47 protein-coding genes and 1 pseudogene (1 of these 48 only partly in view) are annotated in these 57,671 nt (G+C 71.7%); 29 read left to right on the top strand and 19 right to left on the bottom strand.

Annotated elements, in window-relative coordinates; all coding sequences use genetic code 11:
* The first annotated feature begins 477 nt into the window (after positions 1-477).
* Positions 478-2,034: an FUSC family protein gene (locus F9C12_RS07900; protein ID WP_409465370.1), complete on the top strand. Its 1,557-nt coding sequence runs from the start codon at positions 478-480 to the stop codon at positions 2,032-2,034.
* Positions 2,035-3,107: 1,073 nt separating this feature from the next.
* Here F9C12_RS07900 and F9C12_RS07895 read toward each other — a convergent pair.
* Positions 3,108-4,550: an MDR family MFS transporter gene (locus tag F9C12_RS07895; RefSeq protein ID WP_409465369.1), complete on the bottom strand. Its 1,443-nt coding sequence runs from the start codon at positions 4,548-4,550 to the stop codon at positions 3,108-3,110.
* A 378-nt stretch (positions 4,551-4,928) separates the two neighbouring features.
* Positions 4,929-6,023, bottom strand: coding sequence for a calcium:proton antiporter (locus F9C12_RS07890; protein WP_409181330.1), 1,095 nt, complete (start codon positions 6,021-6,023; stop codon positions 4,929-4,931).
* Positions 6,024-6,242: 219 nt separating this feature from the next.
* Between F9C12_RS07890 and F9C12_RS07885 the strand changes: the two genes are divergently transcribed.
* From F9C12_RS07885 to ctaD, 4 genes are all read left to right on the top strand, one after another.
* On the top strand, positions 6,243-7,007 hold the full coding sequence (locus tag F9C12_RS07885; protein WP_409181329.1) for an acetate uptake transporter family protein: 765 nt from the start codon (positions 6,243-6,245) through the stop codon (positions 7,005-7,007).
* A gap of 24 nt (positions 7,008-7,031) precedes the next feature.
* A complete protein-coding gene (locus F9C12_RS07880; RefSeq protein WP_354743351.1) occupies positions 7,032-7,457 on the top strand; it encodes an SPW repeat protein in 426 nt (141 codons plus the stop codon).
* A 5-nt stretch (positions 7,458-7,462) separates the two neighbouring features.
* Positions 7,463-7,714, top strand: coding sequence for a hypothetical protein (locus F9C12_RS07875; RefSeq protein WP_409465368.1), 252 nt, complete (start codon positions 7,463-7,465; stop codon positions 7,712-7,714).
* Positions 7,715-7,816: 102 nt separating this feature from the next.
* Positions 7,817-9,523 (top strand): cytochrome c oxidase subunit I, encoded by a 1,707-nt coding sequence (gene ctaD, locus F9C12_RS07870; RefSeq protein ID WP_409465367.1) that lies wholly within the window; start codon positions 7,817-7,819, stop codon positions 9,521-9,523.
* Here the strand turns inward: ctaD and F9C12_RS07865 are convergent, their stop codons facing one another.
* The 4 genes from F9C12_RS07865 to F9C12_RS07850 all read right to left on the bottom strand — a co-directional run bounded on the left by F9C12_RS07865 (position 9,524) and on the right by F9C12_RS07850 (position 11,923).
* Positions 9,524-10,102: a TetR/AcrR family transcriptional regulator gene (locus F9C12_RS07865; protein ID WP_409465366.1), complete on the bottom strand. Its 579-nt coding sequence runs from the start codon at positions 10,100-10,102 to the stop codon at positions 9,524-9,526.
* On the bottom strand, positions 10,099-10,530 hold the full coding sequence (locus F9C12_RS07860; RefSeq protein ID WP_409465365.1) for a hypothetical protein: 432 nt from the start codon (positions 10,528-10,530) through the stop codon (positions 10,099-10,101). The genes F9C12_RS07865 and F9C12_RS07860 overlap by 4 nt, the downstream gene beginning before the upstream one ends.
* Before the next feature lie 90 nt (positions 10,531-10,620).
* Positions 10,621-10,986: an RNA-binding S4 domain-containing protein gene (locus F9C12_RS07855; RefSeq protein ID WP_199818137.1), complete on the bottom strand. Its 366-nt coding sequence runs from the start codon at positions 10,984-10,986 to the stop codon at positions 10,621-10,623.
* Positions 10,987-10,993: 7 nt separating this feature from the next.
* Entirely contained in the window at positions 10,994-11,923 is a 930-nt protein-coding gene (locus F9C12_RS07850; protein WP_409465364.1) for a hypothetical protein, read from the bottom strand.
* A 339-nt stretch (positions 11,924-12,262) separates the two neighbouring features.
* On the opposite strand from F9C12_RS07850, the gene F9C12_RS07845 reads away from it, so the two are divergent.
* The 3 genes from F9C12_RS07845 to F9C12_RS07835 all read left to right on the top strand — a co-directional run bounded on the left by F9C12_RS07845 (position 12,263) and on the right by F9C12_RS07835 (position 14,412).
* Positions 12,263-12,955, top strand: a complete 693-nt coding sequence (locus F9C12_RS07845; protein ID WP_409465363.1) for a helix-turn-helix transcriptional regulator — start codon at positions 12,263-12,265, stop codon at positions 12,953-12,955.
* 64 nt (positions 12,956-13,019) lie between these two features.
* The gene (locus F9C12_RS07840; protein WP_409181322.1) at positions 13,020-13,604 is read left to right on the top strand and encodes a nuclear transport factor 2 family protein; all 585 of its coding nucleotides are present in this window, start codon (positions 13,020-13,022) and stop codon (positions 13,602-13,604) included.
* Positions 13,605-13,656: 52 nt separating this feature from the next.
* Complete coding sequence (locus F9C12_RS07835; protein ID WP_409465362.1) at positions 13,657-14,412, top strand: alpha/beta fold hydrolase; 756 nt, start codon at positions 13,657-13,659, stop codon at positions 14,410-14,412.
* A 6-nt stretch (positions 14,413-14,418) separates the two neighbouring features.
* Here F9C12_RS07835 and mftD read toward each other — a convergent pair whose 3' ends face one another.
* Genes mftD through mftA form a run of 7 tightly spaced genes read right to left on the bottom strand, consistent with a single transcriptional unit; the run spans position 14,419 to position 20,044 of the window.
* Positions 14,419-15,588, bottom strand: coding sequence for a pre-mycofactocin synthase MftD (gene mftD, locus F9C12_RS07830; protein ID WP_409465361.1), 1,170 nt, complete (start codon positions 15,586-15,588; stop codon positions 14,419-14,421).
* Positions 15,585-17,012: a mycofactocin biosynthesis glycosyltransferase MftF gene (mftF, locus tag F9C12_RS07825; protein ID WP_409465360.1), complete on the bottom strand. Its 1,428-nt coding sequence runs from the start codon at positions 17,010-17,012 to the stop codon at positions 15,585-15,587. The genes mftD and mftF overlap by 4 nt, the downstream gene beginning before the upstream one ends.
* Positions 17,009-17,797, bottom strand: a complete 789-nt coding sequence (locus F9C12_RS07820) for a mycofactocin-coupled SDR family oxidoreductase (protein WP_409465359.1) — start codon at positions 17,795-17,797, stop codon at positions 17,009-17,011. The genes mftF and F9C12_RS07820 overlap by 4 nt, the downstream gene beginning before the upstream one ends.
* Positions 17,794-18,483 carry a mycofactocin biosynthesis peptidyl-dipeptidase MftE gene (gene mftE, locus F9C12_RS07815; protein ID WP_409465358.1) on the bottom strand — a complete coding sequence of 230 codons (690 nt, stop codon included), beginning with the start codon at positions 18,481-18,483 and terminating at the stop codon, positions 17,794-17,796. The genes F9C12_RS07820 and mftE overlap by 4 nt, the downstream gene beginning before the upstream one ends.
* Before the next feature lies 1 nt (position 18,484).
* Positions 18,485-19,657: a mycofactocin radical SAM maturase gene (gene mftC, locus F9C12_RS07810; RefSeq protein ID WP_409465357.1), complete on the bottom strand. Its 1,173-nt coding sequence runs from the start codon at positions 19,655-19,657 to the stop codon at positions 18,485-18,487.
* Positions 19,657-19,950, bottom strand: a complete 294-nt coding sequence (mftB, locus tag F9C12_RS07805; RefSeq protein ID WP_409181315.1) for a mycofactocin biosynthesis chaperone MftB — start codon at positions 19,948-19,950, stop codon at positions 19,657-19,659. The genes mftC and mftB overlap by 1 nt, the downstream gene beginning before the upstream one ends.
* Positions 19,940-20,044: a mycofactocin precursor MftA gene (gene mftA, locus F9C12_RS07800; RefSeq protein ID WP_409465356.1), complete on the bottom strand. Its 105-nt coding sequence runs from the start codon at positions 20,042-20,044 to the stop codon at positions 19,940-19,942. The genes mftB and mftA overlap by 11 nt, the downstream gene beginning before the upstream one ends.
* 190 nt (positions 20,045-20,234) lie before the next feature.
* Between mftA and F9C12_RS07795 the strand changes: the two genes are divergently transcribed.
* Both F9C12_RS07795 and F9C12_RS07790 read left to right on the top strand, forming a co-directional pair.
* Positions 20,235-21,920 (top strand): PepSY domain-containing protein, encoded by a 1,686-nt coding sequence (locus tag F9C12_RS07795; RefSeq protein WP_409465355.1) that lies wholly within the window; start codon positions 20,235-20,237, stop codon positions 21,918-21,920.
* On the top strand, positions 21,917-22,525 hold the full coding sequence (locus F9C12_RS07790; RefSeq protein ID WP_409465354.1) for a DUF5134 domain-containing protein: 609 nt from the start codon (positions 21,917-21,919) through the stop codon (positions 22,523-22,525). The genes F9C12_RS07795 and F9C12_RS07790 overlap by 4 nt, the downstream gene beginning before the upstream one ends.
* 632 nt (positions 22,526-23,157) lie before the next feature.
* On the opposite strand, the gene F9C12_RS07785 is transcribed toward F9C12_RS07790, so the two are convergent.
* Positions 23,158-23,892 (bottom strand): zf-HC2 domain-containing protein, encoded by a 735-nt coding sequence (locus F9C12_RS07785; RefSeq protein WP_409465353.1) that lies wholly within the window; start codon positions 23,890-23,892, stop codon positions 23,158-23,160.
* Between the two features lie 100 nt (positions 23,893-23,992).
* Here F9C12_RS07785 and F9C12_RS07780 point away from each other — a divergent pair, with 100 nt between their 5' ends.
* Both F9C12_RS07780 and F9C12_RS07775 read left to right on the top strand, forming a co-directional pair.
* Positions 23,993-24,562 carry a sigma-70 family RNA polymerase sigma factor gene (locus F9C12_RS07780; protein WP_409465352.1) on the top strand — a complete coding sequence of 190 codons (570 nt, stop codon included), beginning with the start codon at positions 23,993-23,995 and terminating at the stop codon, positions 24,560-24,562.
* 417 nt (positions 24,563-24,979) lie between these two features.
* Entirely contained in the window at positions 24,980-26,917 is a 1,938-nt protein-coding gene (locus F9C12_RS07775) for a cytochrome c oxidase assembly protein (protein ID WP_409465351.1), read from the top strand.
* A gap of 156 nt (positions 26,918-27,073) precedes the next feature.
* On the opposite strand, the gene F9C12_RS07770 is transcribed toward F9C12_RS07775, so the two are convergent.
* Entirely contained in the window at positions 27,074-27,307 is a 234-nt protein-coding gene (locus F9C12_RS07770; RefSeq protein ID WP_409465350.1) for a hypothetical protein, read from the bottom strand.
* A 188-nt stretch (positions 27,308-27,495) separates the two neighbouring features.
* Here F9C12_RS07770 and F9C12_RS07765 point away from each other — a divergent pair, with 188 nt between their 5' ends.
* The 15 genes and pseudogenes from F9C12_RS07765 (at position 27,496) to F9C12_RS07695 (ending at position 52,124) form a co-directional block, all read left to right on the top strand.
* Entirely contained in the window at positions 27,496-29,730 is a 2,235-nt protein-coding gene (locus tag F9C12_RS07765; protein WP_409465349.1) for a heavy metal translocating P-type ATPase, read from the top strand.
* A gap of 77 nt (positions 29,731-29,807) precedes the next feature.
* Positions 29,808-29,921: pseudogene (locus tag F9C12_RS07760) on the top strand (hypothetical protein); the annotation flags it as partial.
* A 462-nt stretch (positions 29,922-30,383) separates the two neighbouring features.
* The gene (locus F9C12_RS07755) at positions 30,384-31,121 is read left to right on the top strand and encodes a 2,3-dihydro-2,3-dihydroxybenzoate dehydrogenase (protein ID WP_409466977.1); all 738 of its coding nucleotides are present in this window, start codon (positions 30,384-30,386) and stop codon (positions 31,119-31,121) included.
* Between the two features lie 153 nt (positions 31,122-31,274).
* Positions 31,275-32,702: an isochorismate synthase gene (locus F9C12_RS07750; RefSeq protein ID WP_409465348.1), complete on the top strand. Its 1,428-nt coding sequence runs from the start codon at positions 31,275-31,277 to the stop codon at positions 32,700-32,702.
* A complete protein-coding gene (locus F9C12_RS07745) occupies positions 32,699-34,300 on the top strand; it encodes a (2,3-dihydroxybenzoyl)adenylate synthase (RefSeq protein ID WP_409465347.1) in 1,602 nt (533 codons plus the stop codon). Before F9C12_RS07750 ends, F9C12_RS07745 begins: the two co-directional genes overlap by 4 nt.
* A 3-nt stretch (positions 34,301-34,303) precedes the next feature.
* Positions 34,304-34,966: an isochorismatase family protein gene (locus F9C12_RS07740; RefSeq protein WP_409465346.1), complete on the top strand. Its 663-nt coding sequence runs from the start codon at positions 34,304-34,306 to the stop codon at positions 34,964-34,966.
* A complete protein-coding gene (locus F9C12_RS07735) occupies positions 34,963-35,205 on the top strand; it encodes a phosphopantetheine-binding protein (protein ID WP_409465345.1) in 243 nt (80 codons plus the stop codon). The genes F9C12_RS07740 and F9C12_RS07735 overlap by 4 nt, the downstream gene beginning before the upstream one ends.
* Positions 35,202-36,056 carry a siderophore-interacting protein gene (locus tag F9C12_RS07730; protein ID WP_409181304.1) on the top strand — a complete coding sequence of 285 codons (855 nt, stop codon included), beginning with the start codon at positions 35,202-35,204 and terminating at the stop codon, positions 36,054-36,056. The genes F9C12_RS07735 and F9C12_RS07730 overlap by 4 nt, the downstream gene beginning before the upstream one ends.
* An 82-nt stretch (positions 36,057-36,138) precedes the next feature.
* Positions 36,139-37,137: an ABC transporter substrate-binding protein gene (locus F9C12_RS07725; RefSeq protein WP_409465344.1), complete on the top strand. Its 999-nt coding sequence runs from the start codon at positions 36,139-36,141 to the stop codon at positions 37,135-37,137.
* Positions 37,134-38,117 carry a FecCD family ABC transporter permease gene (locus F9C12_RS07720; protein ID WP_409181302.1) on the top strand — a complete coding sequence of 328 codons (984 nt, stop codon included), beginning with the start codon at positions 37,134-37,136 and terminating at the stop codon, positions 38,115-38,117. The genes F9C12_RS07725 and F9C12_RS07720 overlap by 4 nt, the downstream gene beginning before the upstream one ends.
* Positions 38,114-39,136: a FecCD family ABC transporter permease gene (locus F9C12_RS07715; RefSeq protein WP_409465343.1), complete on the top strand. Its 1,023-nt coding sequence runs from the start codon at positions 38,114-38,116 to the stop codon at positions 39,134-39,136. The genes F9C12_RS07720 and F9C12_RS07715 overlap by 4 nt, the downstream gene beginning before the upstream one ends.
* Positions 39,133-39,909 (top strand): ABC transporter ATP-binding protein, encoded by a 777-nt coding sequence (locus tag F9C12_RS07710; protein WP_409181300.1) that lies wholly within the window; start codon positions 39,133-39,135, stop codon positions 39,907-39,909. Before F9C12_RS07715 ends, F9C12_RS07710 begins: the two co-directional genes overlap by 4 nt.
* Positions 39,910-39,924: 15 nt before the next feature.
* On the top strand, positions 39,925-49,758 hold the full coding sequence (locus F9C12_RS07705) for an amino acid adenylation domain-containing protein (protein ID WP_409465342.1): 9,834 nt from the start codon (positions 39,925-39,927) through the stop codon (positions 49,756-49,758).
* Positions 49,759-49,799: 41 nt separating this feature from the next.
* Positions 49,800-51,110, top strand: coding sequence for a DHA2 family efflux MFS transporter permease subunit (locus F9C12_RS07700; RefSeq protein WP_409187025.1), 1,311 nt, complete (start codon positions 49,800-49,802; stop codon positions 51,108-51,110).
* Positions 51,111-52,124 (top strand): 3-deoxy-7-phosphoheptulonate synthase, encoded by a 1,014-nt coding sequence (locus F9C12_RS07695; protein ID WP_409465341.1) that lies wholly within the window; start codon positions 51,111-51,113, stop codon positions 52,122-52,124. It abuts the gene before it with no gap.
* A gap of 492 nt (positions 52,125-52,616) precedes the next feature.
* Here F9C12_RS07695 and F9C12_RS07690 read toward each other — a convergent pair whose 3' ends face one another.
* Complete coding sequence (locus F9C12_RS07690; protein WP_409465340.1) at positions 52,617-53,447, bottom strand: LuxR C-terminal-related transcriptional regulator; 831 nt, start codon at positions 53,445-53,447, stop codon at positions 52,617-52,619.
* A 223-nt stretch (positions 53,448-53,670) separates the two neighbouring features.
* On the opposite strand from F9C12_RS07690, the gene F9C12_RS07685 reads away from it, so the two are divergent.
* Complete coding sequence (locus F9C12_RS07685) at positions 53,671-55,299, top strand: AMP-binding protein (RefSeq protein WP_409465339.1); 1,629 nt, start codon at positions 53,671-53,673, stop codon at positions 55,297-55,299.
* Between the two features lie 31 nt (positions 55,300-55,330).
* The gene (locus F9C12_RS07680) at positions 55,331-56,215 is read left to right on the top strand and encodes an SDR family oxidoreductase (protein ID WP_409465338.1); all 885 of its coding nucleotides are present in this window, start codon (positions 55,331-55,333) and stop codon (positions 56,213-56,215) included.
* On the opposite strand, the gene F9C12_RS07675 is transcribed toward F9C12_RS07680, so the two are convergent.
* The 3 genes in view from F9C12_RS07675 to F9C12_RS07665 are tightly spaced (at most 53 nt apart) and all read right to left on the bottom strand, a layout consistent with a single transcriptional unit that may run on beyond the window.
* The gene (locus tag F9C12_RS07675) at positions 56,212-56,802 is read right to left on the bottom strand and encodes an SMI1/KNR4 family protein (RefSeq protein WP_409465337.1); all 591 of its coding nucleotides are present in this window, start codon (positions 56,800-56,802) and stop codon (positions 56,212-56,214) included. The genes F9C12_RS07680 and F9C12_RS07675 overlap by 4 nt on opposite strands.
* A complete protein-coding gene (locus F9C12_RS07670) occupies positions 56,799-57,197 on the bottom strand; it encodes a hypothetical protein (protein ID WP_409465336.1) in 399 nt (132 codons plus the stop codon). The genes F9C12_RS07675 and F9C12_RS07670 overlap by 4 nt, the downstream gene beginning before the upstream one ends.
* A 53-nt stretch (positions 57,198-57,250) precedes the next feature.
* Positions 57,251-57,671, bottom strand: the end of a protein-coding gene (locus F9C12_RS07665) for an NAD(P)H-dependent flavin oxidoreductase (RefSeq protein WP_409465335.1). It continues 536 nt past the right edge of the window; the window shows 421 of its 957 coding nt (coding positions 537-957); the start codon falls outside the window, past its right edge — the gene reads right to left on this strand; the stop codon is at positions 57,251-57,253.

Here is a 57,671-nt window from a genome sequence, read left to right as displayed (position 1 = left end):
CGCCTGCTGCGTGGCTGCCGGGCGGGTTCGTGCTGGGGAGTGTGCTCGCTGGCTGCGGGTGCGGCTGGGGTGTGCATCGTGGCGGGCCTGGCTGAGTTGCCGTCGTCGCCCGGTGGCCGAGGGAGTGCGTTGCTGCGGGCGGAGTGGGCTCGCTGTCTTTGCGGGGCGTGGCTGGATTGTGAACCGTGGCGGTTCTGGGTGGGGCACCGCTTGCAGCCAAAAGATCCGTGGGCGGAGCGGACTTGCGCCGGGAGTATGTCCGCTGTCTCTGCAGGCGTGGCTGGGTGGTGAACCGCGGCAGGCCTGGTTGGAGTAACCGCCGCGGGCCGGTGGCCAAAGAGTTCGCGTGGCGGAGCGGAGTCGGGGGGAGTGTGCCCGCCGTCTCTGCGGGGTGTGGTCGGGCTTTCCGGGCCGGTGGCGGCGTGTTGGGATGGGTGGATGGGATCGTCGCCCGAGCCGGTTGAGGAGTTGCCTCGCGTGGCGGGGTTTCGGGCGCTGATGTTCGCTTTGCCGCCGGTCGGGCGGAGGTGGTCGGCGGGGTTGCGGGCCGCGGCCGCGGTGGCGGTGCCGGGGGTTGCGCTGGTGCTCGCGGGGGCATCGGCGTCGGCGTTGTTCGTCACGTTGGGGACGTTCGCGGTCTTGTACGGCGAAGGGCGGCCGTACCGGGTGCGGGCGGGCGTCGTGGCTACTGCTGGTGCGGGGTTGCTCGCGGCGGCTGCGTTGGGTGCTTCGGTGGGGACGGTGGTTCCGCCCGGTCCGGTGTCGGTGCTGGTGGTTTCGGTGGTCGCGGTGCTGGCGACGTACGTCGTCGACGCGTTGCGGCTCGGACCGCCCGGGCCGTTGTTCTTCGCGCTCGTTTGCGCGGGCGCGCAGGCCGCGGTCGAGGCGGGGGCTCGGCCGTGGGTGGTGCTCGGGTGTGCCGCGGCGGGCGTCGGATCGTCGGTGGTGGTGTCGATGGCCGGCGTACTGGCCGACCGGACCAAACCGGAGCGGACGGCTGTCGACCGTGCGGTTCGGGCCGTTGACGCGTTCGTTTCGGCGGAGCGGAAAACCGCCGAGGCACGGCACGCCGCCGGTGCTGCGGTGTCCGCGGCGTGGACTGCGCTGCATGACGCGGGACATCCTCGCCGTGGCACGCAACCGGATCTAGTTGCGACGCTGCTCGCCGCTCACCGGCGGTTCGCGGACGCTTCGCCGGGGGAGTCCGTCGAATTGCCGCCGGGGAAGCTGCCGTTGCCGCGGCCGAACATCGGGTACCGGTTGCGGCGGGCGGTTCCGTTGCAGTCGCACGCCGCGGTGACGGCGTTGCGCGTGGGCGTCGGGTGCGTGGTCGCTGGGGAACTGGCGGTGGCAGTCGGATTTGGCCGGCCGCATTGGGCAGTGCTCAGTGCGCTCGTGGTGCTGCAGCAGGGACTGGACCGGCGGCGGACGAATGTGCGTGCGCTGCACCGGTTCGCGGGCACGGCGGCGGGGCTGGTGCTGTTCGGGTTGGTGATGATGCTGTCGCCGTCCGGGGTGGTGTTGATCTTGATTCTGGCGGTGCTGCAGTTCTGTGTGGAACTGGTGGTGCCGCGGAACTACGCGGTGGCGACAGTCGTGATCACGCCGCTCGCGTTGCTGGCCGCCGGAGTGGCGAGCCTGCCGGGCCCGGTGTGGCCCGCGGTGGCGGACCGCTTCGCCCAGACGGCGATCGGGGTCGTGGTGGCGGTGGCGGTGCAGTACGCGGTGGTGCCGCGTGCGCATCGGAAGACGTTGGACTGGACCGGATCTCGCGTGCGCGCCGCCGCGCGTGCGGTGCTGGCCGGTGCGCCGGTCCCGCGTGCGGCGGCGCGCCGGGACTTGCAGTTCGAACTGGAGGGCGCGACCCGGGCAGGAGTGGATTCGGTGCACAACGAACCCGGCTGGGCGGCGGAGCGCTGGCCCGCCCACGCGGCGCTGGTCCACGACGGGTACGACCTGCTCCAAGCCTGCTGGTCCGCACCGGACGGCGGGTTGCGGGACGCGGAACGCTGGGAGCGCGCGTTCGGCCGGTGAGCCTCGGATGACTGGCCGGAGGGTTCGGCCCGGAGCGCGGATTGTGGGGATGCGTGCCCGGCCGAATGGGGGCGCTGGCGCTCGGCGAAACTGCCCGGTCGGAGGTGACTCGCTAAGCTGATCCCTTGGCCGGGTCTCGCGGATGCCGAACGCGAAGCGGCCGCGCTTCGGCTGGCCTGCTTCGCGAACGACGGAGCCGATCCGGCGAACAACTCGCGCCGGTCCCCCGCCTGGCCGTTGCGCCGCCGGACGCGGAGGCCGTCGAGAGCTACCCCGCGGTCCGCCTCTTCCGCGACCGTGCCCGGGCGAGCGACCCGGCGTTCCGGGCTGACCGACAAAACGGCGGCCGACGTCGTGCTTGGCAGATCGCGCCTTGACCACTGCCCGGCTGGCGAGCAGCGGCTCGGGTTCCGGCCGTGACCGTGCACCGGCCGTCCGCGCCGCGCCGAACCACGCTGGCTAAAGGCTGCGCAGGGCGGCCTCGATCTCCTCCGGACCGGCCTCGCTGGCCGGAGCTGCGCGCACCGGCCGTCCGCGCAGCTCCGAACCACGCTGGCTAAAGGCGGTGCAGGGCGGCCTCGATCTCCTCCGGACCGGCCTCGCCGGGCGTGATCGTCAGCGGGCCCGCGACCTCCCGCGGAAGCAGCCGAGCTGGCCGACTGCGATCGGGTTGATCAGCTTCTCCTCGATGGCGCGGCTGTCAGCGGGCCGACGCCGTGTGCGCGCAGGCGTCGGCGTGCACGGCGGCGAGGGATGCCGGACGGTCCCATGCAGGACCGGCAGCGCATCCTTCGTCAGGTCGTGCGCGGACGTCACGGTGACGCCGGGCGTCGGGCCGCAGGTGACGAGGTCCGCGGTCGGCCGTCGCTGGCGCAGAAGGCGGCTCGGCCATCGGCGGACAGGGCCAGCAGGGCCCGGGCGCCGTGGTGGTGACGGCGGGCAGGACGTGGTCGTAGCCCGCCATCCGGCGCGTGACCGGGCGGTGCACGCGCCGCCCGCGGATGCTGGTCATCAGTTCATCGGTGCGGTGCAGGCGCGGACGGCGGCGTCCAGCCGTTCTCGGTCCACAGGCGTCAGGATTCCTCCTTCGCCTGCTCCGGGCGGGACGGCCGGACGAACCAGGCTCCCACCACCGCGACCGCTCCGATGCAGCCAGCCACGATGAACGCCATCTGCAGCCCGTTGGAGTCGGGGCTCACGGCGGCGTGTTCGGCGCTGCTGACGGTCGCGACGCTGACGAACACCGCGGTGCCCAGTGCGCCGGCGACCTGTTGGAGGGTCGAGAGGATCGCGCTGCCGTGCGAGTAGAGGTGGTCGGGCAGCGCCGCCAGCGACTCGGTCATCAGCGGCGTCATCATCAGGCCCAGTCCGGCCATCAGGACGATGTGGATGCCGATCACCGCGATCAGCGGAGAACCCGGTCCCAGCAACGAGTACAGCCACAGCGAGACCGTCATCGCGAGCGCGCCGGGGAGCACCAGCGGGCGCGCGCCGACCCGGTCGAACAGCGCGCCGACCGGGCGGCCGAGCAGGCCCAGCACCAGGCCGCCGGGCAGGACGGCCAGGCCGCTGACGAACGTGGACTTGTGCAGGACGGTCTGCAGGTACAGCGGCAGCAGGATCGCGCCCACGCCGATCAGGCACATGAACAGCAGCGCGCTGAGTCCCAGCGCGACGACGAAACTGCGGTGGGTGAACGGCCGCAGGTCGAGCAGCGCGCGGTCGCGTCGCTGCAGGCGAAGCTGCCGCCAGCCGAACACCGCCAGCGAAACCACCCCGACCACAATCGGCAGCCACGGCGGCACCAGCGCGGTTTCGGCGGATTCACCCGCGGACGACAGGCCGTACAGGACTCCGCCGAAACCGACGGCGGAGAGGAGCACCGAGAGCACGTCGAGCGGAACCGCGCGGGTTTCGCTGTCGATCCGCAGCTGCAGCATCCCGGTGACCAGCGCGGCCAGCGACAGCGGCAGCACGATGAAGAACATCCACCGCCAGCCGAGCGACGACAGCACCGCGCCGCCGATCGTCGGGCCGATCGCGGGCGCGACCGCGATGACGATGCTGATCGTGCCCATCGTCGCGCCGCGGCGCTGGGCGGGCACGAGCCGCATGACGGTGGTCATCAGCAGCGGGATCATCACCGCGGTGCCGCACGCCTGCACGACCCGGCCCGCCATCAGCAGGCCGAAGCCGGGCGCGACGCCGCACAGCAGCGTGCCGAGGCTGAACGAGGCGAGCGAGAAGACGAACACCTGCCGCGGCGTGAACCGTTCGAGCAGGAACCCCGTCGTCGGGATCACCACCGCCATCGTCAGCAGGAAGCCGCTGGTGAGCCACTGGATCGTGGTGGTCGGCACGGAGAGGTCGACGGTGAGGTCGCGCAGCGCGACGCTCAGGATCGTCTCGTTGAGGATCATCACGAACGCCGACAGCACGAGCACGCTGATCAGCAGCCCGGGTTTGACGGGCGGCCGCGCCGGGGCCTCCGGCACGGGGGAGGAGACGCCGCTCATGCGCGCACCCCGCTGACGGACGCGAGGCCGAGTTCAAGGGTTCGGACACTCGCGACGACTGCGAGTCCGGCGGCGCGAACGGGACGGCCGGGGATCGTCGGACGGCTGCCGGGGAAAGCTCTGCGCGCGGCTGCACCGGCCGCTGCGGACGGGGTCGGGGACTGCTGGATCTTCACCTGGCCAGGATACGGAGGAGCACCGACAAAACCGGCGTCCTTTTCTGCCCGCAGCCCTCGGAACCAGCCGCGACCGGGCTTCCGGAAGCACCCGAAAAAGCCGCTCGACCAGCGATCGGCCGCCGTTCGCCGGAGCGGTAAGCGAATCAGGAATCTCGTCTCGCGGCCCTAGCGGCACTCCACAGTGGATAGTCCCAGCACTTCACGGATTCATCGCCAGCACCAGGAATCCCGCCAGCAACACCAGATGCACCCCGCCTTGAAGCCGCGTAGCGCGCCCCGGCACCACGGTTAGCACGCTGACCACCACCGTGAGCGCGAGCAGCACGATGTGCGTCGGCCCGAGACCGAGCAGCAGCGGGCCCTTGAGCCACACCGAGGCGAGCGCGATGACCGGGATGGTCAGGCCGATGCTGGCGATCGCGGAGCCGTACGCGAGGTTGAGGCTGATCTGCATCCGGTCGCGCCGCGCCGCGCGGACCGCCGCGAGCGTCTCCGGGGCCAGGATCAGCAGGGCGATCACCACGCCGACGAACGACTGCGGCAGCCCGGCCGCGCGCACCCCGGCCTCGATGGCCGGGGATTCGACCTTCGCCAGCCCGACGACGGTGACCAGGGCGACCAGCAGCAGAGCGAGGCTCACCAAGGTCTTCTGGAGGCTCGGCGGTTCCGCGTGCTCTTCCTCGCGGGTCTCGCCGTCGGCGTCGACGGGCAGGAAGAAATCCCGGTGGCGGACGGTCTGCGTCATCACGAAGGTGGCGTACAGAACCAGCGACGCACCGGCCGCGAAAGCCAGCTGCGGACCGGAAAACGCCGGGCCGGGCGTGCTCGCGGTGAACGTCGGAAGCACGAGGCTCAGCGTCGCCAGGGTGCCGACCGTCGCCAACGCCGCACCGCTGCCTTCGGGGTGGAACCGCGTTTCCCCGTACCGCCGCGCGCCCACGAGAAGCGACAGCCCGACGATGCCGTTGGTGGTGATCATCACCGCCGCGAACACCGTGTCGCGCGCCAGGGTGTCGGCCTTTTCACCGCCGGAAGCCATCATCGTGACGATCAGCGCGACTTCGATCACGGTCACCGCGACCGCGAGCACCAGCGAGCCGAACGGTTCGCCGACCCGGTGCGCGACCACCTCGGCGTGGTGCACCGCGGCGAGAACCGTGCCGGCCAGCGCGATCGCCACCAGCGCGACCGGCGCCGGACCCAGCGTGCGACCCCACGTGAGCGCCAGCAGGACCAGGGAAAGCAACGGCAGGAAAGTGGTCCAGGACAACAGATAACCGCGGACGCTCGCCATGCGCACACCCTGGCATACCGGACCCGCCGTCGCCGGGCACGCCGTCCGGGCGGGGGAGTGCCGCGTCCGAAATGGACACTGCCGGTCGTCCGGCGTCCGGCGCACCGTGACCGGGGCGGGCCAATTTCACTCGTTCGGCGTAGCACCTGCAGGATTCCGCAGGTCGGCGGCGGGGTACGCGCGGCGCACAGGGGAGCTCGGCGCGGAAAGGAGCCGAAGATGACCCGCGAGATGAAGAGGGCCGACCGCGCGATGCCGGCCGGCGGCGACGGCGCGGAGTACGCGTTCTGGCGCGAGCACACGCACATCAACCTGAGCCCGGTGGCCGCACCGTCGATCCTGGGGCTCGCCGGGTTCGCGGTGTCGACGTTCATGGTGGCGGCCAACCTGGCCGGCTGGTTCGGCGACAGCACGACGACGCCGCTGCTGCTGGCCCCGTTCGCGTTCGCTTTCGGCGGCGTCGCGCAGTTCCTCGCCGGGATGTGGTCGTACCGGGCCCGCGACGCGCTCGCCACGGTCGTGCACGGGGCGTGGGGCGCGTTCTGGCTCGGCTACGGCGTCTACCAGCTGTTCGTCGGCCTCGGCGGACTGCCTTCGACGGCGGCGAGCCCGGTCGCGGCGGCCGCGATCGGCTTCTGGTTCATCGGGCTCGCGGCGATCACCTGGACCGGCGCGCTCGCCGCGCTGGCGGAAAGCCTCGTGCTCTGCGCGCTGCTCGCGGTCCTCGCCGCCGGGGCGACGCTGCTGGCCATCGGGATGATCGGCGACGTCGGCGTCGTGCGCACGATCGCCGCGTACTTCCTGCTCGCGTCCTCGGTGCTGGCCTGGTACGCGTGCAGCGCGATGGTGCTCGAAGCGGCGCACCACCGGGTAATCCTCCCGATGGGCCTGCGCGCTCCGCGGCCCGCCCGGACCACGACAGTGCCGTTGCACCAGGCGATCCAGTTCGACCACGGCGAACCGGGAATCAAGGCCGGGCAGTAGCCCCGCCGAGGAGGTGACCACGGAATGAAGATGAGCACGGCGCTCACCGCGTTGACTCCGCAGGACCGCAAACTGCGGGAAAGCAGGCTGCCGCTCACCGCGGAATTCCTGGCCGGCGCGTGGCTGGTGTTCGCGGCGTTCGCGTACAGCTACTCGTTCACGCTGTCCGCGACGGCCGGCTTCTGGAACAGTCTGGCGTGCGGGATCGCCGTGGCGGCGGTCGCGCTGGTCCGGTTCGGCCTGCCGGAACGGGCGCGCTGGCTGGGACTGGTCAACGTCGCGATCGGGTTCTGGCTCATCGCCGCGCCCTTCGCGTTCGGCTACCCGGTCGACGGCCACCGCGACGCGATCCGCACGAATTCGCTGATCGTCGGCGTCCTGCTGGCGATTTTCGCGGTGATCTCGGTGACCGTCGCCTATCGCAGGCACAGCGGCGAGTTCCGGGAGTAAGGAGCGTGTACTGGCCGGTGCTGGCGGTGCTCGCGCTCGGCGTGCTCGCCTTGGGCAGCGCGGGATTGCGGGCGCGCAAGACCGCGCCGCCGATCCGGAAGGAGGCGCTCGCCGGCGCCTGGCTGGTCGCCGCGTCGGGCGTGGTGTGGTGGGCGTCCGCGCCCGCCGCCGGGGCGGTGTTCCTGGTGGTCGGCGCGGCGGTCGTGTTCGGCGCGGCGCTGCCGGACGCGCGGCTGCCGTTCCGCCGGGGCGGCTGAGCAGGCCGGGGTTTGCCGCGGGCGGCGGCCGGTTACCCGCCCGGGGTGAGGCCGGGCGGCCGTCGGCTGCCCGGCGATCGTCGGGTGCGCGGGAGGTCGGTCATGACACAGCTGAAGCCCCGGCCAGTGGTGATCGCCGCGGCGCCGCACCGGGGCAAGAAAGGCTCGGTGCTGCTGGGCCTTCTGCGCACCACCGACCACAAGCAGATCGGGCTGCTCTACCTCGGCAGTTCCTTCGCGTTCTTCCTGATCGGTGGCGCGATGGCGCTGCTGATGCGCGGCGAACTGGCCCAGCCCGGCCTGCAATTCCTCTCGCAGGAGCAGTACAACCAGCTGTTCACCATGCACGGCACGATCATGCTGCTGCTGTACGCGACGCCGAATGTGTTCGGCTTCGCCAATTTCGTCCTGCCGCTGCAGATCGGCTCGCCGGACGTCGCGTTTCCCCGGTTGAACGCGTTTTCCTATTGGCTGTACCTTTTCGGCGGGCTGATCGTGCTGAGTTCGTTCCTCACGCCCGCCGGAGCGCCGGATTTCGGCTGGACGGCCTACACGCCCCTGTCGGACGCCGTGCACAGCCCCGGAGTCGGCGGCGACCTGTGGATCATGGGCCTGATCGTGTCCGGCCTCGGCACGATTCTCGGCGCGGTCAACATGACCACGACGATCCTGTGCCTGCGCGCGCCGGGAATGACGCTGTTCCGGATGCCGCTTTTCACCTGGAATATCCTTTTCACCGCGATTCTCGTGCTGCTCGCGTTCCCGATCCTCACCGCCGCGCTGTTCGGCCTGGAGGCCGACCGGCGGCTCGGCGCGCACGTTTTCGATCCGGCCAACGGCGGCGCGATCCTCTGGCAGCACCTGTTCTGGTTCTTCGGCCATCCCGAGGTGTACATCGTCGCCCTGCCGTATTTCGGGATCGTCACCGAGATCATCCCGGTGTTCAGCCGGAAACCGCTGTACGGCTACCGGCTGATGGTGTTCGCGACGGTCGGCATCACCGGCCTGTCCGCGACGGTGTGGGCGCACCACATGTTCGCCACCGGCGCCGTGCTGCTGCCGTTCTTCTCGATCCTCACCTTCCTCATCGCGGTGCCGACCGGGCTCAAGTTCTTCAACTGGATCGGCACGATGTGGAAGGGGACGCTGTCGTTCGAATCACCGATGCTGTGGTCGATCGGATTCCTCGTCACGTTCCTGCTCGGCGGGCTGACCGGGGTGCTGCTGGCCTCGCCCGCGCTGGACTTCCACATCACCGACACCTATTTCGTGGTCGCGCACTTCCACTACGTGCTGTTCGGCACGATCGTGTTCGCCACGTTCGCCGGGATCTACTTCTGGTTCCCGAAGATGACCGGCCGGATGCTCGACGAATCGCTCGCCAAATGGCACTTCTGGACGACGTTCATCGGCTTCCACACGACCTTCCTGGTGCAGCACTGGCTCGGTGCGCAAGGAATGCCGAGGCGGTACGCGGACTATCTCCGCAGCGACGGTTTCACTGTGCTGAACACGATTTCCACCATCGGTGCGTTCATTCTGGGCGCTTCGGTGCTGCCGTTCATCTGGAACGTGGTGAAGAGCTACCGGTACGGCGAACGGGTCAACGTGGACGATCCGTGGGGCTTCGGCGGTTCCCTGGAATGGGCCACGTCGTGCCCGCCGCCGCGGCACAATTTCACCGAGCTGCCGCGCATCCGTTCTGAGCGCCCCGCTTTCGAACTGCATTACCCGGAAGTGGCGAAACGGGCGCGCGAGGAGCAGCACGTCCACTGGCGGCGGAAGGCCAAGGAGAAATCGAACGCCTGATCACGGCTGGAATCCCTTGACCATGGCGCGCAGCCCGGCCGCGAACCACCGGTCGTAGTACTCGGCGGCCGCCGGGTCGGCCGGCTCGTCCGGCGGCGAGCCGACCTGCGCGAGCGCGTGGCCGAGGGTGTAGACGCCGATGGACTGCAACGCGATCAGCGCGGTCTCCTGGGCGATGCCGTCCGCGGCGAACCGGTCGAGCACCCCCGCGAGCAGCGGCGTGACCGCGTCGGCGTCGACCGGATGGGTGGCCAGCAGCGGGACCGCGTTCGGATGGCTGAGCAGCATGGCGCGGTACGCCTCGGCGAACCCGGTCGCCGCCTCCGGCCAGGACTCCCGCGGCTCGAGGCCGGCGAGCGCGGTGGTGACCAGCCGGTTCACGACCGCGGCGAGCACGGCGTCGCGGTGCGGGACGTGGCGGTACAACGACATCGCCGCGACGCCGAGACGGGAGCCGAGCGCGCGCATGGTCAGGGCGTCGAGGCCTTCGTCGTCGATGAGGCCGATCGCCGCGGTGACGATCTGGTCGGCGCTGACCTGCGGCGGGCGGCCCGGTCGGCGGCGCGGCGTGTCGTTCATGCGGTCAGCGTGGCAGCCAGCGTCGTGCCGAACATGACCAGGGTGAGCAGGCCGACGACCAGGTGCTGGACGTCCGGGACCACGTCGTGCCCGGCGGTCGGCAGGATCTTCCGGGTGCGCGCGTAGTCGCGGGCGTAGACCTCCCGCTGGGCGGCCGTGCTGATCCCGAAGTACGGCAGCCACCAGCTGGCCACGTGCCCGGCGAGGATCAGCGCGCACAACGCCAGCGCCGCGATCGAGGACCACGGCCGGTGCAGCGCCACGCCCGCGGCGATGAGCAGCGGGAACGGGTAGTTGATCGCGGCGGCGAGCAGCCGCGGGCGGAGGTTGCCCGGCGCGAGGTCGTTGAGCGGGTACATCGGCACCCATTCGGTCAGGACGAGCCAGGCCAGCCAGAGCAGGGGGACGGCGACGGCGATCGGGGTCACGGCGGGCTCCTCTTCCGGTGCGTACGTCGTAAGCTTACAAGGTACGCAAATGAGCGCGCAAGGAAGCGCCGAGCGAGCGCTTCGCGGAAGTCAGCCCTGCTGCCGGCGGAATTCGTCCAGCACCCGGCGCTCCCGCTTCGTCGGGCGGCCCGCGCCGCGCTCGCGGCGGGCGACCGGGATCGCCGCTTCCGGCGGCGGCTTCGGGGTGCGGTCGATGAGGCAGGTGGCCGCGACGGCGGCGCCCACGCGTTTCTGGATCACCTGCACGACCTCGACCACGCGGGTCGTCGTCCCGATCCGGGCGCGGACCTCGTCTCCGGGAACCACTGTCGTCGCGGGTTTCGCCGGGCGGTCGTTCACGCGCACGTGCCCGCCCCGGCAGGCGGCCGCGGCGTCGGCGCGCGTCTTGGTCAGCCGGACCGCCCAGAGCCAGCGGTCGATCCGCGTCGATTCCATGCGTCCATCATGGCGCGTCCCAGTGCCAGCGGAGGCCGAGGATCCCCGGAGTGACCGAGGCGGAGACGACGTGCGCGGGCAGGCCGTCGGTGATCGGCAGTTCGGCGACGGCCGTCTCCGGTCCGGCGGGGGAGTCGAGCCGGTAGGCGTGGCAGGCGCGCGGCGCGAAGCCGGGTGCGAAGTGCAGTTCCAGCAGGTGTTCGTGCACGGCGTTGCGGAACCGGCGCTCGTACGACCGGTCCGGGCGGTCGTCGGTGAATTCGAACTCGTACTCGGCGATCGCGGTTTCGCCGCGGTCCAGGCCCCGGCCGAGGACGAGTTCGGCCACCGTGAACCCCTCCTCGGCGAGGGATTCCGTGCGCCCGGGCGAGCAGTAGCGGGTGCGCACCAGCCGCGGCGGGCAGCCGGGACCGACGCCGTGCGCGGTGACCAGCCGGATGTGCGTGTCGTCCTCGGTCGCCCGCAGGACCTCGCGCACTTCCAGCCGGTGCAGCCGCCGGTCCGGGCCGACGTGCACGGCTTCGTGCAGGCTGACCACCACGAGCGACGTCCGGTACGCCGTCTCGAACGAGTTCAGCACCCGCAGCACGGCGTTTCGCTTTCCCCACAGCCGTTCCCAGCGCACCATCGGGACCGGCGGCGGTTCCGGAGCGCGCTCGATCAGCCCGGTCAGCGAGCCCGGCGGCAGGTCGAGCACGCCCTCGAGAATCCGCACCGCGACGCGCGAACGGGCGCGGGCGGGCACGGTGCGGCCGGTCCGCCAGTAGCTGAGCGTCGTGGTGCTGACCGCCGCGCCCGCCGCGGCGAGCCGGTCCCGGAGCCGGTCGAGGCCGAGCCCGCTGCGGTCGATGGCCAGGGTCAGGGCGCGGCTGAACGGCCCGTCCGCCAGCGCGTCGGCGAGCCGGTCCGGCTGGGCGCCGGGACCTGTCGAGAACACCTGCGTCCTCCTCGGGTCGTCCCCACCCATTCGCCTCCGGAACAGCCGGCGGCGCAACCCGTCGAAGGTCGGGTCTTGGCCGGTCAGCGCGGATTTCGGCGAACGGCGGGCGACCCCGCCGGACCGGGAACGGGCCGGCCCCCTGCGCCGACCCGCTCCCGGCGGCCCCCTCGTCCCCCGACGAACGAGGGGACCGCGCCGGTCCGCCGCCCTCCACAGGACGGACCGGTGCCGGCCGCGACTCCCGCGAACGGAACAGCGCCGGACGGCTTTCGTGACGGCGGTCGCCGGCAAAGCCACCCGATCGGGTGAGGATGTGCCGGTTCGTAGGCTGGCCGGGTGAATCGCACGGACCGGCTGTACGCACTGGTCGAGGAGCTCCGGGCGGTCGCGCCGCGCACCCGGACCGCGGCGTGGCTCGCGGCCCGGTTCGAGGTCAGCGTGCGCACGATCGAACGCGACCTCGGCGCGCTGCGCGAGGCAGGCGTCCCGATCTGGACCGAAACGGGCCGGACCGGCGGCTACGGCCTCGACCGCGAGCGGACCCTGCCGCCGCTCACCCTCACGCCGGAGGAGGCCATCGCGATCACCGTCGCGCTGCGTTCGGCCGCGGGGTCGCCCTTCGCGGGCGCGGCGGAGTCGGCGGCGCGGAAGGTGCTGGCGCGGCTGCCGTCGGACGTCCGCGACGCCGAACAGCACCTCGCCGCGCGGCTGCACCGGGTCGGCGAGCCCGAACCGCCTGCCGTCCGCAGCGGACTGATCCTCACCGCGCTCGCCGCGCGCCGCGTCCTCCGGCTGTCGTATGTGGACGCCAAGGGCAAGGAAACCGAACGCGACGTCGAGCCGCTGGGCCTGCTGTGGGGTCCGGCGGGCTGGTACGTGCTCGGCTGGTGCCGCCTGCGCGACGCGGTCCGCGGTTTTCTGCTGGACCGGATCCGCTCCCTCGCGCTCACCGGCGACCACGTCGAACGCCGCGAGGTCGACCTCGACGCCGAACTCGCCCGGATCTCCGCCCGCCCGCTCGGCGAGTGACCTGCGCCACGCGGCGGTGAAACACCGACAGGACGGTGTCGCCGGCGGCCGCGATCGTTCTCGCATGGCAAACGAATTGCACCCCGAAGAAATCCCCGCCCTCTGGTGTCGCATGTGGAACGAGGACGCCTCGCTCGCGCACCGGCTGCTCACCGCCGACGGCCGCCAGTGGTCCGGCGCCAAACCCGGCCTCGACCCGCTGGTCGGCCCGGCGGACGCGGAGGCGTTCATCGCGAAGTACCAGCGCGAGGTCGGCAACAAGTTCGTCCCGCGCACTTTCGTCGTCGACGGCGCCGACCGGCTCGCCTTCACCTGGGACGTCACCCGGCGCGACGGTGTGGTCATCACCGGAGCCGACCTGTGCGTGCTCACCGGCGGAAAGGTCTCGCGGAACTGGACGATCCCCTCGCCGGACGGCCGGTCGGACCTGCCGGACGGGCCGGGCCGAGGAGGCCTGGACCGCGAGGAACTGCGGGTGCTGGCGAAGGACGCGCATCCGTGGCAGGGCGAACTGGTGCTCGACCCGGTGCGGCAGACCGTCGCCGGGACCTGGTCGGACGGGGAGCGCGGCGGGATCGCGGTCATGGTCGCGGTCGACGGCCGGGTGGACCGGGAATGGGTGGTGCCGGGGACCCGTCCGCTTCCGTGATCCCGGGGGCCGGCGCGTGCGATCATGGGGTTCGGCCAGCAGGAAGGACCCCATGACCGCCTCGCCCGTCCACCGGTTCCGCGCCCGCGACGGGCTCGAACTGGCCTACCGCGAACTGGGCGAGGGCACGCCCGTCGTGCTGCTGCACGGGTTCACCTCGTCCGGCGAGGCGTGGCTGCGCAGCGGGCTGGCCGCGCAGCTCGCCGAGCGAGGATTCCGCGTGCTGCTGCCGGATTTCCGCGGCCACGGCGCGAGCCCGCAGCCGGCCGATCCGGCCCGCTACCCGCCGGAGGTGCTCGTCGACGACGGTCTCGCGTTCGTCGAGCAGCTCGGACTGACCGAATACGCCCTCGGCGGGTACTCGCTCGGCGCGCGAGTGGCGCTCCGCATGGTCGCGCGCGGTGCGCGGCCGTCGCGGCTTCTCCTTGGCGGGCAAGGACTTGCCGCGATGCGGCGAGGCAGCGGGGGAGGTCCGCTGCACCGGGTGCTGACGGCGTTGACCGAAGGCCGGACCGTGGCACCGGCCGACGCCCAGACCGCGCACTGGATCGCCCGCCTCGGCGCCGACCCGCGCGCGCTGATACAGGTCCTGCGTTCGGTCGTGCCGATGGAGGACCTCCCCGCGCTCACGATTCCGGCGCTCGTCGTGGTCGGCAGCGAGGACGCGGGGCACGCGGACGCCGAGCCGCTCGCCGAGCTGGTGAACGCGGAGTTCGCCTCGGTGCCCGGCGATCATTACGGGGCGTCGGCCGCGCCGGAGTTCACGGCCGAGGCGGTGCGGTTTTTCACCGGCGGGCGGCGGAACTGACCGGGCTCAGGCTCCGATCCGGCGCTCGAATCCTTCGGGAATGATCAGGTCGTCGCGGCTCAGGTCGTGCACGCTGCGGTGGCCTAGCGCGAGCAGTGTCGAGTCGATGCCGTTGCGCAGCACATCCAGCACGTTCTCCACCCCGGCCTGTCCGCCCGCGGCGAGGCCCCACAGGTACGCGCGCCCGATCAGGACCGCGCGGGCCCCGAGCGCCAGCGCCTTCACGATGTCGCTGCCGCGGCGGATTCCGCCGTCCAGCAACACTTCCACCTCGCTCCCGACCGCCTCCGCGACCGCGGGCAGCGCGCGGATCGTGGCGGGTGTGCCGTCGAGGTTGTTGCCGCCGTGGTTGGACACCGAGATCGCGCTGACCCCGGCGTCCACCGCGCGGCGCGCCTCGTCGACGCGGTACACGCCCTTCAGCAGGAACGGCCCGTCCCACTGCTTCCGCAGCCAGCTCACGTCTTCCCAGCTCGGCGGCGCGGTCTGCATCCACTGGCCGTACGCGCCGAAGAACGACGGCACCGGCGTGCCGGGTTCGGCCATGTTCGGGACGCTGAGGTCGGGCAGTTTCCGGGTGCGGGCGTAGGCGAGCAGCCAGCGCGGACGCGTCATGCCTTCGGGCGCGAACCGGATCAGCTCGCGCAGCGTCAGCTTGTCCGGGATGTGCGGGCTGCCCCAGTCGCGGCTGTGCGAGAAGGACCAGTCGAGCGTGAGGATGATCCCGACCGCGCCGGCGGACCGGGCGCGGTCCAGCCGGCGCAGGATGTCGTCGCGGCCGCCGGTCCAGTACACCTGGAAGTACGTGTTCGGGTTGGCGGCCACCACTTCCTCGATCGGCTTGCTGGCGAACGAGGACAGCCCCATCGACGTCCCGCGCGCGGCGGCGGCGCGGGCGACCGCGACCTCGCCGTCGGGGTGCACCGCCTGCACGCCGGTCGGCGAAATCACCACCGGCAGCGCGACGTCCCGGCCGAGGACGTTCGTGCTCAGGTCGCGTTCGCCGGGCAGCCCGGCGGTGCGCGGGGCGAACCGCAGTTCGTCGTACGCCGCCAGGTTGTCCTGCAGCGTCAGGCCTTTTTCCGAACCGGCGATCAGCGCCGAGTAGACGGACGCGGGCAGGCGCTTCTTGGCCCGCCGCTGTGCTTCGGCGACGGATTCGAACCAGGTGCTCATCGTTTTCCCTTCGGGTCGGCGCGCAGCGGGCGCCAGGCGACGCGCGGCCGCAGCGGGACCGCGGTCCGGTGGTTGAGACAGCCCGCCCACACCCCGGCGCCGTACGCGAGATCGTCGGCGACCGCGCCGGCGGTGTAGCGGAGGGGATCGAGATCGGGGCGTTGCCGCAGCCAAGCGGTGAGCGGCGGTCCGGCGAGCAGCGAGGCGAGCGCGGCCCGGCGGCCCCAGCGTTTCCGCCCGCCCGGCAGCAAGAACGCGGCGAGCAGGGGAGCGGCGAATTGCGTGCTGTACCGGCCGAATCCGAGCCACGTTTGTCCTGCGGCGGTGGCCATCGCTCGGGTGACCCCCTTGGTAGGCACGTCGCTTCGGCGGAGCAGGCGGGTCATGCTGAACACTGCGCCGGCGAACGCCGCGGCGGCCGGGAGCGGACGGCGAGCCAGCAGCGCGGCGACGGTGAGCGTCGGCCAGGGGTGCAGGACGAGCGGGGCCATCGCGGCGGGGCGACGGAGCGCTAGCGGTGCGGCGGAAGTTCCGTAGCTGGCGCGGCGGCGGAGCAATCCGCGCCAGGTGGCCGGTTCGTGGTGCTCGACGTGTGCGGACGGGTCGTAGCGGATCCGGTAGCCCGCGTCGTGGAGTCGCCAGCCGAGGTCGACGTCCTCGCCGACGCGCATTGCCGGATCGAAGACCGCACCGTCGCGCGCGACGGATTCCAGTGCGCTCCGGCGGACCAGGAGGGCGGCAGTGGGCACATAGGACAGTCGGGTGCCGGGCGCGACGCGTGCGGCGGCGGTGCCCAGGTCGAGGCTGCTGGCGGCGCGGGTGTAGCGGCCGGCCCAGGTCTCGGGCGCGAGGGGGCGCACGCGCGGCGCGACGGCGGCGACGAGCGGGTCGGCGAAATGCCCGGCCAGCCGGTCGATCCAGTCCGGCGACGGGACGCAATCGCTGTCCAGGAAAGCGATCAGGTCGGTGGAAACGTGCTCCAGCGCGGTGTTCCGGGCCGCGCCCGGGCCGCCGTTGACGTCGCGGCGGACGAGTTTCGCACCGTGCGCGGAGGCTGCCGCGGCGATGGCGGCGGGGTCGGCGGATCCGTCGTCGACGACCAGCGCGGGGCAGCGGCCGTCGAGTCCGGCGAGGCAGCGGCCGAGCAGTTCGGCGCGGTCGCGTACCGGGATCACGACGGTCGCGTCCACGGTTTTGGCCGGTGGCAACGGATGTGCGAACCCGGCGTCGGTGAGCAGCCGGGCGAGGACGCCTTCCGCCGAGGTCTCCACCGGGTGGTCCGCCAAGCGTTCCCAGGCCGTCCGACCGCCCTTCGTGAGGCGCAGGACGCGGGCGGGGGAGCCGCCGAAGAGGAGGCCTTCGGAGAGCTGTTTGACGCTCGGGTCCAGGGTGAGCCGGAACCCGGCGGGCAGCGGGGCGGTCACAGTGCCAGCCCTCCGTCCACCGGGATCACGGCACCGGTGGTCGCGCTGCTTTCCGGCCCGGCGAGGAAGGCCAGGACGGCGGCGACCTCGGCGGGATTGAGCAGGCGTCGCATAGGTTGCTGCGCGGCAAAGCTTTTTGCTGAGGGGAGGCCGTATAAGCGGGCGCTCTCGGCGAGAATCGGCGTGTCGGTCGAGCCGGGGCTGACCGCGTTCGCGGTGACGCCGGAGTCGGCTAATTCCGTGCCCAGCGCGCGAATCAACCCGGCGACTCCGGCTTTCGCCGCGCAGTACGCGGCGAGCAGGGGCAATCCGCGTGTCGCGGCGGCGGACGCGACGGCGAGAAAACGGCCGGAGCGGGGTTTCGGCCGGCGCAGCAATGCGGGAATCGCGGTGTGGGCGAGGTTGAGGACGCCGCGGAGGTTGACGTCGAGGACCGCGTCTTCCTGCTCCGGCGGCATTTCCCACAGCGGCACGCCGCCCGCGATCACTCCGGCCGCTGCGATGGCTGCGTCCAGGCCGCCCCAGCGTTGTTCCGCTGCTGCTACCGCTGCGGCCAGTTGCGCGCGGTCGCGTACGTCTGCGCGGAATTCTTCTGCGGTGCCACCGGTTTCGCGGATCTTGGCGACCACTGTGGACAGTCCTTCGCCGGTGCCCATCGAATAGGGGAGAGCCGGGTTGTCTTCGGTGACGTCCACGGCGAGGACGGCCCAGCCTTGTTCAGCCAGCTTGGTCGCGGTGGCTGCGCCGATGCCGCGTGCCGCGCCGGTCACGAGGGCGGTTTTCATGGCGTCACCGGGGAAGTCCAGTCGCGCACGTGCGCTCGCAACTGCGCCGCGAGCTCGTCGAGGAGCTTCCGGCCTTCGTCCGCGGTCGCTCCGGTGGGGTCGCCGAGGATTCCGGTGTCGGTCACCGCGCGCACGCCGCCTTTGCGCAGAACCGGAAGCAACTCGCTCAGCGGCCGAGTGTCGCCCGGAACTGCTTTGCCCAGCTGCACTTTGTCCGGGCGAAGAGCCAGCTGCAGAGCGGTTTCCGGCCGTCCGGCGTGCGGATCTCCTTGCCAGCGCGGCTCGAACACCGAAACGTCCCGTGATTCGGCACGCAGGGTCGCGACCGCGCGGGTCACCGAAGCCGCGTTGCCGCCGTGCGCGGACACGAAAAGCAGCCGCCGGAAGGTCTCGCAGGCCGACCGGCCGAGTTCCACGAGCAGGAGTTCCGTGGCCGCCTGCCCGATCGACAGCGTCCCGGCGAATCCCGCGTGTTCGCCGCTCGAGCCGTAGGGCACCGCTGGCGCGACCAGCACGTCCGGGCGCTCCGCGGCGAGGCGGTCGCACAACGCCGTGGCGAGGTCGGTGTCCGTGCTCAGCGGCAGGTGCGGACCGTGCTGCTCGGTCGCCCCGAGAGGCACGGCGAGGATCGCGCCGGACGCCGCGTGTTCGGCGACGTCCGGCGACGACAGGTCGGCCAGGCGCATTTCAGCGGCCCGGGGCGAAGCCCGCGAGCGGGTTCTCGTCGCAGGCCCGTTCCGGCGGACGGCGCATGCCGATGGTCACCGGGACCTTGCGGTGCGAATGGTCCAGCGACGGCTTCGGCACGCTGCCCGCGGCGACCCCGGCCAGCGCGCGTTCGCCGTGGCCGCGCACGCATTCCGGGTCCGGGCCGTCGAGCGGCAGCCCGGTGAAGAACTTCGCCGCCATGCACCCGCCGCGGCAGGCGTCGAAGGCCGAACACGACGTGCAGGCCCCGCCGCTCTGCGGGCTGCGCAGCTCGGCGAACAGCTCGGATTCCCGCCACACCCGGGCGAAACCGCCTTCGCCGCGCGTGTTGCCGGCGAGGAAGGTGTCGTGGATGGCGAACGGGCACGCGTAGACGTCGCCGACCGGGTCGATCAGGCACACCACCCGGCCGGCGCCGCACAGGTTCAGCCCGGGCAGGCCGCCGTCGCCGTACCCGGCGAGGTGGAAGAACGAGTCGCCGGTCAGCACGTTTTCGCCGTGGGCGACCAGCCAGTCGTAGAGCTCCCGTTGCTGGGCGGCGGTGGGGTGCAGCTCGTCCCAGACGTCCGCGCCGCGGCCGGACGGGCGGAGCCGGGTGAGCCGCAGCTGGGCGCCGTAGCGGTCGGCGATGGCTTTGAAGTCGTCGAGCTGTCCCGCATTCTGCCGGGTCACCACGACGGAAATCTTGAAGTTCCCGAACCCGGCGGCGGCGAGGTTCTCCATCGCCCGGATCGCGGTGCGGTAGGAGCCGGGGCCGCGGACGTGGTCGTTGACCTCCTCGGTGGCGCCGTCGAGGGAGATCTGGACGTCGACGTAGTCGCTGCCGGCGAGCCGTTTCGCGACGTCCTCGGTGATCTTGACGCCGTTGGTGGAGAACTTGACGCCGACGTGGTGCTCGGTCGCGTAGTCGACCAGCTCCCAGAAATCGGGCCGGACGGTCGGTTCGCCGCCGCCGATGTTCACGTAGAAGATCCGCATGCGCTCGAACCCGTCGATCAGCGCCTTGCATTCTTCCGTGCTCAGCTCGCGCGGATCGCGGCGGCCGGACGAGGAAAGGCAGTGCACGCACGACAGATTGCAGGCGTAGGTGAGTTCCCAGGTGAGGCAGATCGGCGCGGCGAGCCCGAACTGGAATTCGTCGACAAGCGACATCACACGCTCCTCGGATGGATCATGTCCGACGCCGCGAGGGCGGCGAGGGCGGCGCGGTAGCGGGGAAGTTCCGCCGGCGCGACTCCGGCCTGTGCGCACGCCGCGCGGGCGGAGGGGTGGTCGGGCAGCGCCTGCACCGCGGCGAGCATGGTGCGGCTCTTGAGAAAGGACAGCCGGCGGGTGCCGAAGTGGTACAGCAGCGCGCCGAACCGCTCCGGCCGGATGGAGACCCGGCTGTCCAGTTCCCAAGCACCGTCCAGATCGAACGCCGCGGCGCTGCGATCAGTAGACACCGCACATTCCGTCGATGGAGACCTCTTCGACGAGCAACTCGTCGGCTACGACCTCTTCGGCCTTCGCCTCGGCTGCGGCTGTCGTCTCGCTCATCGTGACTCCCTTGTCTCGGCCGGCGATATTTGACACTTGGTGTCGAATGTGAGGGCGACAATACTGTCACGCAGTGCCAGAAGCAATGCCTCGCCGGCGCGGGACACCCGAACGGGCGTTCTCCGCGGCCGGGAACCGACTGCCCCGCCGGTCCGACTCCTCAGGAAGCGGACCACGCGAAGGGAGCGGAATGGCCATCGGCGTCGACGGAGAGCCACGCACGGAACCGGCACGACCCGCGGGGTGGGCGGCGATTCGCCCGTTGGTGCTGCGGCTGCACTTCTACGCCGGAGTGTTCGTCGGCCCGTTCCTCCTGATCGCTGCGCTGACGGGGATCGCGTACGTGTGGACGCCGCAGTTGGAACAGGCGGTTTACGCGCACGAACTGCACGTCCCGGCCGCTGCGGGTGTCGTGCCGCTCGATCAGCAGGTCCTCGTCGCCCGCGATCAGGTCCCGGACGGCAAGATCATCGGCGTCCGCCCGGCGCCGTCCGCGACCGACACCACCCAGGTGATCTTCGACCGTCCGGGCCTGGCGCCGAGCTATCGGTACACAGTGTTCGTCAACCCGCATGACGGGGAGATCCGCGGCGCGCTGGAGACCTACGGTTCCGGCCAGGCGCTGCCGGTCCGAGGCTGGATCGACACCCTGCACCGCAACCTCCATCTGGGCGATTTCGGCCGGCTGTACAGCGAACTGGCGGCAAGTTGGCTGTGGGTGATCACCCTGGCCGGCTTGGCCTTGTGGCTCGGCCGCCGGCGGCGCCTGCGTGCTGTGCTCCTGCCGTCCGCCGGAAAACCCGGACGCCGACGGCTGCGTTCCTGGCACGGTTCGACCGGCCTGTGGATCGCCGCGGGCTTGCTGTTCCTTTCCGCCACCGGCTTGACCTGGTCGCTGCACGCGGGCGCGAACATCGCCGACCTGCGGTCCTCTTTGGACTGGACGACGCCGTCGATCTCTTCTGGTTCCGCCTCGCCTGGCGACGTCGGCTGGCAGGCCGTCCGCGACGCGACGACCCGGGCCGGATTGTCCGACCCGGTGGAGATCCGCCCGCCTGCCAACGGCGGCTACGTGGTGCAGCAGGTGGGGCGGGGTTGGCCGTCCAAACAGGACTCGATGGCGGTCGATTCCGGAACGGGGAAGATCACCGGAACGCTGAGGTTCGCCGACTACCCGCTGGCCGCGAAACTGAGCCGGTGGGGGATCGACGCGCACATGGGGCTGCTGTTCGGGGTGGCGAACCAGGTGGTGCTGACGGTGCTCGGGGTGCTTTTGGCGTGCGTTGTCGGGTGGGGGTATCGGATGTGGTGGCTGAGGGGTCGTGCTGGCCGGGGCCGTTGGGGCGGTGATGCTGCTGGCTCCGGTGGGTTGCGGTCGGGTGGGGCGCGGTCTGGTGGGTTGTGGTCGGGTGGTGAGTCGGATGGGACGCGTTTCGGCCGGTCGTGGACGGCTGGTGAATCGGGTGGGGCGCGGTCTGGCGAGTTGCGGTCGGGTGGTGAGCCGCGCGGGACGCGTTTCGGTCGGATGCGGTCGAGTGGGGTTCAGTCTGGTCGGTTCTCGTCGGATGGCGCGTCGGACGGGATCCGTTCCGATCGATTGCCCTCGGCTGACGCGCGGCCGAGCGACCCGGGAAGCCCGCCGGACGATCGCGGGGACCGGCCTGCTCCGCACCCGGCTCGCGGAGCGCGCGATGGGGCCACCTTCGGCCGGTTGCCGCTGCGGGGCGCGTGGCGGCGGATTCCCGGGCGAGTGCTGGCTCCGGTGCTGGTCGGAGTGGCGGTCGTGGGATGGTTCCTGCCGGTGTTCGGAGTGTCGCTGCTGGGCTTCCTGGCGGTCGACTGCCTGCTGGGCCTGCGCCAGGAGGCCGCGCGATGATCGCCGAACCGGGGCTGCGATGGATTCTCACGCTGCTGTTCGCGGCGGCTGGAGTGTTTTGCTTGTACCGATGCGCGCGGCGTCCCGGCGCGAACGGCCGAGTGGCGGACGCGCTGCACGCGGCGATGTGCGTCGGAATGGTCACGATGGCGTGGCCGGCGACGATGACTTTCGCGCGGATCCCGCAGGTCGTCCTGTTCGCCGGGGCAGCCGGATGGTTCGCGGTGAGCGCGGCGCTGGGATTCGGGCACGGGCGACTGCCGGGCGCACATCACGCGCTGATGATGGCCGGGATGGCGTGGATGGCGTTCGTGATGCCGTCGGCGATGGCGGGAATGACGATGTCCGCGACCGCGATGGGCGGCGAGCACGCCGGAATGGACATGGGCGACGCCGGGATGACCATGACCGGCCACGCTCCCGCGCACGTGGTGGTAGTCGCGGTGGTCCTGGCGGTGCTCTTTCTGGCGGCGGGAATCGCGTGGCTGGCCCGGGCCATCGACCACGCCCGGACGCTCGCCCGCCCTGGACGACGGGAAGTCGGGCTGGCAATGGAAGGCGTGATGAGCCTGGGGATGGCGGTGATGGCAGTGGCGATGATCTGAGCCGGGATTTGCGGCGCTTGGCCGGGGTATTGCCTTCCAGGGCTGAGGTGGGGTTGGTTCGCCTCGCCTCGCCTCGCCTCGCCTCGCCTCGCCTCGCCTCGCCTCGCGTCCGCCTGGCCTCGCCTCGCGTCCGCCTGGCCTCGCCTCGCCTACGTCGCGTCGCAGCGCGACTGGGCGGGTTGTTGCTGGCCCTTTGCTTGGGCTCACGGGACCAGAGCCGGAGCGGGCTTCGCGGGTCTGGTTCCGGCGGGGGAGCCTGTTATTCGGGCTGGGCGTCCCGAGCTTGGCGGACCCGAGTGCGCGGTTCTGAGCTGGGAACCGGGGTTGCCTGTTGTCGGGCAGCCAGCGAGTTGTGCGGGTTTGGCTTGGATCGCGCGGGGACCCCGTCGTCTGGGCTTGGGCGGGTCGAGATTTGCGTCTTGTTGGCCAGAGCAGGTCAGGCTTTGCGGATTCGCGAAGCCTGCCGATGAAGACGCCGTTCCGAGTACCGCAGCTCTCGGATTCCGGCAGTCGGCGCCGCGGCTTGTTTCCACACTGCGCAGTCGCTCCCTGTGCCATTCACGTCGCGTGGCGGCCCCGCGAGTGTTCCGGCTGGGTGAGCTGCCAGACCGGGATTCGCGGGAGGGGGTGTGTCAGGCGGCGCGGTGCCGTCCGGTCGGGCGTTGGGAATCTCGGCCGCGTTTCGGGTGCGGGCGGACCAGGGCGAGCGCGCCGTGGGCCGACACGGTGGGATATTCCGGCGCGTCTGCGGTGTCGGCCAGGTCGGGGCCGGGCTGGTGCCGGAGCCGGTGTTGCCGGTGGACCGCGTAGAGCAATGCCAGTCCGACGACCAGGAAGACGTGTGACAGCACTCGCGCGACGGTCACCCGGTCGCCGATCAGGTCACTGGTCGTGAGCACCGCGAGGACGATCACGAACCCGGTGATCATCGGCAGCTGACCGGCCGCCGCGCGGGTGCGCAGTGCGGCCCACAGCAGGCCGACGCCGACCGCGAGGTTCCAGGCCGCGCTTTCGTTGACCAGGTGGCCTTCCATAAAGCCGCCGTGCGCGTTGTCCATGCCGAGCAGCTGCGCGAACGCCAGCCCGCACTGGACCAGGCCGACCAGTCCCAGCGCGACCCGCAGGCCCCATTTTTCCCGCGGCGGGGCCGGGGTTTCGGCGAGGATGCGGTCGGTGAGATCGGGCACTTCGGGCGCACTGCGGACCAGCAGGGCGCGGCGCAGCGTCGCGCTCCGTTCGTACCAGTTCCGGCACGACGCGCAGGTCTCGAGGTGCTGGTCGACCTGCGGTTCGGGCAGCGGGCCCGCTTCGCCGTCGAGTCGCGCGGACAGCGCTTCGCGGAAGATTTCACAGCTCACGTCTGTCATAGTCGCTCGGATGCGTGCCGGAGTTCCCGGCGGGTTCGGCGATTTTTCTCCGGGCTGGTCACGGAACTGTCCCGGACGGGCATGGACTACCGTGAGGTCCGTGTCCACCGGCCGCGACCACGACGACGAGCGGATCACCGCGCTGGCCCTCGCCGCCGGCCGCGGCGACCGGGCCGCTTTGGAAGCCTGGGTCCGCGCGACGCAAGCCGACGCGTGGCGGTTCCTGGCCCACCGCACCAGCCCGGCCGAAGCGGACGACCTCACCCAGGAAACGTACCTGCGCGCGTTCGGCTCGCTGCCGCGCTTCGCGGGCCGGTCGTCGTCGAGGACGTGGCTGCTGTCCATCGCCCGCCGGGTGGTCGTGGACCGCATCCGCGCGCGCTCGGTCCGCCCCCGCGAATCCACGACGGCAGACTGGCAGCGCGCCGCAGAAGAACAGTCGGCCCGGACGCGCACCGCAGGCTTCGAAGACCTGATCGAACTGGGCCTCCTGCTCGACACTCTCGACGAGGACCGCCGCGAAGCCCTGGTCCTGACCCAGTTCCTGGGCCTGTCGTACGCGGAGGCAGCCGAGGTGTGCGGCTGCCCGGTCGGCACGGTGCGCTCCCGGGTGTCCCGCGCCCGCGACGACCTGCTGCGCGCCCAGGAGGAGAACGACACCGCGATGTGACGCGCGTTGTTCCGGCTTCGCTGGGGCGCGCGGTTGTTGGCTGGTGAGCGGATCGTGCGGCGGCTGGGTTGAGTGTGCGGTGGCCGGGCTCCGCTGCACGCGGCGGATGGCAGGCCTGAACTCGGTTGGTGCCGCCGGACAATGAGCTGCTGGCCGGTTTTTCGGCGGTCGTCTTGCGGAACGGCGGTGGCGGATTGCCGGGCTGGGTGATTGGCTCGCTTCCAGAGCCAGAGCCAGAGCCAGAGCCAGAGCCAGAGCCAGAGCCAGAGCCAGAGCCAGAGCCAGAGCCAGAGCCAGAGCCAGAGCCACAGCCAGAGCCACAGCTGTCAGCGTGCGCTCGGCGTGGGTTCGGCGCGGGACCGTGGCCGTGATCCACGTCGCGGGAACTCGCTGCGGTTTCCTCCCGACCATTCTGTTGTGCGCACAATTCCGGCCCCGCACCGGCGGGGTTTGCTTGCCGCGGCGGGGGTTGCCGCGGTGGCCGTCGTGGTGGTGGTCGCCGCGGCGGGCGAAGTCTATTCGGCTCTCGGCAATCCGGTTCCCGGTGCGTTGACGTCGTTGGGCACCTCCTTGCTTCGGTTGGTCGCCGACGCGGCCGGGGTGGTTTGCGTTGGCGGGCTGGTGTTCGCGGCGTTTCTGAGCCCGCCGGGCGAGGCGGGGCGGCTTTCTCCGGACGGTTACGCGGCGACCCGCACCGCGGCGGGTGCTGCGGGCGTTTGGGCGCTCGCGGCCGCGGTGCTGGTCCCGTTCGACGCCGCCGACGCCTCCGGGCGGCCGGTTTCCGAGGCGTTGCGTCTCGCGGACCTCGCCGTCCTCGTCGACGCCATGGAGGAACCCAAGGCATGGCTTTGCGTCCTGGCGGTCGCGGCCGTCGTGGCGATCGGCATCTGGCGCACCTTGACTTGGCGCACCACAGTGTTGTGGCTCGGCCTCGCCATCGCCGGGATGCTGCCGAGGGCGATCGCCGGGCACGTCTCCATCGGGGCGTGGCACGACCTCGCCACGAATGCCTTGGTATGGCACGTGATCGCGGCGGCGCTGTGGACCGGTGCGCTGGTTGCGCTGCTGGTCCACCGCGGTTCGGACGCGGCACGAGAGATCGCGCTCCGCCGGTATCGACGGCTGGCTGCCGGTTGTCTCGTCGTGGTCGTCGCATCTGGCGTGGTCGACGGTCTCGCACTGGCCCGTCCGGCCGGATTAGGTACTGGCTATGGCTTGCTCCTCGGGGTGAAGGTCGTGGTCACGGTGGTGTTGACGGTGCTGATCGCCGTCACGCGCCGTCGTTGTGGCAGCGGCACGGCGGCTCTCGGGGCGGAGGTCGTGGTGCTGGCTGGGGCACTGGGCGTCTCGGCCGGGCTGGCACATCTGGTGCCGCCCGCGTTCGTGGACGATCCGGCGACCGTCGGCGAGACCGTGCTCGGCTACGACCTGCCGGACCCTCCGGCGTTCGCGCGTCTCCTTCTCGATTGGCGTCCGGATTTGCTCCGCGGTGTCGTGGCGGTGCTTGCCGTCGCGGCTTATGCGGTCGGGGCGCGGTGCCTCCGCAACCGCGGCGACGGCTGGCCTCGCGGCCGGTTCTGGGCGTGGACGTCCGGCTGGGCGACGGTGCTGATCGCGACGTCGTCCGGCCTGGGCAAGTACTCGTCCGGAACCTTCAGCCTGCACATGGTCATCCACATGACGCTGGCAATGCTCGCCCCGGTGCTGCTCGTCCTCGGCGGACCGGTGACCCTCGCACTGCGCGCCCTGCCGGTGGCGGGCAAGGGACCGGACGGTCCGCGCGAGTGGCTGGTGGCGCTGCTGCACTCGCGGTTCACGCGCCTGGTCTCGCACCCGCTGGTGGCGTCGGCGGTGTTCGTCGGCTCGTACTACGCGCTGTACTTTTCGGGCCTGTTCGGCGAGGCGATGCGCTACCACTGGGCGCACCAGCTGATGAACCTCCATTTCCTCGTGTCCGGCTACGTTTTCTTCTGGCTGGTGATCGGTGTCGACCGCCCGCCGCGTTCGCTGCCGCATCTCGCGCGGCTCGGCATGATGTTCGCGGTGATGCCGTTCCACGCGTTCTTCGGCGTGATCCTGATGAACAAGCAGACGGTGATCGCCGAGACGTTCTACCGCTACCTGTCCCTGCCGTGGATGCCCGACCTCCTTTCCGATCAACGTCTTGGCGGCGGCATCGCCTGGGCCACCGGGGAAATCCCGATGATCGTGGTCGTCGTGGCGCTGCTGGCGCAGTGGGGCCGCCACGACGACCGCGAAGCCGCCCGGCTGGACCGCCGCTTCGACCAAGGCGAGGACGACGATTTCGCCGCCTACAACGCGATGCTCGCCGACCTGGCGGCCAGAAGGCAGTAGCCGCGGCCCGACGCCCGCCGCGGCGGAAGCCAGGTTCGGGCGCACCTGGGTTCCGCTCGACCGGCATCGGGACCGCCGCCTGCCGCACCCGGCTGCCGCACGCCCCGCGTCGCGACCCACCGCGGCGTTCTCCTTACGCTGGGCCGATTCCCGTCGCTAGACCACGGCAGTCACCACCTTGTCCAAGGCTCCGCCTTTGACGTCTTCGACGAGAACTTTCAGCTGTGCCAAGCTCATCTGCACTCGCTGGCCGAAGTCGTCGGTCAGCACGACACGGCGTTCCGGCGGGGCGGCGTCGTCGACGAACAGCTCGGGGCAGCCGCAGTCGCAGTTGCCGCAGAACGTGGCCACCGGCTGAAGATTCCCTGCTGCGGCTGGGGTTTCGGACATTTTCGCTCCTGTCTGATCGGGTCGGGTCGGGCACTGCCACCATCCGGATAGTCGTCGGGGAGGCGCGAAAAGTTCCCAAGTCACCCGAAGGAGTGGCGGCGGAAAAACAGGCGTACTATGGAAGTCAGTCCGCCTTCCGGCGCAGGCACTGCCACCGAATTCGTGCCCGTCCTGGAATCCGGAGAACCATGTCCACGCAGACCGCCGCCCCCGCGGCGACCCCGACCCGTCACCTCGATCTCGCCGTCGGCGGGATGACCTGTGCCGCTTGCGCGGCGCGCGTCGAGCGCTCCCTCGGCAAGCTCGACGGCGTCCGCGCCACGGTGAACTACGCGACCGAACGCGCGACCGTCCACTTCCCGCCCGATCTCGACCCGGCCTCGCTGGTCGCGACGATCGAGAAGGCGGGCTACACCGCGACTGTCCGCGGCGAAACGAGCCCGGAACACCGCGATGCTCGGGTTCGTGACTTGCGCCGCCGGTTGATCGCGGCCGCGGTGCTGGCGGTCCCGCTCGGCAACCTCTCGATCACGCTCGCGCTGGTGCCCTCGTTGCGATTCCCGTTGTGGGAACTGGTGTGCCTGCTGCTCGCGACGCCGGTCGTGTTCTGGTCGGCCGCGCCGTTCCACCGGGCCGCGCTGCGCAATCTGCGGCACCGATCGTCCAGTATGGACACCCTCGTTTCGCTCGGCGTGCTGGCGTCCTATCTGTGGTCGGCGGCTTCGGTGCTGATCGGATCGGGCAGCGAGGCGGGTTACTGGATCGGGTTCGGCGCGACCGCGCCGGGCGCGGATTCGGTGTATCTCGATGTCGCGGCCGGGGTGACGACGTTCTTGCTCGCCGGCCGGTACTTCGAGGCGAGGTCCCGGCGCGGCGCGGCGGACCTGCTCGGCGCGCTGGACGCACTGGCCGCCAAAGACGTGCGGATTTTGCGCGCGGACGGCGAAGCGCTGGTCGGAATCGGCGAGCTGGCGGTCGGCGACCGGTTCGTGGTGCGGCCAGGGGAGAAGATCGCGGCGGACGGAACCGTCGACACCGGTTTGTCCACAGTGGACGTCAGCGCGATCACCGGAGAACCCGTCCCGGCGGAGGTCGGGCCGGGAAACCGGGTGATCGGCGGGAGCGTCAACCTGAACGGCCGGCTGGTGGTGCGCGCGGAGGCCGTCGGCGCGCGGTCGCAGCTGGCGCAGATGAGCGCGCTGGCCGAGCGGGCGCAGGAGCGGAAGGCGGCGGTGCAGCGGCTGGCCGACCGGGTGTGCGCGGTGTTCGTCCCGGTGGTTTCGGCGTTGGCGGTGCTCACCCTGGCGGGGTGGCTGCTCGCCGGGAACCCGGTTCGGGACGCGTTCGGCGCGGCGGTGTCCGTGCTGATCATCGCGTGTCCGTGCGCGTTGGGGCTAGCGACGCCGACCGCGCTGATGGTCGGCGTCGGGCGGGGAGCGCAACTCGGGATTCTCGTGAAGGGGCCGGACGCGCTCGAAGCGAGTCGTACGGTCGACACCGTCGTGCTGGACAAGACCGGCACGGTCACGCAGGGGCGGATGACGCTCGCCGAGACCCGGGCGTTCGGGGCGTTCCCGTCAGCGGAGGTGCTTCGTCTTGCGGCCGCGGTGGAAGTGTCGTCGGAACACCCGATTGCCGTGGCGATTGTCGCGGACGGGCCAGCGGTGCTTCCAGCCGCTGAGTTCCAGGCGTTGCCGGGACTGGGCGCGCGCGGCGTGGTTGAGGGAACGGCCGTGGTGGTCGGGCGGCCGAGGTTGCTGGTGGACGAAGGGGTTTCGGTTGGCCCGGACGTCGAGGCCGCGGTGGCGTCCGCGGAGGCGGACGGGGCGACGGTTGTGCTCGTGTCGGCGGCTGGCGAAGTCGCGGGCATGCTCGTCGTGCGGGACGAGGTGAAGCCTTCGGCACGGGCGGCGGTCGGGCAATTGCATCGGCTGGGGTTGAAAACGGTATTGCTGACCGGCGACAACGAGGTGACGGCCCAGGCGGTCGCCGCGGAGGTCGGGATTCCCGAGGTGCTCGCCGGAGTATTGCCGAGCGAAAAGGCGGCGGCGGTGTCCGCGTTGCAGCGCAAGGGACACCGGGTGGCGATGGTCGGCGACGGAGTGAACGACGCTCCGGCGCTGGCGACCGCTGACCTCGGGCTGGCTGTCGCCGAGGGGACTGATCTCGCCTTGCGCTCGGCAGACATCATCCTGGTCCGCGACGACCTGTCGGTGCTGCCGGACGCGATCCGTCTCGCGCAGCGGACGTTGCGCACGATCCGGGGCAATCTCGTCTGGGCCTTCGGGTACAACGTGGCCGCGCTGCCGCTCGCCGCGTGCGGGCTGCTGAACCCGCTGATCGCGGGGGCCGCGATGTCGCTGTCGTCGGTGCTGGTGGTGGCCAACAGCTTGCGGTTGCGGAACTTCGCGCCCGGGCGCTGAGCCGGAGGTGGGCGGGATCACCCTGGCCGTCGCTCACCCGATTAGGTTAGGTTTGCCTAATCAGTCGGCGACGGAGGGTGAGGTGCGCGGTGACGCGGGACGCGGGAGCCGGGATCGAGGGACGGATCGCGCTGGTCACGGGAGGTGCGCGCGGAATCGGCGCGGCCGTCGTGGAGGCGCTCGCCCGGGCCGGTGCCGTGGTGGCCGCGGTGGACATCGACGAGGAGGGGTTGCGGGAGGTTGCCGCGCGCGACTACGGCGCGGGGCTGGCTCTGGCGGGTGCCGGAGGTGCTTCGGGCGGCGGAGCGGTGGGCGATGCCGCGACGGGTTCGGGTGCGGTGGGTGCGTCGGAGGGTCGTGCGGGTGCGCGGCTTTCGGGGAGTGCTGCGGCAAGGGCTTCCGTGAGCGGCGAGGTCGGGCGGGCTTCGGTCGGCGCGTCGCGGGCTGCGGCGGGTGCCTCGGAGGCCTCGGGTGATGCGTCGCGGGCTTCGGCGGGCGTGTCGGAGGTCGCGGGTGATGCGTCGCGGGCTTCGGCGGGCGCCTCGGAGGCCTCGGGTGATGCGTCGCGGGCTTCGGTCGACGCGGCAGGGGCTGCGGCGGGCGTGTCGCCAACTTTGGCTGATGCTTCAGCGGATGAGGTTGCGAGCGGGGATATCCCGCGACCGTCGGCTGATTCGGCGGCGGGAGCGTTCGCGGGGCGTGGCGCTGCGAGGGCAGCCGACGACGCTGATGCGGTGCGGGATCGTCCGGCGGGCGACGTCCGGTTGCCGGTCGGGCGGGTGGTGCCGTTTGTGGCGGATGTCGGGGATCCGGGGGCGGTCGCGCGGGTGGTGGCGGACGTCGAGCGGGAGCTGGGGCCGATCGGGATCGGGGTGTCGGTCGCGGGGGTGTTGCGGCCCGGATCGGTGGGGGAGACCAGCGACGAGGACTGGGCGGCGACGTTCGCGGTCAACTCGACCGGGGTTTTCACGCTGCTGCGCGAGATCTCCCGGCGGATGCAGCCACGGGGGAGCGGGGTGCTTGTCACCGTCGGGTCGAACGCGGCCGGTGTCCCGCGGACCGGGATGGCCGCTTACGCGGCTTCGAAGGCGGCGGCGACCATGCTCACCCGTTGCCTCGGGCTGGAACTCGCCGGTTCGGGGATCCGGTGCAACATCGTCTCGCCGGGGTCGACCGACACCGCCATGCAGCGTCTACTGTGGACGGACGATTCCGGCGAAGCCCGGGTGATCGCGGGGAATCCCGAGGAGTTCCGCGTCGGGATTCCGCTCGGGCGGATCGCCGATCCGGCGGATATCGCGGACGCGGTGCTGTTCCTCGTGTCCGACCGGGCGCGGCACATCACCATGCAGAACCTCTATGTCGACGGCGGCGCCACGCTTCGCGCGTGACCCGGGTCGACCCGCCGGGCGGCTTTTCCTTTTCGTCCGGGTACGTTAGTGTCCATTAGGTTAGGCTAACCGAACAGTCGAGGTCCGGGCCCTGTGCGGGGAACGGACGGGGCGGCTCGGCCGCCTGCGCGTGTGCGAAAGGGAATTCACCTCGTGTCCTCACCTGCTCCGGCCCGTCCGCGGCCGGTCCACCGGGCGGCGGATCTCCTGGCCGCGTACCTGCCGGGGTCGTTCTACTACTCGTCGGCCCGCGGGGTGCTGCTCGCCGACGGGGTGCACTCGCACGTCCGCGGCACGGCCGGGAACCGGGCCGCGGCGGCGGCCGAGGCGTTGGAAGCCGCGGTGCTGGCGGGGGTCGAGAATCCGGTCGTGGTGGGGGCGATCGGGTTCCGGCCGGATTCCGGGAGCAGCCTGATCGTTCCCGCGGTGGTGCGCCGGGCCGAGGCTCCGGGCGGCAGCGTCACGGTGAACAGCACGGGCGGCCGGGCGGAACTGGCGGCCGGGATTTCTGGCTCCGCTGCGGGCGATCGGGCGGCGGACGGCGAGTGCTCGGCTCGGCGTGATCTTGGGGGCGCGCCGGGCGGCGCGGTGGAATCCAAGGAAAACCCGGGCGGACCTTCGCGCACGGCAGACAGCCCAAACCCGGTGGAGCCCACCGAAAACCACCCCGCCCCCCACAGCGACGCAGCCTCCGGAGACCCCAAAGCCTCGCGCGCCAACCGATCCCCCTGGACCGTCGTCCCGAAGCCGGCTCCCGAGGTTTACGCCGAGAGCGTTCGCCGGGCGGTCGACCTCATCGGGGACGGGGAACTTCGCAAGGTCGTCCTCGCCAGGGCGCTGGATCTCGTTGGCGAGCAAGGCGTTTCGGTGCGGAAACTGCTCCGCGACCTCGTCCAGGCGGATCCCGCGGCGCATGCCTTCGCCGTCGACGTCAGTGCGCCCGGGGATCCGGCTCCGCGGACGCTTGTCGGGGCCAGTCCGGAGTTGCTGGTGTCTCGCAAGGGGAACGTCGTGACCGCGAATCCGCTCGCCGGGTCGCGGCGGCGGACCGGGGATCCGGCGCGGGACGCTCGGGCGGTCGCCGAGTTGCGGGTGTCCGAAAAGGATCTCGACGAGCACGCGCTCGTCGCCGCGCAGGTCGCGGAGGTGCTGGGGCGCTACTGCACTGAGCTGGAAGTCCCGGAAGCTCCGGAAGTGATCGGCACGCCGACGATGTGGCACCTCTCGACCCGGATCACCGGGCGGGTCGGGTCGGGCGGGCCGTCGTCGTTGGAGCTGGCCGAGGCGTTGCATCCGACGCCTGCGGTCTGCGGGGTCCCGGTCGGGCTGGCGCGCGACACGATCGCCCGGCTCGAGTCCGAGGACCGGGGGTATTACGCGGGGCTCGTCGGCTGGACCGACCTCGCGGGGGACGGCGAATGGGTCGTCACGATCCGGTGCGCCGAGGTGTCCGGCGCCACCGCGCGGCTGTTCGCGGGGGCGGGCATCGTCGCCGGGTCGGACCCGGCCGCGGAATTGGCGGAGACCAGCGCGAAATTCGGGACGCTGCTGCGTGCGCTGGGTGCGGAGGGAGTCGCGTGAACCTCTGGCCGGAAGAGACCGCGGCCAGGTACCGGGCCAGCGGGTATTGGCGGGGGCAGACGTTCGGGGCCCTGCTGACGTCGCTCGAAGCGGCGTACGCGGACCGGACTGCGGTCGTCGGCGAGGAGCAGCGCTGGACGTTCGGCGAGCTGGACGAGCGCGCGCATCGGCTGGCCGCGGGGTTCGTCGCGAACGGGATCGGGCCGGGCGACCGGGTGGTCGTGCAGTTGCCGAACATTCCGGAGTTCGTGTCGGTCGTCTTCGGGCTGTGGCGGGCCGGCGCGGTGCCGGTGTTCGCGTTGCCCGCGCATCGCGAGAGCGAGTTGCGGCACTTCGCGGAGCAGAGCGACGCGAAAGCGATCCTCACTGTCGGTGAGCACGCTGGGCACGATCACGCGAAGATGGCGCGGGAAATCGCGCAACCGCAACGGAAAGTGTTCGTCGTCGGGGAGCCGGAGTTCGCGGAGCTGGCGGCGACCGCGAAGCGGGAGTTGCCGGAGCCGGATCCGGAGAGCATGGCGTTTCTGCAGCTGTCCGGCGGAAGTACCGGGCTGCCGAAGCTGATTCCGCGCACGCACGACGACTACCTGTACAGCGTGCGGGAGAGCGCGCGGATCTGCGGGCTCCGGAAAGAAAGCGTGTACCTCGCGGCCTTGCCAGTGGCGCATAACTTTCCGCTCAGCTCGCCGGGGCTGCTCGGCGCGTTGCACGCGGGTGCGGCGACGGTGCTGGCGCCGCGGCCGGACGCGGACACCGCGTTTCGGCTGATCGAGGCCGAGGGGGTCACGATCAGCGGCGTCGTGCCGCCGTTGGCGGCGGCCTGGGTGCAGGCGGCGGCGCGGACGGAACGGGATCTGTCCTCTTTGGACGTTCTGCTCGTCGGCGGCGCGAAATGCGGCCGGGAGCTGGCGGAACGCATCGGTCCGGCGCTGGGATGCCAGCTGCAGCAGGTGTTCGGCATGGCCGAGGGCCTCGTCTGCTACACCCGGCTGGACGATCCGGAGGACCTCGTCCTGAGCACGCAGGGGCGGCCGATCTCGCCGGACGACGAGGTGCGCGTCGTGAATCCGGACGATCCGCTGGCGAAGTCGGACGACCTCGTCGCGCCGGGCGAAATCGGGGCGCTGCTCACGCGCGGGCCGTACACGATCCGCGGGTACTACAACGCGGCCGAGCACAACAAGACCGCGTTCACCGAGGACGGGTTCTACCGCACCGGCGATCTGGTGCGGCAGAGGGAATCCGGGCATCTCGAAGTCGTCGGGCGGGCGAAGGAGCAGATCAACCGCGGCGGCGAGAAGGTCGCGGCGGAAGAGGTCGAGAACCACCTGATGGCGCATCCGGGCGTGCTCGACGCGGCCGTCGTCGCGGTGCCCGACGAGTACCTCGGCGAGCGGACCTGCGCGTACGTCGTTCCGGCGGACGGAGCGCAGCCGAGCGCGGCGGAACTGCGCCGGTTCGTGCGCGGGCGCGGGGTGGCCGCGTTCAAGGTGCCGGATCTGGTGGAGGTGGTCGGGGAGTTCCCGGTCACCGGCGTGGGCAAGACCAGCAAACGCGAACTGCGGGCGGCGCTGGCCGCCCTGGCGAAGGAGAGGTGAGGCGTGTCCCTGCCGAAGATCCGGGCGTACCCGCTGCCGACGGCGGCGGACCTGCCCGAGGGACGGGTGCGGTGGCGGCCCGACCCGGCGCGGGCGGCTCTGCTCGTGCACGACGTCCAGCGGTATTTCCTTGCCCCGTACGAAGGTTCGCCGATTCCGGAGATGGTCGCGAACATCGCGGAACTCGCCGAAAAAGCGCGCAGCTACGGCATGCCGGTGTTCTACACCGCGCAGCCGGGCAGGCAGCCCGCCGCCGATCGCGGGCTGCTCACCGAGTTCTGGGGCGACGGCATCGGCGCGGTGATCGACGACGACCCGCGCGCGGCGGACATCGTCGACGAACTGGTGCCGCGGCCGGGCGACACCGTGCTGGACAAATGGCGCTACAGCGCCTTCCAGCGCAGCACTTTCCGCGAGCAGCTCGGCGACCGCGACCAGCTGCTGATCACCGGCGTGTACGCGCACATCGGCTGCCAGGCCACGGCGGTCGAGGCGTTCATGCGCGACGTCCGGCCGTTCCTGATCAGCGACGCGGTCGCGGACTTCGACCGGTCCCGGCACGACCAGGCGTGCGAGTACGTCGCGCAACGCTGCGGCGTCGTCACCACCACCGCCGGCGCGCTCGCCGCGCTGTCGGCGCCGATTCCCGCAGGAGCACCTCGATGAGCACCCCCGGACTGACTGCCGAGCAGGTCAACGCCGACGTCGCCGAGCTGCTCGGCTGCGGCCTCGACGAGCTGACCCCGGACACCGATCTCGCCGACCTCGGCCTCGATTCGATGCGGATCATGAGCCTGGTCGAGAAGTGGCGCGGCGCGGGCGCGACCCAGCTGGAGTTCGCCGACCTCGCCGAGGACCCGCGGCTCGGGCACTGGACGAAGCTGCTCACCGGCGGCGCGCGGTGAGCCGGGACGCGCACCGGCATCGCCACCTCGCCCGGATCGCCGAGGTCCGCGCGGGCCGCCAGGCCGAGAAAGTGCCGTACCCGATCCGGATCCGGCGCGCGGAGGTCGTGCGGACCAGCGCGGTCGGCGCCGGACTGCTGCGCGTCACCCTCGGCGGGCCGGGCACGGCCGGGTTCGAGGCGCATTCGCCGGACGAGCACGTGAAGATCCTCTTCCCGGACGCCGACGGCCAGCTGCGGCTGCCCGAACCGAACGGCGACCTGCTCCGCTGGCCGAAGCCGTCGCCGGTCTCGCGCGAGTACACCGTCCGCCGTTACGACCCGGAGTCCGGCGAGCTGGACCTCGACGTCGCCCTGCACGACGGCGGACTCGGCTCGGACTGGGCGCGTGCGGTGCGGCCGGGCGAGACCGTGCACGTCGCGGGTCCGCCGGGCGGGCTGATCGTGCCGCACAACTACGACCGCTACCTGCTCGCCGGGGACATCACCGCACTGCCCGCACTCGCGCGCTGGCTGGAGGAACTGCCGCGGACCGCCGTGGGCTGGGCGTTCGCCGAGGTCGCCGACGCGAGCGAGGAGATCGACCTCGACGCGCCGGACGGCGTCGAAGTCCATTGGCTGCACCGCGGAGCAGCCGCGCCGGGCAGCGTCGAGCTTCTCGCCGACGCCGTGCGCGAAGTCAAAGTGCCCGAAGGCGAACGGCTTTACGCGTGGGTCGCCGGGGAAGCGGGCGCGATCAAGCCGCTGCGCCGCTGGCTGCGCGACGACCTCGGCCTCGCCCGCGAGGACTACGACGTGACCGGCTACTGGAAACGCGGCGTCGCGGACTTCGACGACGAGCACGACCACTGACCCCTCGTGAGTGTTCATCCCGGTTAGAACCGCGATGAACACTCACGACCCCCACCCGACCGCACTACTTGAGGACCCCCGCATGACCGTCACCAGAAAGACCCGTCTCGCCGCCGCCGCGCTCGCGGTCGCCCTCACCGTCGTCGCCGGCTGCGGTTCCGGCGACGCGCAAAGCGGCGGGAGCGACGCCCCGACCCGCGTGTTCGCCGCCGACAACGGCGAGATCAAGATCCCGGTCAAGCCCCAGCGCGTGATCGCCACCGGCTACGCCGTTCCCGCGCTGCTCGAGGCGAAGGCTCCGCTCGTCGGGATCTCGACGTGGAAGCGCGGACTGCCGATGATGACGGCCGAGGACCGCAAGAAGTACGACGAGCTGCCGAAGGTCGCCGGCGAGCAGGCCGCCGAGACGAACTACGAGGCCATCGCGCAGGCCGATCCGGACCTGATCGTGATCGGCGTGCCGAAGCCGGTGCTCGCGGACATCGACGTCAAGCGGCTGCAGGAAATCGCGCCGGTCGTGGCGATCGGCCCGTCGGTTCCTTCCGCGTGGCGGGACCTTTCGCGCAAGCAGTCCGACGCGGCGGGCGCGCTGGCCGGGTTCGACGCGGCGCGCCAGGAGTACGAGGCCAAGGCGAAGCAGCTCAAGGAGAAGTACCAGGCCGTGCTGCCGCAGCTGAAACTGGCCCACGTCGGCGCGTACGGCGAGGTCGCCAAGGGCAACTTCCAGCGCGAGTTCAACGATTCCTGGGGCACGAACGTCGCGCAGGACATCGGCGCGAGCTACTTCGGCCAGGTGAAGGTCAAGGGCGGCGGTTCGAAGGACGTCAGCGAGTACCCGTCGATCGAGGAGCTGCCGACCGCGTTCGCGCAGGCGGACGCGATCACCTACTCGGTCAAGCCGGACGGCTCGGTGCCGCCCGCGGTGAAGTACGTGCTCGATTCGCCGCTGTGGAAGGAACTTCCGGCGGTGAAGGCGGGCAAGACGTTCGCCTTCCGCTACACCGAAGCGGCCACCTACCGGGCGGCGATGAAGACGCTGGACGCGGTGGACCAGGCGTTCGCGCCGCTGCTGAAGAAGTGACCGCGCGCAGCCGGACCGCGCTGCTGGCCGCCGCCGTCGTCCTGCTGGCGGCGGTGGCCGTGGTCAGCGTGGGCGTCGGCGCGCACGGCATCGCGCCGGCGGAGGTGCTCCGGGCGATTTTCGGGCACGGCGATCCGGCCGATCAGGCGGTGGTGCGCGACGTCCGGGCGCCGCGGGCGTTGCTGGCGGTCGGGGTCGGTGCGGCACTGGCGGTAGCCGGGGTGCTCGTTCAGGTGCTGTCGCGGAACCCGTTGGCTGAACCCGGCGTGCTCGGCGTGACCGCCGGGGCCGGGTTCGCCATCACGATCGGTTCCGCGCTCGGCATCGCGGTTTCCGCTTCGGGAGAGCTGCTGTTCGCGGTGTTCGGCGCGGTGCTGGCGACCCTGCTGGTGTACGCGGTCGGCCGGCGGTCGCCGTTGCGGATGGTGCTGACCGGGACCGCGCTGACGTTCGTGCTCAGCGGCGTTTCGCTCGGGCTCCGGCTGTTGCTGCCGGACACCTTCGACCGGTACCGGTTCTGGGCGGTCGGCTCGCTGGCCGGACGGGAACAGGCTCCGCTGACGGTTCCGCTGATCGTGATCGCGGCGAGCGTGGTCGCCGCGTTCCTGTTGAGCCGTCAGCTGAACGCGCTCGCGCTGGGGGACACCGTCGCGCACACTCTCGGCGCGCGCGTGGCCCGAATTCGTGCGGTGACGCTGTTGCTGATCACTTTGCTGGCCGGGGCGGCGACCGCGGTGGCCGGGCCGATTCTGTTCGTCGGATTGATCGTGCCGCATCTCGCGCGGCGCGCGGCGGGTGCTTCAGTGCCGTGGCTGACCGCGTTCGCGGTGGTGCTCGGCCCGATTCTGCTGCTGGTGTCGGACATCGGCTCGCGCGTGCTGCTGCCGACCGGCGAGGTGCCGGTCGCGATCGTGACGGCGTTCGTCGGCGGCCCGGTGCTGATCTGGGCGGTCCGCAAGTACGGGACGGCCGCGCTATGACCGCGTTTGTGTTCCGCCGCGGGCGGATTTCGCTGCGGGTCGAGCGCCGCACGGTCGTGCTCGTCGCCGTGCTCGGCGTCGTGCTCGCCGGACTTGCCTTGCTGGGGCTGTGTTACGGCGCGGCCTGGGCGAGTCCGGCGCGGGTGTTCGCCGCGCTCGGCGGATCGGGCGGCGGACCGGGCGTGGTGATCCGCGAATGGCGGCTGCCGCGGGTGGCGGCCGGGCTCGTGTTCGGCGCCGCGCTCGGGCTGGCCGGGGCGATCTTCCAGAACGTCACGCGGAATCCGCTCGGCAGCCCGGACGTGATCGGTCTCGATTCCGGCGCCTACACCGGTGCGCTGATCGCCATGACGGTGCTGTCCGGCTCGCCGGCGCAGCTGACGTTCGCGTCGGTGGTGGGCGGGCTCGTCACCGCGGCCGCGGTCTATCTGCTGTCGATGGGCGGAAGCCGGTCCGGATTGCGGCTGATCGTCATCGGGATCGCGATCAACGCGATGCTGACCGCGTTGAACTCGTGGATCGTGCTGCGCGCCGACCTGGAAGTGGCGATCGCCGCGGTCGGCTGGAGTGCCGGTTCGCTCAACGGGATCGGCTGGAGCGACGTCGCGGTGCCGTTCGGGGTGCTCGCCGTGCTGTTCGCGGTGCTGCTGACCCGGGCGCCCGCGCTGCACCAGGCGGCGCTCGGCACGGAACTCGCGGTGACGACCGGGGTCCGGCACGAATCGCTGCGGCTGCAGCTGGTCGTGCTCGGCGTCGGCTGCACGGCGACGGTCACCGCGGTGGCCGGGCCGATCGCGTTCGTCGCGCTCGCCGCCCCGCAGATCGGCCGCCGGCTCGCCCGCGCGCCCGGCATTCCGCTGCTGCCCGCCGCGCTGGTCGGCGCGCTGCTGCTGGCCGGGGCCGATCTCGTCGCGCAAATGCTGCTCGCCCCGGTGTCGCTGCCGGTCGGCGTGGTCAGCACGGCGATCGGCGGCTGCTACCTGATCTGGCTGCTCACCAAGGAGGTGCGGCGGAAGTGACCGCCCGCTTGACCGCGCGGGACCTCACCCTGCGCTACGGCGACCGCGTCGTCTCGACGCAGTTGCGGCTCGACGTGCCGGACCGCGCGTTCACCGCGGTGGTCGGCCCGAACGCGTGCGGCAAATCGACATTGCTGCGCGCGTTCGTCCGGCTGCTGCGTCCGTCCGACGGCGGCGTGACCTTCGACGGCCGCGAAGTCGGGGCGTATCCGGCGAAGGCGCTGGCGCGGGAACTCGGCTTCCTGCCGCAGGATCCGTCCGCGCCGGAGGACGTCCGCGTCCGGCAGCTGGTCGCGCGCGGCCGGTTCCCGCACCAGTCGCTGCTGTCGTCGTGGTCGGCCGAGGACGAGACCGCGGTGGTCAGCGCGATGACCGCGGCCGGCGTCGCCGGGCTGGCCGACCGTCCGGTGCAGGAGCTGTCCGGCGGGCAGCGGCAGCGGGTGTGGATCGCGGTCGTGCTCGCGCAGCGCACGCCGTACCTGCTGCTCGACGAACCGACGTCGTTCCTCGACATCGCGCACCAGTACCAGGTGCTGGAGCTGCTGAAACGGCTGCGCGACGAGGGCCGCACGGTGATCGCGGTGCTGCACGACATCAACCAGGCCTGCCGCTACGCCGACCACGTGGTCGCCATGCGCGACGGCCGGGTCGTGGCGCAGGGCGCGCCCGGCGACGTCGTGGACGCCGACCTCATCAAGGAAGTCTTCGACCTGCCGAGCGTCGTGGTGCCCGATCCGGTCACCGGGACGCCGATGGTCGTGCCGTCGCTCTGACCCCAGGAGTCCCCGTTGAGCACCGCACTCGCCACCCTCGAGCTGACCAGCGCCCAGCTGGGCATCTGGAACGCGCAGCGGCTGGAACCGGATTCGCCGTACTACCTGGTCGGCGACGTGATCGAGATTTCCGGCGGCGCACCGGTCGATCTCGCTGCGCTCGCCGAGGCGATCCGGGCGACCGCCGAGGAGGCCGAAAGCCTGCGGCTGCGGGTGCTCGACACCCCGGACGGGCCGCGGCAGGTCGTGTCCGCCGATCCGGTTCCGCTGCCGGAAGTCGCTGACCTGCGAGGGGAAGCGGATCCGCGGGCGGCCGCGCACGCCCGGGTCGCGGCGGAGCGGCGGCGGGCGGCCGAGGCGTGTCGCGGGATGCTGGACCGGGCGTTGTTCTCGCACCTGATCCTCCGGCTTTCCGACACCGAAGTCTGGTTCACCCAGCTCGGCCACCATCTGGTGTTCGACGGCTACACCGCGGCGATGCTCGCCCGGCGCACCGCTGCCCGGTACACCGCCGCGGTGCGGGGCGAAGAGGCGCCGCCGTCGACGTTCGGCCGGTTCGCCGATCTGGTCGAAGCCGACCGCGAGTACCGGATGAGCGAACGGTTCGCGAAGGACCGCGCGTACTGGTGCGACCGGTTCACGCCGATGCCGGAGCTGGCCGAGGACGCCAGCGCGGCCGGGCTGCCGGAAGCGACGTTCACCGCACGTGCCGAACTCGCCGCGGACGAGGTCGCCGCGCTGGGCGAACTGGGGAAACGCGCCGGGACGACCTGGGGTGACGCGCTGATCGCGTGTTACGCGGCGCTCCTGCACCGGGTGCTCGGGACGGCGGACGTCGTGTTCGCGGTGCCGTTGATGTGCCGGGTGGGCGCGGCATTGCGGACTCCGGCGATGGCGGTCAACGTGCTGCCGTTGCGGGTGCGCGTGCAGCCGGGCGACCGGCCGGAGGAGCTGACCGCGCGGGTCGCGCAGGCGTTGCGGGAAATGCGCGCGCACCAGCGGTACCGCGGGGAGAACCTGCCGCAGGATCTGGCGGTGCCCGGCGCGGGCGCGTTGCTGCACGGACGCGGGATCAACCTCAAGGCGTTCGATCTGGAGCTGGCGTTCGGCGAGGCGCGCGGGACGATGCGGAACGTCGCGGGCGGACCGCCGGAGGACATGGGGCTCAGCGTGCTGCCGACGGCCGGCGGCGGGCTGTTGCTGGGTTTCGAGGTCGACGCTCGGTCGCAGGATCAGGCTGGCGTCGACGCGCAGCTCGCCGCGTTGAAGGCGTTGATCTCCGCGTTCACCGGGGCGGACGCGCCGGTGGTCGGCGGGGTGGATCTGGTGCCGGACGTCGAGGCCTTGCTGGCCGAATGGTCGACTCCCGCCGTCGTCTCGCCGGAAGAAGGGCTCCTGGACGGGCTCGGCGGGCAGACCGCGCTGGTGTGCGGGGACGAGCGGCTCACCGGCGATGAGGTCCGGGCGCGGGTGCACCGGCTGGCGCGGGCGTTGCGGGCGCGGGGCGTCGGCGCGGACGACGTGGTGGCGCTGGCGTTGCCCCGGTCGGCCGATTTGGTGGTGGCGCTGCTGGCGGTTCTCGACGCGGGGGCCGCGTTCCTGCCGCTGGACTTGGCGCATCCGGCGGAACGGTTGCGCTCGCTGGTCGCCGAGGTGAACCCGAAGCTCGCGGTGACGGATTCGGCCGCTTTGCCGGGGGTTCCGCAGCTCCGGCTGGACGATCCGGCGGTGCGGAACGAGATCGCCGGGTATCCGGCGGCGGAACTGTCCGATGTGGACCGCCATCCGGAACACCTCGCGTACGTCATCTTCACCTCGGGTTCCACCGGGCAGCCCAAGGGAGTGCTGGTCCGGTCCGGCGGGCTGGAGACGTTGCTGCGGAACCACCGCGCGACCACCGTCGCCGAGACCGCGCAGGGGCGGCGGCTCCGCGTGGCGCACACGTATTCGTTCGCCTTCGACTCGGCGATCGAGCAGCTGCTGTGGATGCTGTGCGGGCACGAATTGCACGTCTACGACACGGAAACCGCGCGTGACGTCGACGCGCTGCACGCCGCCTTCGTGCGCGACCGGATCGACGTCATCGACACCACGCCGTCGATGGCGGCTCCGTTGCTGGACGCGGGATCGCTCGATCCGGCGTTGCTGGTGCTCGGCGGCGAGGCGACTCCTCCGGCGCTGTGGCAGCGGGTCGCTTCGTCCGGGATCCGCGCACGCAACATTTACGGTCCGACTGAGACCACTGTGGACGGTGCCAGCGCGCCGATCACCGGGGACGAACCGGTGATCGGGTTCGCCGTGCCCGGCACACGGGCGTACGTGCTCGACGCGGCGCTGCGGCCGGTGCTGCCGGGCAGTCGCGGGGAGCTGTACCTCGCCGGGCCGCATCTGGCGCGCGGTTACCTCGGCCGTCCGGGCGGGACTGCGGAGCGGTTCGTCGCCGATCCGTTCGGGCCGCCGGGGGAGCGGATGTACCGCACCGGCGACGTCGTGCGCTGGGTTCCCGGCCGTGGGCTGGAGTATCTGGGGCGGCGCGACGGGCAGGTCAAGATTCGCGGCCACCGGGTGGAATTGGGCGAGGTCGAGAGCGCGCTCGGCGCGGTTCCCGGCGTGCGGGCCGCCGCGGCGGCGGTGCGCGGACCGCGGTTGGTCGGGTATGTCGTCGGCTCGGGGCTGGCGCCGGAAGACGTCCGGGCGGCTCTCGCGGAGCGGTTGCCGGAGGCGATGGTCCCGGCGGCGGTCGTGGTGCTGGACGAACTTCCGGTGACCAGCAACGGAAAACTCGACCGGGCCGCGTTACCGGCGCCCGCGGCGGCCGAGGGCGGACGGGAGCCGCGGACCGAGCGGGAACGGGTGCTGTGCGCCGCGATCGCCGAGGTGATCGGCGTGGAGCGGGTCGCGGTCGACGACGATTTCTTCGCCCTCGGCGGCGACAGCATCACCGCGATCAGTGTCAGCAGCCGGTTGCGGGCGCACGGACTGGATCTCCGGCCGCGGGATCTGCTGGCGCGGCGCAGTTTCGCGGCGTTGGCGGCGGCGAGCCGGGAACTGTCCGAACCGGACAGTGCGCCGGACGAGCCAGTCGGCGAGGTTCCGGCACCGCCGATTGTGCGGACGTTGTTCGAGCTGAATCCCGATCCGGCCGCCCTTGTCGGTTATGCACAGTGGACAGTGCTGCGAGTGGACGGTCCGGTGCCGGGGCTTCTCGCCGGGGTCCAGAAGATTCTCGACCACCACGACGTGTTGCGGCTTCGCGTCGAACCCGATGGCACGGTGACGATCCGGCCGCGGGGATCCGTCGAAGCGTCGGTCATCGAGGCGACGGGGGACCCGGCCGAGGTGGCGGAGCGGCTGGCGTCCGAATTGGACCCGCGCGCCGGGGCGATGCTGCGGGTCGCGCGGGTGGGCGACCAGGTGGTGATCGTCGTGCACCATCTGGCGATCGACGGGGTTTCCTGGCGCATCCTGCTGCCTGATCTGCAGACGGCGTGCGAGGGCGGGGTGCTCGAACCCGTGCGCAATTCCTGGCGCCGGCATGCCTTGGCGCTCGCCGAACAGGGCAAGAGTGGTGCGCGGCGCGGCGAACTCGACTACTGGCGGTCGACGCGGAAGAGCAAGCTCGACCCGGCGCGCGACACCGTGGCCACCGCGCATCGTTCGGTCACCGTTGCCAGCGAAGAGGAAAGCACCGCGATCCTCACGGCGCTGCCCGCGGCTTATCGCGCGGGTGTGGACGAGGTGTTGCTCGCCGCGCTCGTGCTGACGCTGCGCGGCGAGGAAGACTCGATCACGGTCACGATGGAGGGCCACGGCCGCGAAGGCCTGGATCTCGCCCGCACGGTCGGCTGGTTCACCGCCGAATATCCAGTCCGCATCGGACTGTCCGGCGTGGACACTCTCGATCGCTTGCTGCGCGCGGTCAAGGAAGCCCGGCGCGCGGTGCCGGACGGCGGGATCGGCTTCGGCGTCCTCCGGTACCTGGACCCGGGTGCCGAGTTCGCCCCGGAGATGCCGGACGTCCTGCTCAACTACCTCGGCCGGTTCACTCCGCTGCCCGGCGGCTGGCAGCTTCCGGACGAGGACCCGTTCGCCGTAATCGAGCCGCCCGCGAAGGCGCTGGAGCAGGTTCTGGCGCTGAACTGCTTCGTCCGCGAGGAAGGCGCGCCGCGGATCGCCGTCGAATGGACCGCCGCCAGCCGGGTGCTGCCGCCGGAAGAAGTCGAACGTTTGCAGGAAGCCTGGGCGGCGGCGCTCGGCGCGCTCACCAAGCACGCGCGGGAGACCACCGGCGGGCTCACCCCGTCGGACCTTCCGCTGGTCACGCTTAGCCAGGACGACATCGACGCCCTCGAACAGCAGGGTCCCATCGCCGACGTCCTGCCCGCTACGCCGCTGCAGGCCGGATTGTCGTTCCACACGCTGACCAGCGGTGGCCCGGACGTCTACACCGTGCAGGCGGTGACCCGGCTGGAGGGAAAGCTCGATCCGGAGCGGATGCGAGCCGCCGCCGAAGAACTGCTGCGCCGGCATCCGGCATTGCGCGTCCACCTGCACACCACAGCGGCGGGCGAGGTCGTGCAGGTCGTGCCTGCTGAGGTGCACCTGGACTGGCGGCACGTCGAACATCCGGAGAGCGCCGACGACGAATGCGCGGCCGAGCTGGCCCGGCCGTTCGACCCGGCGGCGCCGCCGCTGATCCGGTTCCTGCTGCTCACCCTCGGCCCGGCCGAACACCGGCTGGTCCTGACCCTCCATCACGCGCTGCTCGACGGCTGGTCGATGCCGCTCGTCGGCCGCGCGCTGCTGGCCACTTACGCCGAGCTGGACGGCGGGCCGGCCGCTCCGGTCGCGCCGCCATTGGCCGAGTACCACCGGGTGCTGGCCGCCCGCGAGCACGACGCGGCGGTCGAGGCCTGGCAGGCCGCGCTGGCCGGCCTGGAAGAAGGAACGCGGCTCGCCCCGGCGACCGCGGAGTCCTCTTCGGACCGTCCACAACGGATCTGGGTCGGCCTCGGCGCGGAGTTCAGCGAACAGCTGCGCGTCTTCGCGCGGGAACGCGGCGTGACGGCGACGGCGGTGTTCCAGACCGCGTGGGGCGTCCTGCTGGCGCGGCTCACCGGACGCCAGGACGTGGTGTTCGGCTGCCCGGTGTCCGGCCGTCCGTCCGACGTCCCCGGCGTGGAAGCGATGATCGGCCAGCTCGGCACCACCATCCCGGTGCGCGTGGCGTTCGCGCCGTCCGATCCGGCCGCGGCGGTGCTGGCGCGCGTGCAGGACGAGAACGCGCGGCTCACCGACCACCACCACCTCGGCCTGCCGGACATCCAGCGCGCGGCGGGCGTCGGCGAACTGTTCGACACGATGCTGGTGATGGAGAACTTCCCGCTCTCCAGCCGGGAACGCGAACCGCTCGCGCCCGGGCTCGACCTCGCCGGCGTCGACATCACCGACGCGACGCACTATCCGCTGACCGTGATCGTGCTGCCCGGCGACGAGATCTCGATCGGACTCGGCTACCAGCCGCAGGCCTTCGACGAACCGACCGTGCGGGCGTACGGCCGCTGGCTGACGACGCTGCTGCGCGAGATCGTCGCCAACCCGCAGCAACCGGTCGCTCGGCTGCGTTCCCTTGGCGCCGATGAGGAAGCCGCTCTCCTGCGGCAGGGCATCGGGCCTGCACCGCGGCGGGAGGCCGGTACCTGCCTGGAGGAATTCGCCCGCTGGGTGCGGGAAACTCCGGACGCCGAAGCTGTCGTGTGCCGGGATCGCCGCCTGACTTACGCGGAACTGGACCGGAAGGCGAACCAGCTCGCGCACGCCTTGCGCGCGGCCGGGGTGCGGGAGCAGGACCCGGTCGCGGTGCTGCTGGAACGCGACGTCGACCTCGTGGTCGCGCTGTTCGGCGTACTCAAAGCTGGCGCGGTGCACGTGCCGATGGATCCGACGTACCCGGCGGAACGCTTGGCGCATCTGGTGAAAGACAGTGCGCCAGCCGCGGTGGTGTCCACTTCGGACCCCGGCTTCGGCATTCCGGTCATCGACCCGAAGGTCCTGAGCGGACCGTCCACTTGGGACGATGTGGTCCCGGATCCGGACGAGCTGGCGTATGTGATCTACACGTCCGGGACCACCGGAAAGCCCAAGGGCGTCGCGATCGCCCATCGCGGCATTCCGAGCCTGGTCGCGCTGCAGGAGGACATCGTCGGCATCCGGCACGGCGAGCGGTACCTGCACTTCGCGTCCACGAGTTTCGACGTGTCGTACTGGCAGTTCTTCCTGCCGCTGCTGTCCGGCGGCACCTCGGTGATCGCGCCGGAGGAGGTCCGCGGGTCCGGCGACGACCTGCTCGCCTACGCCGCCGAGCACCGGGTCACCGGGCTGAACCTGCTGCCCTCGTTCCTCTCCGCGATGCCGGACGACGCGACCGTGGACCCGGAGGTGTTCTTCGTGGTCGGCGCCGAACGGCTCGACCCGGAGCTGGCGCACCGCTGGGGCGGCAGGCGGGCGCTGTTCAACGCCTACGGCCCGACCGAGGTCACGATCAACTCCGTCACCTGGGTGTACTCCGCCGACGACCCCGGCCCGCTGCCGATCGGCAGGCCGGACCCGCAGGTGCGGGCGTATGTGCTGGACGCCGGGCTGCGGCCGGTCGGGACCGGCGTCACCGGCGAGCTGTACCTCGCCGGGCCGAAGCTCGCGCGCGGGTACGTGAACCGGCCGGGGCAGACCGCGGAGCGGTTCGTGGCCGATCCGTTCGGCGCGCCCGGCGAGCGGATGTACCGCACCGGCGACCTGGTGCGCTGGCGGCCGGACGGGCAGCTGGTGTTCCTCGGCCGCGCCGACCACCAGGTCAAACTGCGCGGGTTCCGGATCGAGCCGGGCGAGATCGAGTCGGCGCTGGCGCGGCATCCGGACGTGCGGGCCGCCGTCGTGCTCGTGCGCGAGGACCGGCCGGGGGACCGGCGGCTCGTCGGGTACGTCGTGCCCGCCGACGGCGCGGACCCCGATCCGGCCGCGCTGCGCGAGCACCTGGCGGCCGAACTGCCCGCGCACATGGTGCCGTCCGCGGTGCTTTCGCTGGAGCGGCTGCCGCTCGGGCCGAGCGGCAAGCTCGACCGGGCCGCGCTGCCCGCGCCCGGTCCGCGCAACGTCGCCGCGGCCCGGCAACCGGCGACGGAAGCGGAAACCGTGCTGCTGGAAGTGGTTCGCGAACTGCTCGGCCCGGACGTCACGATCGACGACGGGTTCCTCGACGCTGGCGGCGACAGCATCGCCTCGCTTCGGCTGGTCGCGCGCGCTCGGCGCGCGGGCCTGCACCTGACCGCGCGGGACGTTTTCGAGGGCGGCACGATCGCCGGGATCGCGGCGCGCTGCGGCGAGCAGACCGTGGCGGTGTCGCCGGATCTCACCCCGGCGGTCGGCGACGCGCCGCTGACGCCGGTCATGCGTGACCTGCTGGAACGCGCTGGCTCGGCGGCCGACGGGTTCTGCCAGTGGGTCGAGGTGTGCGTGCCGTCCGGGGGCGACGTACCGCGATGGCGGGCCGCGCTCGACGCGGTCCTCGAACGGCACGACGTGCTGCGTTCACACCTGGCCGGCGACGTGCTGCGCGTCCCGGAACCGGGCGCGGTGACCGGGGCGGACGTGCTGATGGTCGTTCCGGCCAGCGAGGACGCGGACCTGCGGGCGCTGCTGGACGACGAGATCGCCGCGGTCCGGTCCGCCATGGACCCGCGGAAGGGGCCGATGCTGCGTGCGGTGTGGGTGGACGCCGGGCCCGCGCGCCCGGGGCGGCTCGCGCTCGTCGCGCACCACCTCGTGGTGGACGCGGTGTCGTGGCGGATCCTCCTCGACGACCTTGAGCAGGCCTATCTCGGCCGCCAGCTGCCGGAGCGCGGGCCGTCGTTCCTCGGCTGGGCCCGCGCGCTGGTCGCGGCCAAGCCCGCGCGGCAGGTGGAAAGCGCGCACTGGCAACGGATCGCGGCTTCGGCTCGGCCGGTCGGCGGGGCGGCGCGGCACCACGAGATCGAGGTGTCGGAGGAGATCACCCAGGCGGTGCTGACGACGTTGCCGGGCGCGTACCGGACCGGCCCGGACGCCGTGCTGCTCACCGCGTTCGCGCGCGCTTACCGGGCTTGGCGCGGTTCGGAGCTGCTCGTCGCCTTGGAAAGCCACGGCCGTCCGGACCACGCGCCGGACTTCGCCGGGGCCGTCGACCTGTCCCGCACGGTCGGCTGGTTCACCGCGATGTACCCGGCCCGGATCACGCCGCCTTCCGACGAGACGGCCATCGCCGCGGTCCGCGATCAGCTCCGCGCCGCTGGCGACGGGCTCGGGTTCGGCATCCTCGGCGGTACGTCGACCGGTGCGGACGTCAGCTGGAACTACCTCGGCCGGTTCGAAGCGGCGCCGCAAGCGGAGACGCCGTGGCAGCGGCCGCCGGACGCCGATCCGCTCGGCTCGGCCGGCGCACCGCTCGCGCACGCGCTGATGGTGAACGCGATGGTGCGCGACGACCGGCTGGCGGCTCGGTTCACCTGGCCGTCTTCGGAGTTCAGTGCGGAGGAGATCGCGGCGTTGGGTGCGGCGTTCCAGGCGGAACTCGCTGCGCTGGCGGACGCGGTGCCGGCCGGCGAACTGCTGCCGCTGACGCCGCTGCAGGAGCTGATCCTGCGCGAATCGCGGGCCGCGAGCGAGGATCCGTACCCGGTGCAGGCGGCGTTTTCGCTGGCTGGAGCGCTGGATCTGGCCGCGCTGGAGGCTGCGGCGAACGCGTTGGTGCGGCGGCATCCGAACCTGGGCGCGGTTTTCCCGGCCGGGCACGAGGTACAGGTGCTGCCGGCCGAGCCACAGGTCGGGTTCCGCGTGCGCTCCGGGGACGTCGAACGGTTGCTCGCGGAAGACCTCGCCGAGCCGTTCGACCTCGGCGCGGGACCGTTGCTGCGGGTCACCGTGCTCCGCCACGGCCCGGAGCGGCACGAACTCGTGCTCACCAGCCATCACCTGCTGTCCGACGGCTGGTCGGCGCCGCGGATCCTGGCCGAGTTGTTCGCCGGGTACTCCGGCGAGTCGCTGCCGGAAGCGGTGCCGGTGTCGCGGTACACGCGCTGGCTCGCGGCGCGGGACCACGCGGTGACCGGGCATGCGTGGCGGACGGAACTGGCTGGCCTGCCCCCGCGGAAGCTGCTGAGCGGACCGCCTGCGGCAGCCGAGCCGGAACTGTTCACTGTGGACGCTTCACTGGTCGCTTCGTTGACTCGAGCCGGTGCCGAACACGGGGTCACCGCGGGAACGTTGCTGCAGGGTGCGTGGGCGGCGGTGCTCGCGGCTCGGGCCGGGGTCGCCGATGTCGCCTTCGGGGCAATGGTTTCCGGGCGGACGTCCGAAGTGGACGGTGTCGAGGAGATCCTCGGCTTGCTCGCCAACCCGGTTCCGGTGCGGGTGCGGTTCGCCGGAACCGTGGGGGAGACGCTGGCGCGAACCCAGGCGCGGCACCAGGAACTGCTCGCGCACCAGCACGTCGGTCTCGCCGAACTGGCCGCGCTGACCGGCCAGGACCGGCTGTTCGACAGTCTCGTCGTGTTCGAGAACTATCCGGTGGACCCGGCGAAGATGCGGGAACCGGTCCCGGGGCTGGAGATCACCGGGACCCGGTTCCGCGAACGCACGCACTATCCGATGACGGTCACCGTGGTGCCCGAACTCGCCGGCGGCTGGTCCGGCGTATTCGGTTACCAGTCCGGGATTCTGTCGGCGGCGGAGGCCCGGTCGCTGGTCGCGGACCTGCTGCGGTTCCTGGCCGAGCTTCCCTCGCGGCTGGACGAGGACGCGGGCGAGTGGCTGCGCTGAACCTGTGGCGGACCGCGTTCGTGCTCGTGCTGGGCACGTTCATGGCGACGCTCGACAGCACGATCGTCTCGGTCGGCGTGGAGACACTGGCGGAGCGGTTCGCCGCGTCCGTCGCCGAGGTCCAGTGGGTCACCACGGCGTATCTGCTCGCGGTGGTGGCCGCGGTGCCCGCGTCCGGCTGGCTCGCCGCGCGGTTCGGCGGACGGCGGACCTGGCTGGCCGCGGTGGTCGTGTTCGTGGCGGCGTCGCTGCTGTGCGGGCTGGCGAGTTCGTTGCCGATGCTGGTCGCGTTCCGCGTGCTGCAGGGGCTGGCGGGAGGGTTGCTGCCGCCGACGGGACAGGCGCTGCTGGCGCGGGCGGCCGGGCCGGAGCGGATCGGGCGGCTGATCAGCGTGGTCGGCGTGGTGCCGTTGCTGTCGCCGGTGCTGGGACCGCTGGCGAGCGGGGCGATCCTCAGCGTCGCGGACTGGCCCTGGCTGTTCTACGTCAACCTGCCGGTCGGGGTGATCGCGGTCCTGCTCGGTCTGCGGTATGTCGCCGCGGACCAGCCGGCTGACCCGCGTGAGCCGTTCGATTTCCGGGGCGCCGCATTGCTTTCCCCGGGACTGGCCGCGGTGGTGTTCGGCCTCACCGGGTTCGCTGACGGATATCCGAAGCTGCTTTCCACGGCGGCTGTCGTGGCGGGTTTGCTGATGCTGGCCGCATTTGTCCGGCACGGGTTGCGGGTGCGGGCGCCATTGCTAGACCCGCGATTGTTCGCCCGGCCGCCATTCGGTGCCGCGGCATTGGCGTTGGTCGTGCTGGGGGCTTCGGTGTTCGGCACGATGTTTTTGCTGCCGTTGTATTTGCGGCGCGGGGCCGGATTGGGCGCGTGGGACACCGGATTGTTGTTGGTGCCCCAGGGAATTGGCGCTGCTGCGGGGTCGGTGCTGGTGCATCGCCTGGTGGACAGGATGGCTCCGCGGACGCTGGTGCTGTCCGGAATCGGATTGGTCGCGCTCGGCACCGCGGCGTTCACTCAGCTGGGGCCGGAACTTCCGGAAGTCGTGCTGGTCATTTCCCTGGTGCTGCGGGGATTCGGCGCGGCGATGATCAGCGCGCCGGTGCTCGCGCTCGTTTATCGCAGCCTGGAGAAAACGCAGCTGCCGAAAGCGGCTGGCGCGTTGAATTTGCTGAACACCTTGGGCGGTTCGGTCGGGACCGCGGTGCTCGCGCTGATCTTGCAGAACCGGTTGGCCGTGCGGGGCGTGGACGTCGCGGCGGCCTTCGCGGACACGTTCTGGTGGGTGCTCGGACTGGTCGTGGCGGCGGCTGCCGGGGCGGCGAAGCTGCCGAAGGAAAGGAGCCGGTAGATGCAGGACACGTTGCCCAGCCCGGTGGAGGTGACCGCGGGAGCCGCGCCGGATGTCGCGCGGCACCGCGAAACGGTCTCGGCGGTGCTGGCCCGGCGCGATCCGCGGCTGCTGGTGATCGTGGGGCCGTGCTCGGTGCACGATCCCGCGGCGGCGCTGGAATACGCGGAGCTGCTCGCTGGCATGTCAGCTCGGTACGCCGACGATCTGGTGGTGGTGTTGCGGGCATATCTGGAGAAACCGCGGTCGGTGACCGGATGGACCGGGTTCCTGCCGGACCCGACGCTGGACGGCAAGGGCGATCTCGCCGCCGGGGTCCGGCTGGGGCGGCAGTTCCTGCTCGACGCGGCGGCGACCGGGCTGCCGCTGGCGTACGAGTTCGTGGACCCGGTGCTGGCGCCGTATGTCGCGGACACGGTGAGCTGGGGCGCGATCGGGGCGCGGACGGTGGCCAGCCAGCCGCACCGGCAGCTGGCGTCGTGGCTGCCGATGCCGGTCGGGATGAAGAACTGCGTGTCCGGACGGCTGGGACCGGCGGTGGACGCGATCCGCGCGGCCGGGGCGGCGCACGCGTTCCCCGGCCTCGGCGGGGACGGGCGGATGAAAACCTTGCGCAGCAGCGGAAATCCGGACGCGCATCTCGTTCTGCGTGGTGGTCCAGTCCCGAATTACGACGCGGCGTCGGTCGCGGAGGCGATGAGGGTGCTCGGCGAGGCGGGGCTGCCGCGAAGAGCGGTGGTCGACGCCTCGCACGGGAACAGCGGGAAGGACCACAACCGGCAGCCGGGGGTGATCGCGGACGTGGCGGACCAGGTCCGCGCCGGGGGGGCGGTGGCCGGGGTGATGATCGAATCGTATCTGCGCGACGGGGCGCAGGATCCGGAGCGGGTGCCGGCCGATCGGGCGGTGAGCCGGACGGATCCGTGTCTCGGATGGGAGCGGACGGTTCCGTTGCTGGAGTCGCTGGCGCTGGCCAGCCGGGCGAGGTCGGTGCGGGCGGTCCGGGGGTGGTGAGGGGAACCCTGAGGGGATCAGGGGGCGTGAAGGTGGCCCGCACGGACCGCGGGCCGGGCTAAGGCAGCAGATTGGCCCGGCGGGCGGGGCTGAGGTGGCAGGTTGGTCCGGCGGGCGGGGCTGAGGTGGCAGGTTGGTCCGGCGGGCGGGGCTGAGGTGGCAGGTTGGTCCGGCGGGCGGGGCTGAGGTGGCAGGTTGGTCCGGCGGGCGGGGCTGAGGTGGCAGGTTGGTCCGGCGGGCGGGGCTGAGGTGGCAGGTTGGTCCGGCGGGCGGGGCTGAGGTGGCAGGTTGGTCCGGCGGGCGGGGCTGAGGTGGCAGGTTGGTCCGGCGGGCGGGGCTGAGGTGGCAGGTTGGTCCGGCGGGCGGGGCTGAGGTGGCAGGTTGGTCCGGCGGGCGGGGCTGAGGTGGCAGGTTGGTCCGGCGGGCGGGGCTGAGGTGGCAGGTTGGTCCGGCGGGCGGGGCTGAGGCGGCAGATTGGCCCGGCGGGCCGGACTAAGGCAGCAGATTGGCCCGGCGGGCGGCGTTGACCGCCTGCAGGCGGGTCTTCGCGTCCAGCTTCCGCATCGCGTTGCGCAGGTAGCTTTTCACCGTTTCCGGGCCCAGGCCGAGCGCCTCGGCGATGTCCGCGTTGGTCTGCCCGGCCGCGGCTCCTTCGAGGACGTCCAATTCGCGCGGCGACAAAGACGGACCGCGGACCGGGTCGCCGGTCAGGGACTGGCACACCGCGTCGATCCGGGCGCGCAGCTGCGGGTCTTCGACCGCGGCGGCGATCCGGCGAAGCTCCGCGTGGCTCTCCCGGATCGCTTGCAGATCGGCCGGTTTCCCGGGCGGCGCGGCCTCCGGTTCCGGGGCGAGCAGATCCAGCCGCCGGCGTACTTCGGCGCGCACCGCCAGCTCTTGTTCCAGATCCCGGGCCACCTCGACCATCGCGGTGACCGACCGGTCGCCGAAGCGGACGTGCTCGCGGACCGCGCCGTACAGCACCGCCCGGACGGTTCGCTGCACGATCACCGGCACCGCCATCACCGAACGCACGCCCTCGGTCTGGACGGCCCGGTCGAAGTGGTGGCTGATCGCGTCGCTGGTGTAGTAGTCCGGCAGCACCACTGGTTTCCGCACGCCGATCGCGCGGCCGCCGAGGCCCTTGCCCTCCGCGACGACGAGGCCGAGCAGCGACGTGGTGGTGTTGCCGAGCAGTTCGGTCATCCGCAGCCGCTTGCCGTCCGCGACCTCGCCGCCGAACGCCAGCGGCACCCCGGCCGCGCCGCGGAGCCGGGCCAGGGCGCGGCGCACTTCGGCGGCGGTCTCGGCGGCACTCGTCACGGCAGGCACCCCACTTCGGCGGCACGGAGGCTCCGGCAGGAGGTGCGATTCTACCCAGCCGGTCCGCCGTTGTCGCCGCACCTGGGGCGAAACGCCTGGTCAGGGCGGTTCCGGAAGGCGGTCCGGCGCTCCGGGCCGACTACCCCTCTTCGGGGGTGGCCGACCGGCTGACCCGCGGCGACGATGTGCCGACACCGGCCGACGATGACCGTGGAGCAGCCCCGTGAGCCCTGAACGCACCATGTTCGACCTGTTGCAGACCTATGCCGCGCCGGACGCGGACGCGACTCAGTTGCTGTGCGGACGCCATCCGGCCGACGCCGTCGCGTTCACCCTCGTCGAGGCCGACCTCAGCAGCCGCGACCTCACCTACGGCCAGCTCGAGGCCGCCTCCGCGCGGTTCGCCGCCGCGCTGGCCGCGCACGGCGTGGGTCCCGGCGACCGGGTCGCGACGCTGATGGGCAAGTCCGCCGAACTGGTCACCGCGCTGCTCGCGATCTGGCGGCTCGGCGCGGTCCACGTGCCGCTGTTCACCGCGTTCGCGCCGCCCGCGATCGCCCAGCGGATCGTCGGCAACGGGACGCGCGTGGTCGTGGTCGACGCCGGCCAGCGCGCCAAGCTCGATCCCAGCGACGACCTGCCCGCCGACCCGTCGCGGATCATCGTGACGACCGGCGAAGCGTCCGGCGGCGACCTGTCGTTCGACGCGCTGCTGGACGAACCGCACCCGCTGCCCGACCCGGTCGCGGTCGGCGGCGACGGCACGCTGGTCGAGATCTTCACCTCCGGCACGACCGGCACCCCGAAGGCGGTGCCGGTGCCGCTGCGCGGGCTCGCCGGGATCCACTCCTACCAGGAGTTCGGCCTCGACCAGACCGACGAGGACGTCTTCTGGAACGCCGCCGACCCGGGCTGGGCGTACGGGCTGTACTTCGCGCTGCTCGGCCCGCTCGCGACCGGGCGGCGCAGCATCCTGCTGCACGCCGGGTTCAGCCCCGAGCTGACCTGGCAGGTGCTCGAACGCTTCGGCGTCACCAACTTCACCGCCGGTCCCACGGTGTACCGGGCGCTGCGCAGCTCGGGCCTGCCGGTGCCCTCCGGCCTGCGGCTGCGGCACTGCTCGTCGGCCGGGGAGCCGCTGACGCCGGACGTCGTGACCTGGGCCGAGGAGGTCCTCGGCTGCCCGGTGCGCGACCACTACGGCCAGACCGAAACCGGCATGGTCGTCGGCAACGCCTGGCATCCGCAGCTGATCGCGCCGGTCAAGACCGGGTCGATGGGACGGCCGCTGCCCGGGTTCGCCGTCGAGGTGCTGAAGGCGGGCAGCGACGAGATCGCGGAAATCGGCGAGACCGGCCGCGTCGCGATCGACGTCTCCGCCAGCCCGCTGATGCCGTTTTCCGGCTACCGCGACGCCCCCGAGCGGACCGCGGAACGCTTCAGCCCCGACGGCCGCTGGTACTACACCGGCGACATCGCCGCCCGCGACCGCGACGGGTACCTGACCTTCGGCTCCCGCGACGACGACGTGATCCTGATGGCGGGCTACCGGATCGGCCCGTTCGAGGTGGAAAGCGCGCTGACGCAGCACGAGGCCGTCGCGGAAGCCGCGGTGATCGGCGCGCCGGACGAACTGCGCGGCGAGCTGGTGGTGGCCTACGTGGTGCTGAACCCGGGGGTCGAGGGGTCGGACGAGCTGGTCGAGGAGCTGAAGCAGACGGTCAAGACCCGCCTGGCCGCGCACGTGTATCCGCGGCGGATCCACTTCGTTGCGGAACTGCCGAAGACGCCGAGCGGCAAAATCCAGCGCTTCGCCCTGCGCAGCCGGGAGCTGAGCGCGGCTTCGAGCTGAGTTTTCCCGCGGCCGGTGCCACACTGGCCCGATGCCGCCTGATCTGCACGGCCGGGTCGCCCTCGTCGCGGGGGCGACCCGCGGTGCGGGCCGGGGAATCGCCGCCGCGCTCGGCGAGTCCGGGGCGACCGTGATCTGCACCGGCCGCAGCAGCCGCGAGGTCCTTCGGCGCTCGGATTACGACCGGCCGGAGACCGTCGAAGAGACCGCTGAGCTGGTATCTCAGCTGGGCGGCGTTGGTATTCCGTTTGTCGCCGACCATCTGGACCACGATGACGTCCGCCGGCTGGCCGCTTTCGTCCGCGCGGAATACGGGCGGCTTCACTTGCTGGTCAACGACATTTGGGGTGCGGAACGGCTCAAGGGCGGCCCGGCGGACTGGAACACGCCGGTGTGGGAGCACGACCTCGACGCCGGGTTGCGGATTCTTCGGCTAGGGGTGGAGACGCATCTCGTCACGTCGCATTTCCTGCTGCCGCTGGTGATCCGCGAGCCCGGCGGGTTGGTGGTCGAGGTGACCGACGGGACTGCGGCGCACAATGCCGCGCGCTATCGGATATCGGTGTTTTACGACCTGGCCAAGGCTTCGGTGAACCGGCTGGCTTTCTCGCAGGGGCATGAGCTTGCGGCTTACGGAGGTGCCGCTGTTGCTGTCACACCGGGATGGCTGCGGTCGGAGATGATGCTCGACGCTTACGGGGTGACTGAGGAGAACTGGCGATCGGCTTTGGCTGCTGGGGCTCCGGCCGGGTTCGAGGAGTCGGAGTCGCCGCGGTATGTGGGCCGCGGGGTGGCGGCGATGGCGGCGGATCCCGGGCGGGAGAGGTGGAATCAGCGGTCGGTGAGTTCGGCGGAGCTGGCGAGGGAGTACGGGGTGACCGATGTGGACGGGCGGCAGCCGGACAGCTGGGGTTAGCGGTATTCCGCGTGGGGCAGCCACTTGCCGTCTCCCAGGTGGACCGACGGGACCCGGAGGATCGGTTCCTCGTAGCCGAGGTCCATGCGGAGGATGTTGTCCTCGCCGGGGTGGGTAAGGACTTCCCAGACGACCTCGACCATTCCGCCGGGGTGCTCGTTCCACTCGAACGTGCCGCGGTCCCAGAAGACCACCGGCCACTGGTTGGGGTATTCGGAACTGGTCCGCCAGAAGAACACGCCGCCGCCGGTGTCGTTGGCCCAGGGGAGGAGGCCGCCGGGTTCGGGGAACAGGCGGTAGCCGGTGCCTTCCAGGGCCCAGGGGGAGTCGAAAGACTCGAGCACGCTGTGGATGTCGTCGCGGACGAACGTCTCCAGGTCGACGCGGGCGTCGATGGGGTTGTTGAAGTTCACTGCGCTGCGGAAGAAGCCGGACGGGAAGCGGGACATCAGGGCTTTGCAGTCGTCCGGGCAGCGGATGCCGACGGCTTGTTCGACGTCGGCCCATTCCCGGCCCTGGCGGATGCCTCCGGTCCAGCCGGAAACCTCGGCGAGTTCGTCGATCGAGTGTCTTCGCAGGGGATTCACGACATCCTCACCGGTACTCGGCAGGTGTCAGCCATCGGCCGTCTGCCAGGTGGGTGTTCGCGGCACTCGTCCATGTCACGGCTGCGATAGGCGACCGGCCGCCGGTTGGGGTCCGCTGGGTCGGTGATCCGGCAGAACATGCCGCCCTGTCCGTCGCCGCCCCAGGGCAGGAGGCCGCCTTCGGCGGGGAAGAACCGGTAGTTGGTGCCGTCCAGGTATTCCAGTCCTTCGTACGGGTCGCAGAAAGCGCCCGACGGGAATCGGGAGGACAATTCCTTGCGGTCGTCCGGGAGCACGGTGCCGATGTCCCGTTCGGCGGTGCTCCCGTCCCGGCCCGGCCGGATGCCCCCGGTCCACCGGGTGATTTCGACGATCTCCTCGACCAGGCGGCCCACCTGCGCAGCCTACCGGAATTCGATCATCGGCGGGATTGCGCTGAACGGAGCAATCACAACCGAGGCAACCGCCGTATCGCCGCCGTGTACTCCTTCGTGATTCGCGAGACGATCTCCGCTGCCGGAAGGACTTCCGTGATCAGCCCGGCCGACTGGCCCGCCTCCACCTTTCCCGTAACGACATCGCCGTGCAGTGCCGCGTCCTTCAGCGAGGAAGCCTGAAAAACCTTGCGCCGCAAAGACTCCTCCGCGCCGGAAGTCTCCAGTTCCTCCATTCGCGCGGTGAAGTCGTTCGCCAGCGCCCGGATCACTCCCAGCCCGTGGCCCACCGTCCGCGTGTCGTCGACTCCGGCGGCGAGAACTGCCTCCTGGTACGACGGATGCACGGTCGCCTCGGAACTCGCCAGGAATCGGGTTCCGAATTGGGCTGCACCGGCGCCCAAGGACAGCATCGCGGCCAGACCGGCGCCGTCG

Source organism: Amycolatopsis sp. GA6-003, from assembly GCF_046267895.1.
In the GTDB taxonomy this organism is placed as follows: domain Bacteria; phylum Actinomycetota; class Actinomycetes; order Mycobacteriales; family Pseudonocardiaceae; genus Amycolatopsis.
The sequence above is the reverse complement of the archived record's forward strand: the minus strand, read 5'-3'. Positions and strand labels throughout refer to the sequence as shown.

What these genes read in the sequence shown, in the direction of transcription:
- F9C12_RS07855 (WP_199818137.1), bottom strand. Translation starts at nt 10,986, where the DNA reads ATGGAATCGACGCGGATCGACCGCTGGCTCTGGGCGGTCCGGCTGACC.
- mftE (WP_409465358.1), bottom strand. Translation starts at nt 18,483, where the DNA reads ATGCGCCTGGCCGACCTGTCGTCGCCGGACGTCGCCGAACACGCGGCG.
- ctaD (WP_409465367.1), top strand. Translation starts at nt 7,817, where the DNA reads ATGACACAGCTGAAGCCCCGGCCAGTGGTGATCGCCGCGGCGCCGCAC.
- F9C12_RS07820 (WP_409465359.1), bottom strand. Translation starts at nt 17,797, where the DNA reads ATGAAAACCGCCCTCGTGACCGGCGCGGCACGCGGCATCGGCGCAGCC.
- F9C12_RS07835 (WP_409465362.1), top strand. Translation starts at nt 13,657, where the DNA reads ATGACCGCCTCGCCCGTCCACCGGTTCCGCGCCCGCGACGGGCTCGAA.
- F9C12_RS07795 (WP_409465355.1), top strand. Translation starts at nt 20,235, where the DNA reads ATGGCCATCGGCGTCGACGGAGAGCCACGCACGGAACCGGCACGACCC.
- F9C12_RS07785 (WP_409465353.1), bottom strand. Translation starts at nt 23,892, where the DNA reads ATGACAGACGTGAGCTGTGAAATCTTCCGCGAAGCGCTGTCCGCGCGA.
- F9C12_RS07735 (WP_409465345.1), top strand. Translation starts at nt 34,963, where the DNA reads ATGAGCACCCCCGGACTGACTGCCGAGCAGGTCAACGCCGACGTCGCC.
- F9C12_RS07680 (WP_409465338.1), top strand. Translation starts at nt 55,331, where the DNA reads ATGCCGCCTGATCTGCACGGCCGGGTCGCCCTCGTCGCGGGGGCGACC.
- F9C12_RS07770 (WP_409465350.1), bottom strand. Translation starts at nt 27,307, where the DNA reads ATGTCCGAAACCCCAGCCGCAGCAGGGAATCTTCAGCCGGTGGCCACG.
- F9C12_RS07885 (WP_409181329.1), top strand. Translation starts at nt 6,243, where the DNA reads ATGACCCGCGAGATGAAGAGGGCCGACCGCGCGATGCCGGCCGGCGGC.
- F9C12_RS07890 (WP_409181330.1), bottom strand. Translation starts at nt 6,023, where the DNA reads ATGGCGAGCGTCCGCGGTTATCTGTTGTCCTGGACCACTTTCCTGCCG.
- mftC (WP_409465357.1), bottom strand. Translation starts at nt 19,657, where the DNA reads ATGTCGCTTGTCGACGAATTCCAGTTCGGGCTCGCCGCGCCGATCTGC.
- F9C12_RS07840 (WP_409181322.1), top strand. Translation starts at nt 13,020, where the DNA reads ATGGCAAACGAATTGCACCCCGAAGAAATCCCCGCCCTCTGGTGTCGC.
- F9C12_RS07790 (WP_409465354.1), top strand. Translation starts at nt 21,917, where the DNA reads ATGATCGCCGAACCGGGGCTGCGATGGATTCTCACGCTGCTGTTCGCG.
- F9C12_RS07865 (WP_409465366.1), bottom strand. Translation starts at nt 10,102, where the DNA reads ATGAACGACACGCCGCGCCGCCGACCGGGCCGCCCGCCGCAGGTCAGC.
- F9C12_RS07725 (WP_409465344.1), top strand. Translation starts at nt 36,139, where the DNA reads ATGACCGTCACCAGAAAGACCCGTCTCGCCGCCGCCGCGCTCGCGGTC.
- F9C12_RS07765 (WP_409465349.1), top strand. Translation starts at nt 27,496, where the DNA reads ATGTCCACGCAGACCGCCGCCCCCGCGGCGACCCCGACCCGTCACCTC.
- F9C12_RS07880 (WP_354743351.1), top strand. Translation starts at nt 7,032, where the DNA reads ATGAAGATGAGCACGGCGCTCACCGCGTTGACTCCGCAGGACCGCAAA.
- F9C12_RS07700 (WP_409187025.1), top strand. Translation starts at nt 49,800, where the DNA reads ATGGCGACGCTCGACAGCACGATCGTCTCGGTCGGCGTGGAGACACTG.
- F9C12_RS07695 (WP_409465341.1), top strand. Translation starts at nt 51,111, where the DNA reads ATGCAGGACACGTTGCCCAGCCCGGTGGAGGTGACCGCGGGAGCCGCG.
- mftA (WP_409465356.1), bottom strand. Translation starts at nt 20,044, where the DNA reads ATGAGCGAGACGACAGCCGCAGCCGAGGCGAAGGCCGAAGAGGTCGTA.
- F9C12_RS07715 (WP_409465343.1), top strand. Translation starts at nt 38,114, where the DNA reads ATGACCGCGTTTGTGTTCCGCCGCGGGCGGATTTCGCTGCGGGTCGAG.
- F9C12_RS07895 (WP_409465369.1), bottom strand. Translation starts at nt 4,550, where the DNA reads ATGAGCGGCGTCTCCTCCCCCGTGCCGGAGGCCCCGGCGCGGCCGCCC.
- mftD (WP_409465361.1), bottom strand. Translation starts at nt 15,588, where the DNA reads ATGAGCACCTGGTTCGAATCCGTCGCCGAAGCACAGCGGCGGGCCAAG.